Source organism: Terribacillus sp. JSM ZJ617, assembly GCF_044383785.1.
GTDB lineage: Bacteria > Bacillota > Bacilli > Bacillales > Amphibacillaceae > Terribacillus.
This window is the reverse complement of the sequence record NZ_JBISEQ010000009.1, coordinates 1-55,209: the sequence shown is the minus strand read 5'-3', so window position 1 is coordinate 55,209 and position 55,209 is coordinate 1. Positions and strand designations below refer to the sequence as shown.

At 44.6% G+C, this 55,209-nt stretch carries 63 protein-coding genes and 1 tRNA gene; 56 read left to right on the top strand and 8 right to left on the bottom strand.

Translation table 11 applies throughout. The features are described 5' to 3' along the window. Positions 1-112: 112 nt before the first annotated feature. Genes ACH6C1_RS19090 through ACH6C1_RS19080 form a run of 3 tightly spaced genes read right to left on the bottom strand, consistent with a single transcriptional unit; the run spans position 113 to position 1,067 of the window. Complete coding sequence (locus tag ACH6C1_RS19090; protein WP_374079909.1) at positions 113-352, bottom strand: helix-turn-helix domain-containing protein; 240 nt, start codon at positions 350-352, stop codon at positions 113-115. Positions 353-354: 2 nt separating this feature from the next. Then, on the bottom strand, positions 355-507 hold the full coding sequence (locus ACH6C1_RS19085) for a YvrJ family protein (RefSeq protein ID WP_095224678.1): 153 nt from the start codon (positions 505-507) through the stop codon (positions 355-357). Next, positions 504-1,067, bottom strand: a complete 564-nt coding sequence (locus ACH6C1_RS19080) for a sigma-70 family RNA polymerase sigma factor (protein ID WP_374079905.1) — start codon at positions 1,065-1,067, stop codon at positions 504-506. Before ACH6C1_RS19080 ends, ACH6C1_RS19085 begins: the two co-directional genes overlap by 4 nt. 310 nt (positions 1,068-1,377) lie before the next feature. Here ACH6C1_RS19080 and ACH6C1_RS19075 point away from each other — a divergent pair, with 310 nt between their 5' ends. The 11 genes from ACH6C1_RS19075 to rsmI all read left to right on the top strand — a co-directional run bounded on the left by ACH6C1_RS19075 (position 1,378) and on the right by rsmI (position 8,657). Further along, the gene (locus tag ACH6C1_RS19075; RefSeq protein WP_374079903.1) at positions 1,378-1,560 is read left to right on the top strand and encodes a sigma factor G inhibitor Gin; all 183 of its coding nucleotides are present in this window, start codon (positions 1,378-1,380) and stop codon (positions 1,558-1,560) included. A gap of 71 nt (positions 1,561-1,631) precedes the next feature. After that, positions 1,632-3,059 (top strand): aminotransferase class I/II-fold pyridoxal phosphate-dependent enzyme, encoded by a 1,428-nt coding sequence (locus ACH6C1_RS19070; RefSeq protein WP_374079900.1) that lies wholly within the window; start codon positions 1,632-1,634, stop codon positions 3,057-3,059. Further along, complete coding sequence (tmk, locus tag ACH6C1_RS19065; protein WP_374079898.1) at positions 3,056-3,694, top strand: dTMP kinase; 639 nt, start codon at positions 3,056-3,058, stop codon at positions 3,692-3,694. Before ACH6C1_RS19070 ends, tmk begins: the two co-directional genes overlap by 4 nt. Before the next feature lie 26 nt (positions 3,695-3,720). Continuing rightward, positions 3,721-4,050, top strand: a complete 330-nt coding sequence (locus ACH6C1_RS19060; protein WP_095224682.1) for a cyclic-di-AMP receptor — start codon at positions 3,721-3,723, stop codon at positions 4,048-4,050. 18 nt (positions 4,051-4,068) lie between these two features. Next, complete coding sequence (locus tag ACH6C1_RS19055; RefSeq protein ID WP_095224683.1) at positions 4,069-4,506, top strand: YaaR family protein; 438 nt, start codon at positions 4,069-4,071, stop codon at positions 4,504-4,506. 24 nt (positions 4,507-4,530) lie between these two features. Further along, positions 4,531-5,517 carry a DNA polymerase III subunit delta' gene (gene holB, locus ACH6C1_RS19050; protein ID WP_095224684.1) on the top strand — a complete coding sequence of 329 codons (987 nt, stop codon included), beginning with the start codon at positions 4,531-4,533 and terminating at the stop codon, positions 5,515-5,517. Between the two features lie 8 nt (positions 5,518-5,525). Further along, positions 5,526-6,350: a PSP1 domain-containing protein gene (locus ACH6C1_RS19045; protein WP_095224685.1), complete on the top strand. Its 825-nt coding sequence runs from the start codon at positions 5,526-5,528 to the stop codon at positions 6,348-6,350. A 15-nt stretch (positions 6,351-6,365) separates the two neighbouring features. Beyond that, on the top strand, positions 6,366-6,716 hold the full coding sequence (gene yabA / locus ACH6C1_RS19040; protein WP_095224686.1) for a DNA replication initiation control protein YabA: 351 nt from the start codon (positions 6,366-6,368) through the stop codon (positions 6,714-6,716). A 73-nt stretch (positions 6,717-6,789) separates the two neighbouring features. Further along, positions 6,790-7,533, top strand: a complete 744-nt coding sequence (locus ACH6C1_RS19035; RefSeq protein ID WP_374079915.1) for a tRNA1(Val) (adenine(37)-N6)-methyltransferase — start codon at positions 6,790-6,792, stop codon at positions 7,531-7,533. Further along, a complete protein-coding gene (locus tag ACH6C1_RS19030; protein ID WP_095224688.1) occupies positions 7,520-7,804 on the top strand; it encodes a GIY-YIG nuclease family protein in 285 nt (94 codons plus the stop codon). Before ACH6C1_RS19035 ends, ACH6C1_RS19030 begins: the two co-directional genes overlap by 14 nt. Next, positions 7,782-8,657: a 16S rRNA (cytidine(1402)-2'-O)-methyltransferase gene (rsmI, locus tag ACH6C1_RS19025; RefSeq protein WP_374079893.1), complete on the top strand. Its 876-nt coding sequence runs from the start codon at positions 7,782-7,784 to the stop codon at positions 8,655-8,657. Before ACH6C1_RS19030 ends, rsmI begins: the two co-directional genes overlap by 23 nt. A gap of 35 nt (positions 8,658-8,692) precedes the next feature. Here rsmI and ACH6C1_RS19020 read toward each other — a convergent pair whose 3' ends face one another. Further along, positions 8,693-8,971 carry a transition state genes transcriptional regulator AbrB gene (locus ACH6C1_RS19020; RefSeq protein ID WP_038562480.1) on the bottom strand — a complete coding sequence of 93 codons (279 nt, stop codon included), beginning with the start codon at positions 8,969-8,971 and terminating at the stop codon, positions 8,693-8,695. A gap of 461 nt (positions 8,972-9,432) precedes the next feature. Between ACH6C1_RS19020 and metG the strand changes: the two genes are divergently transcribed. The 24 genes from metG (at position 9,433) to ACH6C1_RS18900 (ending at position 30,468) form a co-directional block, all read left to right on the top strand. After that, a complete protein-coding gene (metG, locus tag ACH6C1_RS19015) occupies positions 9,433-11,391 on the top strand; it encodes a methionine--tRNA ligase (RefSeq protein WP_374079890.1) in 1,959 nt (652 codons plus the stop codon). Between the two features lie 68 nt (positions 11,392-11,459). Next, entirely contained in the window at positions 11,460-12,230 is a 771-nt protein-coding gene (locus ACH6C1_RS19010) for a TatD family hydrolase (RefSeq protein ID WP_374079887.1), read from the top strand. A 10-nt stretch (positions 12,231-12,240) separates the two neighbouring features. Continuing rightward, positions 12,241-12,804, top strand: coding sequence for a ribonuclease M5 (rnmV, locus tag ACH6C1_RS19005; RefSeq protein ID WP_374079884.1), 564 nt, complete (start codon positions 12,241-12,243; stop codon positions 12,802-12,804). Next, a complete protein-coding gene (gene rsmA, locus ACH6C1_RS19000) occupies positions 12,794-13,669 on the top strand; it encodes a 16S rRNA (adenine(1518)-N(6)/adenine(1519)-N(6))-dimethyltransferase RsmA (protein ID WP_374079882.1) in 876 nt (291 codons plus the stop codon). Before rnmV ends, rsmA begins: the two co-directional genes overlap by 11 nt. A 60-nt stretch (positions 13,670-13,729) precedes the next feature. Then, positions 13,730-14,611: a sporulation peptidase YabG gene (gene yabG, locus ACH6C1_RS18995; RefSeq protein WP_374079913.1), complete on the top strand. Its 882-nt coding sequence runs from the start codon at positions 13,730-13,732 to the stop codon at positions 14,609-14,611. 183 nt (positions 14,612-14,794) lie between these two features. Then, a complete protein-coding gene (gene veg, locus ACH6C1_RS18990; protein ID WP_038562465.1) occupies positions 14,795-15,055 on the top strand; it encodes a biofilm formation stimulator Veg in 261 nt (86 codons plus the stop codon). A gap of 134 nt (positions 15,056-15,189) precedes the next feature. Continuing rightward, complete coding sequence (locus tag ACH6C1_RS18985) at positions 15,190-15,366, top strand: small, acid-soluble spore protein, alpha/beta type (RefSeq protein WP_038562461.1); 177 nt, start codon at positions 15,190-15,192, stop codon at positions 15,364-15,366. A gap of 117 nt (positions 15,367-15,483) precedes the next feature. Then, positions 15,484-16,353, top strand: a complete 870-nt coding sequence (ispE, locus tag ACH6C1_RS18980) for a 4-(cytidine 5'-diphospho)-2-C-methyl-D-erythritol kinase (protein ID WP_374079878.1) — start codon at positions 15,484-15,486, stop codon at positions 16,351-16,353. 54 nt (positions 16,354-16,407) lie between these two features. Continuing rightward, positions 16,408-17,220: a pur operon repressor gene (gene purR / locus ACH6C1_RS18975; RefSeq protein WP_095231273.1), complete on the top strand. Its 813-nt coding sequence runs from the start codon at positions 16,408-16,410 to the stop codon at positions 17,218-17,220. A gap of 120 nt (positions 17,221-17,340) precedes the next feature. Beyond that, positions 17,341-17,637 carry a septation regulator SpoVG gene (gene spoVG / locus ACH6C1_RS18970; RefSeq protein WP_038562451.1) on the top strand — a complete coding sequence of 99 codons (297 nt, stop codon included), beginning with the start codon at positions 17,341-17,343 and terminating at the stop codon, positions 17,635-17,637. A gap of 213 nt (positions 17,638-17,850) precedes the next feature. Beyond that, complete coding sequence (gene glmU / locus ACH6C1_RS18965; protein WP_374079874.1) at positions 17,851-19,212, top strand: bifunctional UDP-N-acetylglucosamine diphosphorylase/glucosamine-1-phosphate N-acetyltransferase GlmU; 1,362 nt, start codon at positions 17,851-17,853, stop codon at positions 19,210-19,212. Between the two features lie 19 nt (positions 19,213-19,231). Then, positions 19,232-20,179 carry a ribose-phosphate diphosphokinase gene (locus ACH6C1_RS18960; RefSeq protein ID WP_095224698.1) on the top strand — a complete coding sequence of 316 codons (948 nt, stop codon included), beginning with the start codon at positions 19,232-19,234 and terminating at the stop codon, positions 20,177-20,179. Between the two features lie 73 nt (positions 20,180-20,252). Beyond that, a complete protein-coding gene (locus tag ACH6C1_RS18955; protein WP_374079872.1) occupies positions 20,253-20,888 on the top strand; it encodes a 50S ribosomal protein L25/general stress protein Ctc in 636 nt (211 codons plus the stop codon). Between the two features lie 110 nt (positions 20,889-20,998). Next, a complete protein-coding gene (sigY, locus tag ACH6C1_RS18950; RefSeq protein ID WP_374079869.1) occupies positions 20,999-21,538 on the top strand; it encodes an RNA polymerase sigma factor SigY in 540 nt (179 codons plus the stop codon). Beyond that, positions 21,525-21,827 (top strand): YxlC family protein, encoded by a 303-nt coding sequence (locus ACH6C1_RS18945; RefSeq protein ID WP_374079866.1) that lies wholly within the window; start codon positions 21,525-21,527, stop codon positions 21,825-21,827. Before sigY ends, ACH6C1_RS18945 begins: the two co-directional genes overlap by 14 nt. Continuing rightward, entirely contained in the window at positions 21,824-22,024 is a 201-nt protein-coding gene (locus tag ACH6C1_RS18940) for a transcriptional regulator (RefSeq protein ID WP_374079863.1), read from the top strand. Before ACH6C1_RS18945 ends, ACH6C1_RS18940 begins: the two co-directional genes overlap by 4 nt. Positions 22,025-22,027: 3 nt before the next feature. Next, positions 22,028-22,225, top strand: a complete 198-nt coding sequence (locus ACH6C1_RS18935) for a PLDc N-terminal domain-containing protein (protein ID WP_374079860.1) — start codon at positions 22,028-22,030, stop codon at positions 22,223-22,225. Further along, a complete protein-coding gene (locus ACH6C1_RS18930) occupies positions 22,222-23,109 on the top strand; it encodes an ABC transporter ATP-binding protein (protein ID WP_374079857.1) in 888 nt (295 codons plus the stop codon). Before ACH6C1_RS18935 ends, ACH6C1_RS18930 begins: the two co-directional genes overlap by 4 nt. Further along, complete coding sequence (locus tag ACH6C1_RS18925) at positions 23,106-23,882, top strand: ABC transporter permease (protein WP_374079855.1); 777 nt, start codon at positions 23,106-23,108, stop codon at positions 23,880-23,882. The genes ACH6C1_RS18930 and ACH6C1_RS18925 overlap by 4 nt, the downstream gene beginning before the upstream one ends. Positions 23,883-24,407: 525 nt before the next feature. Then, complete coding sequence (pth, locus tag ACH6C1_RS18920; protein WP_374079853.1) at positions 24,408-24,968, top strand: aminoacyl-tRNA hydrolase; 561 nt, start codon at positions 24,408-24,410, stop codon at positions 24,966-24,968. Between the two features lie 87 nt (positions 24,969-25,055). Next, the gene (locus tag ACH6C1_RS18915; protein ID WP_374079850.1) at positions 25,056-25,283 is read left to right on the top strand and encodes an anti-sigma-F factor Fin; all 228 of its coding nucleotides are present in this window, start codon (positions 25,056-25,058) and stop codon (positions 25,281-25,283) included. A 90-nt stretch (positions 25,284-25,373) separates the two neighbouring features. Beyond that, positions 25,374-28,904, top strand: a complete 3,531-nt coding sequence (gene mfd / locus ACH6C1_RS18910; RefSeq protein WP_374079847.1) for a transcription-repair coupling factor — start codon at positions 25,374-25,376, stop codon at positions 28,902-28,904. A 147-nt stretch (positions 28,905-29,051) separates the two neighbouring features. Next, entirely contained in the window at positions 29,052-29,588 is a 537-nt protein-coding gene (gene spoVT / locus ACH6C1_RS18905) for a stage V sporulation protein T (RefSeq protein WP_095224703.1), read from the top strand. Between the two features lie 76 nt (positions 29,589-29,664). Beyond that, a complete protein-coding gene (locus ACH6C1_RS18900) occupies positions 29,665-30,468 on the top strand; it encodes a helix-turn-helix transcriptional regulator (RefSeq protein WP_374079843.1) in 804 nt (267 codons plus the stop codon). On the opposite strand, the gene ACH6C1_RS18895 is transcribed toward ACH6C1_RS18900, so the two are convergent. Next, entirely contained in the window at positions 30,426-31,640 is a 1,215-nt protein-coding gene (locus ACH6C1_RS18895; protein ID WP_374079841.1) for an MFS transporter, read from the bottom strand. The two genes, ACH6C1_RS18900 and ACH6C1_RS18895, sit on opposite strands and share 43 nt — an antisense overlap. Positions 31,641-31,765: 125 nt before the next feature. Here ACH6C1_RS18895 and ACH6C1_RS18890 point away from each other — a divergent pair, with 125 nt between their 5' ends. The 7 genes from ACH6C1_RS18890 to ACH6C1_RS18860 all read left to right on the top strand — a co-directional run bounded on the left by ACH6C1_RS18890 (position 31,766) and on the right by ACH6C1_RS18860 (position 36,739). Next, a complete protein-coding gene (locus ACH6C1_RS18890) occupies positions 31,766-33,346 on the top strand; it encodes a putative polysaccharide biosynthesis protein (RefSeq protein WP_374079838.1) in 1,581 nt (526 codons plus the stop codon). Further along, a complete protein-coding gene (gene yabN, locus ACH6C1_RS18885; protein WP_374079835.1) occupies positions 33,343-34,659 on the top strand; it encodes a bifunctional methyltransferase/pyrophosphohydrolase YabN in 1,317 nt (438 codons plus the stop codon). The genes ACH6C1_RS18890 and yabN overlap by 4 nt, the downstream gene beginning before the upstream one ends. A 1-nt stretch (position 34,660) precedes the next feature. Beyond that, positions 34,661-34,918, top strand: coding sequence for an RNA-binding S4 domain-containing protein (locus ACH6C1_RS18880; RefSeq protein WP_038562415.1), 258 nt, complete (start codon positions 34,661-34,663; stop codon positions 34,916-34,918). 61 nt (positions 34,919-34,979) lie between these two features. Further along, a complete protein-coding gene (gene yabP, locus ACH6C1_RS18875; protein WP_095224708.1) occupies positions 34,980-35,264 on the top strand; it encodes a sporulation protein YabP in 285 nt (94 codons plus the stop codon). Continuing rightward, positions 35,261-35,860 carry a spore cortex biosynthesis protein YabQ gene (yabQ, locus tag ACH6C1_RS18870; protein WP_374079831.1) on the top strand — a complete coding sequence of 200 codons (600 nt, stop codon included), beginning with the start codon at positions 35,261-35,263 and terminating at the stop codon, positions 35,858-35,860. The genes yabP and yabQ overlap by 4 nt, the downstream gene beginning before the upstream one ends. 7 nt (positions 35,861-35,867) lie before the next feature. Further along, complete coding sequence (locus tag ACH6C1_RS18865) at positions 35,868-36,248, top strand: FtsB family cell division protein (protein WP_095224710.1); 381 nt, start codon at positions 35,868-35,870, stop codon at positions 36,246-36,248. Positions 36,249-36,322: 74 nt separating this feature from the next. Next, positions 36,323-36,739, top strand: a complete 417-nt coding sequence (locus ACH6C1_RS18860) for a S1 domain-containing RNA-binding protein (RefSeq protein WP_095224711.1) — start codon at positions 36,323-36,325, stop codon at positions 36,737-36,739. Between the two features lie 145 nt (positions 36,740-36,884). Here the strand turns inward: ACH6C1_RS18860 and ACH6C1_RS18855 are convergent. Then, positions 36,885-36,958: transfer RNA gene (locus ACH6C1_RS18855), tRNA-Met, on the bottom strand. 129 nt (positions 36,959-37,087) lie between these two features. On the opposite strand from ACH6C1_RS18855, the gene ACH6C1_RS18850 reads away from it, so the two are divergent. Continuing rightward, positions 37,088-37,663 carry a histidine phosphatase family protein gene (locus ACH6C1_RS18850; RefSeq protein WP_374079911.1) on the top strand — a complete coding sequence of 192 codons (576 nt, stop codon included), beginning with the start codon at positions 37,088-37,090 and terminating at the stop codon, positions 37,661-37,663. Positions 37,664-37,700: 37 nt separating this feature from the next. On the opposite strand, the gene ACH6C1_RS18845 is transcribed toward ACH6C1_RS18850, so the two are convergent. Continuing rightward, entirely contained in the window at positions 37,701-39,203 is a 1,503-nt protein-coding gene (locus ACH6C1_RS18845; RefSeq protein WP_374079827.1) for a DHA2 family efflux MFS transporter permease subunit, read from the bottom strand. Further along, complete coding sequence (locus ACH6C1_RS18840; RefSeq protein ID WP_374079825.1) at positions 39,200-39,646, bottom strand: MarR family winged helix-turn-helix transcriptional regulator; 447 nt, start codon at positions 39,644-39,646, stop codon at positions 39,200-39,202. Before ACH6C1_RS18840 ends, ACH6C1_RS18845 begins: the two co-directional genes overlap by 4 nt. A gap of 395 nt (positions 39,647-40,041) precedes the next feature. On the opposite strand from ACH6C1_RS18840, the gene spoIIE reads away from it, so the two are divergent. The 13 genes from spoIIE to lysS all read left to right on the top strand — a co-directional run bounded on the left by spoIIE (position 40,042) and on the right by lysS (position 54,856). Next, positions 40,042-42,501: a stage II sporulation protein E gene (gene spoIIE, locus ACH6C1_RS18835; protein WP_374079823.1), complete on the top strand. Its 2,460-nt coding sequence runs from the start codon at positions 40,042-40,044 to the stop codon at positions 42,499-42,501. A 64-nt stretch (positions 42,502-42,565) separates the two neighbouring features. Further along, positions 42,566-43,300 (top strand): vWA domain-containing protein, encoded by a 735-nt coding sequence (locus ACH6C1_RS18830; protein WP_095224718.1) that lies wholly within the window; start codon positions 42,566-42,568, stop codon positions 43,298-43,300. Beyond that, on the top strand, positions 43,281-44,195 hold the full coding sequence (locus tag ACH6C1_RS18825) for a protein kinase domain-containing protein (protein ID WP_374079820.1): 915 nt from the start codon (positions 43,281-43,283) through the stop codon (positions 44,193-44,195). The genes ACH6C1_RS18830 and ACH6C1_RS18825 overlap by 20 nt, the downstream gene beginning before the upstream one ends. Before the next feature lie 62 nt (positions 44,196-44,257). After that, entirely contained in the window at positions 44,258-45,676 is a 1,419-nt protein-coding gene (gene tilS, locus ACH6C1_RS18820) for a tRNA lysidine(34) synthetase TilS (RefSeq protein WP_374079818.1), read from the top strand. Then, positions 45,669-46,220 carry a hypoxanthine phosphoribosyltransferase gene (gene hpt / locus ACH6C1_RS18815; protein WP_095224721.1) on the top strand — a complete coding sequence of 184 codons (552 nt, stop codon included), beginning with the start codon at positions 45,669-45,671 and terminating at the stop codon, positions 46,218-46,220. The genes tilS and hpt overlap by 8 nt, the downstream gene beginning before the upstream one ends. A 116-nt stretch (positions 46,221-46,336) precedes the next feature. Further along, positions 46,337-48,385 carry an ATP-dependent zinc metalloprotease FtsH gene (gene ftsH, locus ACH6C1_RS18810; RefSeq protein WP_374079815.1) on the top strand — a complete coding sequence of 683 codons (2,049 nt, stop codon included), beginning with the start codon at positions 46,337-46,339 and terminating at the stop codon, positions 48,383-48,385. A 155-nt stretch (positions 48,386-48,540) separates the two neighbouring features. Beyond that, on the top strand, positions 48,541-49,410 hold the full coding sequence (hslO, locus tag ACH6C1_RS18805; RefSeq protein ID WP_366248426.1) for an Hsp33 family molecular chaperone HslO: 870 nt from the start codon (positions 48,541-48,543) through the stop codon (positions 49,408-49,410). A gap of 88 nt (positions 49,411-49,498) precedes the next feature. Next, positions 49,499-50,422: a cysteine synthase A gene (gene cysK, locus ACH6C1_RS18800; protein ID WP_095224724.1), complete on the top strand. Its 924-nt coding sequence runs from the start codon at positions 49,499-49,501 to the stop codon at positions 50,420-50,422. Positions 50,423-50,517: 95 nt separating this feature from the next. Further along, positions 50,518-51,333, top strand: coding sequence for a dihydropteroate synthase (gene folP / locus ACH6C1_RS18795; RefSeq protein ID WP_374079811.1), 816 nt, complete (start codon positions 50,518-50,520; stop codon positions 51,331-51,333). Positions 51,334-51,336: 3 nt separating this feature from the next. Then, positions 51,337-51,699: a dihydroneopterin aldolase gene (gene folB, locus ACH6C1_RS18790; protein ID WP_095224726.1), complete on the top strand. Its 363-nt coding sequence runs from the start codon at positions 51,337-51,339 to the stop codon at positions 51,697-51,699. After that, the gene (gene folK, locus ACH6C1_RS18785) at positions 51,696-52,193 is read left to right on the top strand and encodes a 2-amino-4-hydroxy-6-hydroxymethyldihydropteridine diphosphokinase (protein WP_374079806.1); all 498 of its coding nucleotides are present in this window, start codon (positions 51,696-51,698) and stop codon (positions 52,191-52,193) included. Before folB ends, folK begins: the two co-directional genes overlap by 4 nt. 25 nt (positions 52,194-52,218) lie before the next feature. Continuing rightward, positions 52,219-53,208, top strand: a complete 990-nt coding sequence (gene dusB / locus ACH6C1_RS18780; protein ID WP_095224728.1) for a tRNA dihydrouridine synthase DusB — start codon at positions 52,219-52,221, stop codon at positions 53,206-53,208. A 163-nt stretch (positions 53,209-53,371) separates the two neighbouring features. Continuing rightward, positions 53,372-54,856, top strand: a complete 1,485-nt coding sequence (gene lysS / locus ACH6C1_RS18775) for a lysine--tRNA ligase (protein ID WP_095224729.1) — start codon at positions 53,372-53,374, stop codon at positions 54,854-54,856. Positions 54,857-55,209 lie beyond the last annotated feature (353 nt).

Here is a 55,209-nt window from a genome sequence, read left to right as displayed (position 1 = left end):
GAACACAGCAGTTAAGCTCTTCAGCGCCGATGGTAGTTGGGTTCGCCCTGCGAGAGTAGGACGCTGCCAGGCAAGATGAAATCCCTGATCCTTATTGGATCAGGGATTTTTTTTATATGGCGGAATGAAGTTGATGAGAGAATTTCCATTGAGGCTCCACCTCTTGAATTTCAAATCGTTGAATTGCTTTAATTAGCTGGATATGCAGCTCCTGTTCCAGGTCTTCTTTCCATGCATATGATGCGGAGCTGCTCAATTTTCTGATCTTTGGCTGAAATCGAATTAGTATAGCTTCCAGTGCGGCTGTATCTTCTGCCTTTGCTCTAATTGTAAGTTCAAGCAATGTGGTCAACTTTAGCTACCTCCTTTTTGAATCTGTTCTATCAGAACTTGCAGTGTTTGTTCCAGGCGCTTAATGTTCTGCTCGAGTCGAATGAGCAAGTAAAATGAGACTACTATAGGAAAGCCAAGGTTACCAATCATGGAAATAATCGTTTCTGTTGTCATGGCGCGTCTCCTTCCTGTAAGACTGAACGGAGTTTCCTAAGTGCTGATTGAACTGACTTTGAAACAGCTTGTTGGGAAATGTCCAGCTTCTCAGCAATTTCAGTATGGGTCAGCTGATGGATAAAATGGAGCTCTAGATTTTGTTTCTGTTTAGAAGGCAAATCCTGAATAGCAGTTAAAAGAGCAGGATCATGGATGGCCTGTTCCCAGCTGTACACAGTCTGGTCTTCCTTGGCTACGAGCATCTCCTTCTTACTGGTTTCTTGGTCTTCGCCAGCAGGCTGGTCAAGCACAGCTAATTCCCTTCCTTGTAGTACGGTTGTTTGTTTGCTGTAATTCCTCGCATAGTAACTAAGAGTCATCGTTAGGTAGTTCGTTAATTGTATTTCTGTATAAAATTGCTGAAAAGCAGAATTAAGCTTTCGCAGGTTTGCCTCGGAAGGATAACGTTCTGCTTGTTCGTAAACAATGCGGTGCTGTTCCTCTTTCAGGAATCCTTGTATCAAGGCTGGATTTGGATGAAATTTTCCTTTTTCGGGTTTTTCCTTGCTGCACATCATTATGTTCCCCCTTTCAACCAAAAACGAACATATGTTCTATTTTAGTGTAAAAAAAATCAGCCTTTTTGAAAAGACTTTTTCGGATAGTCCCAACCTGCTTGTCCAATTGCGTTTCCTGTTGCAGTTTTCAGAAGCAAGTTTCCTCTTTCTCCTATAGTTTATAAAAGGCCATCGGCACCTCATATGACAACGTCAATACGTACAAACCGTACAAACAACATCTGTCTCAGTTGAACATAAACTTAGAATACAAGATTAGCAGGTATGAAGTTCGTTAGTTTAGGAGAAACTAACCTAACGGAGGTGGAGAATGATGAGCAAAAGCTGTTTATGCGGTATTTGTGACCAAGAGAAACAAGAAGGTATACATCTTTATCGCTTATTTATCTGCAGGGAATGTGAGCAGAAAATCATCGAGACGGAACCGAAGGAAGTACAATACCATTACTTTGTGAAGAAACTTCGGAACTTAAATCAAATGACATTTCATTAAAGCCTAAGCCAGGCTTTTTTCTTTTTGTATGTGTGCGTATAATAAATGAAAAAGCTCAAAGGAAGAATGAAATGAATCAGTTAGATACGCCGCTATACGATAGGTTAGTACAGTTTGCTAGGCAGGATCCAATTTCGTTCCATGTGCCAGGACATAAGCATGGAATGCTCTTTGAAGAGGGATCATTCTTTCAAACTGCTGCATTGCTCGATCAGACGGAGCTGACAGGGTTGGATGATCTGCATGCTCCTGAAGGGGTTATAGCAGAGGCACAGGAATTGGCTGCGTCTTTTTTTGGGGCACAGCATACACGATTTTTAGTGGCTGGAAGTACGGTAGGAAATATTGCGATGATACTCGGGAGCATCAATAGAAATCAAATCGTTCTCGTGCAGCGCAACTGTCATAAATCAATACTGAATGGACTGGAGCTCGCTGGCGCAAAGCCAGTCTTTTTGGCACCTGCGTATAATGAGGAGAAAGGGAGATATACCCATCCCACGCCGAAAACGATACAGAAAGCGATCCAAAGGTATCCAGAGGCAAAAGCACTCATATTGACGTATCCGGATTATTTCGGCACGGTATTTGATTTAAAAGATACCGTAGAGATGGCACATGCAAGCAGGATACCAGTTTTAGTCGATGAGGCGCATGGAGTTCATTTAAAGACCGCCAAGACACTTCCTTTAAGCGCATTAGAAGCAGGAGCGGATGTTGTCGTCCAGTCCGCTCATAAGATGGCACCTGCACTTACGATGAGTTCCTATCTTCATCTGAATAGCGAGTATATCTCCATTTCTTCTATTGATCGTTATTTGAGGATGCTGCAGTCCAGCAGTCCGTCTTATTTGCTGCTGGCTTCACTTGATACAGCCAGGAAGTACTTGGCTACGCGTACAGAAAGAGATATGGAAAAACTCCGCACTGCTGTCGACGCTTTTCGAAAACTACTGTCTGCGTCGGATTTATGGGAAGTGGAAAAGCAGGATGGCGATTGGCTGAAAATAGTTTTACGTGTACATGCGGGTTATCAGCCAAGGCAGCTTGCCAATATGCTGGAGTCATCCGGTATTTATCCGGAATTGGTCACAGATCGGCATATTTTGCTTGTCCATGGATTAGAAGCACTATCAGATGACGATTTGAATTTTGTCAGAACAGCTATTAGTGATATGGAAGCACCAGCATTCATCCCGCCTGTCCAAGCAGCTCACCTTTTCTCTGAGCCGGTACAGGAGCTTGCTGTAAGCTATGCTGAGATGGAAGAGCAGCAGCCAGTCCTTGCAAAATGGGATGAGGCTATCGGCTGTATTGCAGCAGAATCGATTATTCCTTATCCTCCAGGTATACCGGTACTTGCAAAAGGAGAAATCGTTACAAAACAGCATGTGGAAATGATACAATTATGGAAGAATAGCAGCATCTCTTTTCAAAATGAACATATTGAACAAGGGATGCTTACGTATAGAGGCACAAACGAAGGAGAATTATTTTGACAGGATTGTTTATCACGCTGGAGGGCGGCGAAGGAGCAGGAAAGACTTCTGCAGTACCGTTTTTGACAGCTCGTTTAGAAGAACAAGGCTATCAGGTGCTTGCTACACGGGAACCAGGCGGTATCGAGATAGCGGAGGCGATACGGGCAGTGATTCTGGATCCGGCCAATACGAGCATGGATGGCCGTACAGAGGCACTGCTTTATGCAGCTGCCAGAAGACAGCATCTGGTGGAAAAGGTGTGGCCGGCGCTGAAAAAGGGAATGATTGTACTATGCGATCGTTTTGTGGACAGCAGTTTGGCTTACCAGGGCTATACACGCGGTCTTGGGATGGAAGAAGTGATGGAAATCAATCGATTTGCTGTTGAAACTACCATGCCGGATTTGACATTATTCTTTGATATTTCCCCAGAAGCAGGATTAGCACGAATTTCGGAGAATAAAGGTAGAGAACAGAATCGGTTGGACTTGGAAGCACTATCCTTCCATGAAAGTGTCTATGAAGGATATCGGATTCTTCGGGAACAATACAAGGACCGTTATGTGACACTTGATGCTTCCAAACCGCTTGCTGACGTAGCTGAAAATGCTGTGCAAGCGATCATGGCTTTTTTGCAAGATAAAGAAAAGTGATGGAAAAGACATGAGGAGGAAATAAGATGAAACTAGTATTAGCAATTATTCAGGATAAAGACAGCAACAGGCTGACAGATGCACTCGGAGATAAGAATTTCAAAACAACTAAACTATCCACTACAGGCGGTTTCCTGAAAGCAGGGAATACGACGCTGATGGTTGGTTGTGAGGATGATCAAGTCGATGATGTGCTTGATATTATCAAGGACAATTGCAGTCAGCGTAATCAGATGGTAGCACCAATATCTCCAATGGGGGGCAACGCGGATTCTTATATTCCGAACCCTGTCAAAGTAGAGGTTGGCGGAGCTACTGTTTTCGTACTTCCTGTCGATTCCTTTATAAAGTTCTAAAAAAAGGAGACAATACCGTTGAAAATCGGTCCGGAGTTACGCGCGCAGCTGGATGCTGCACGTAAGAATACAACACAGGCACCAGCTGAGCCGAAGAGGTTTCAGGATTTGGTGCAGTCCCAGAGCAGGAAACTGCAGGGACAGGAACTGCAGCAGCTGATCACGGACATCACCAAGCAAGGGGAACGGCTTGCGCGTACGCGCTCGTTCCGTGAGCTTGCTTTGTATAAACGTAAGATTAAGAAGTTCATGGAAGATGTAAAGGACAACGGGATGGAGCTGCATCATGAGCATTCCTGGAACCAGCATGGGTCCCGGAAGCTTACGACTGTGCGGCTGATCGATGAGAAGCTGATGGAGCTGACGGAAATCCTGATGGATCAGGAGAAACAGCAAATCGGTGTACTCGGTTTGATCGGAGAGATCAAAGGGCTCCTTTTCAATCTTTACACGTGAAGTAACTGATAAAGGAAGAACGTTATGTTAAATTGGGCTGACATGTCTACTAAACAGCCTGTTGTCAGTAAGATGCTCGTCAACAGCCTGAAACGCGACCGTATTTCTCATGCCTACATATTCCAAGGATCGCGTGGAACTGGGAAATCAGCATTAAGCCGCTTGTTTGCCAAGAGTATCTTTTGTAAAAACCGCAAGGACGCAGAGCCTTGCAATGCATGTAAGGATTGCCGCCGCATCGATTCTGGCAACCATCCGGATCTCCATTGGATCGTTCCGGATGGTGCCTCCATAAAAAACGATCAGATACTGCAGCTGCAAAAGGAATTTTCTTATACAGGTATGGAATCCGATCGTAAGGTATATGTAATGGAAGACGCAGATAAAATGACAGCCAATGCATCCAATCGACTGCTCAAGTTTCTTGAGGAACCAGGTGCCCATACAACAGCGATCCTATTGACGGAAAATAGTCAGGCATTGCTTCAGACAATTCAATCCAGATGTCAGATACTCGCACTGCAGCCTTTACATGAAGGACAGTTCGAGGAATTGCTGGTTTCGGAAGGTCTGCCGCAGTCAACAGCCCGACTTTTGTCACAGCTAACGCAGAATTATGAGGAAGCAATGGAGATTTCCGGTCAAGAGTGGTTTGCTAAAGCGCGAAAACTAGTGGTACAATTAGTAGAAGTGCTGGAAACCAGGCCTAACGAAGCGCTTTTGTTTATCCATAGTCAATGGATGCCTGTGATGAAGGATCGCGAGCTGCAGCAGCTGGCGTTACATCTGCTATTATTGTGGTTTAAAGACATAATCTATCTTTATGCTGACAGGCCGGATTCCATTATCTATATACAGGAGAAAGACAGGCTTGAGAACAGCCTTCGCCATTGGACAAGGCAGCGAGCTACTGATAGCTTGCAGTCCGTTATGGAAGCGAAACGCCAATTAGACCAGAATGTCCATCCTGCACTTGTTATGGAAAAATTGACACTTCAGATGCAGAGGTGAATGGGTAGATGCAAGTCATTGGTGTCCGTTTTAAAAAGGCGGGTAAAATCTATTACTTCGATCCGGGCAAACTTTCGGTTGCTTTGGACGATTATGTTATTGTAGAGACTGTTCGCGGCGTAGAATTTGGACGAGTTGTGCTTGCAGATAAGCAAGTGGATGAAGAGGATGTCGTCCTTCCTCTGAAAAAAGTCATTCGTATCGCAACAGACAAAGATAAATTTACCGTAGCGGAAAATACAGAGAACGCTGCGCAGGCACATAAGGTTTGTGAGAAGAAGATTCGAGAGCACAAGCTCGACATGAATCTGGTCGAAGTCGAATATACCTTCGACCGAAATAAAGTCATCTTTTACTTCACAGCAGACGGCCGGGTTGATTTCCGGAACCTGGTGAAGGATCTGGCTGCAGTCTTCAAGACTAGAATCGAACTCAGACAGATTGGGGTGCGGGATGAAGCGAAGCTGCTGGGCGGTATTGGTCCTTGCGGCAGAATGCTTTGCTGCTCCACTTTCCTGGGGGATTTCGAGCCGGTATCAATCAAGATGGCAAAGGATCAGAATCTATCGTTGAATCCAGCGAAGATTTCTGGTCTATGCGGACGGCTGATGTGCTGTCTGAAGTATGAAAATGATGAGTATGAAGAGGCGAAACGTGAGCTTCCGGATTTGGGTGAAGCGATTCGGACTTCTTACGGATCGGGTAAGGTAGTCGGCTTGAACATTTTGGAACGGTTGATTCAGATTGAAGTGCCGGAGAAGGAACGGGTTATTGAGTATACCTTAGATGAACTGATCGAAGAAGGAGTTATCTCAACGCAAGCCATGGAATAATGGGGTGGAGAGACGGTGAATAAGAAGGAAATACTGGAGCATGTCACACAGATGGAAGAGCAAATCGGACAGCTGTACAAGCAGTTGGGTGATGTAAAGGGTCATGTAGCGGAGCTATTGGAAGAGAATAACCGTCTGACGGTCGAAAACCATCACCTGCGCAATCGTCTTGATGGTCAAGCTGAACAGGAACAGAAAGCCGGAAGCATTGCCACACCGTCCAAGGATGCACAGATTGGTGAAGGATATGATAACCTGGCGCGTTTATATGAAGAAGGTTTCCATATCTGTAATGTGCATTTCGGCAGTCCGAGACGTAATGAAGATTGCTTGTTCTGTTTGACATTCTTGAATAAGAATAAATGATGTGGCGGCCTTTCTTACAAATTAGTAGGGAAGGCCCTTTTTTGTAAAAAAACAGAAGGGAATTAATTGTATGGTGGAACTAAAAGGGGATGAGCGGCTGGATTACTTGCTTGCTGATGAAAATATGCGCATCATCCAGAGCCCGACTGTATTTGCCTTTTCATTGGATGCAGTGCTCCTGGCTGACTTTGCATCGATTCCAATTTCGAAAGGGAGAATATTGGACTTATGCTCCGGTAATGCCGTAATCCCATTATTGCTCAGCAAAAGGACAAGAGCACGAATAACAGGTGTCGAGATTCAGGAGCGACTATATGATATGGCAGTGCGGAATGTTGTACTGAATGGGCTGGAGGATCAAGTGGAGATGATACATGGTGATCTGAAAGAGATGCCAGCTGTATTAGGGAACGGTCCTTTTGATGCGATTACGTGTAATCCTCCTTATTTCAAAACACCAAGCAAAAACGAGCAAAACCTGAATGAGCATTTAACCATTGCCCGGCATGAAATCATGTGCACGTTGGACGATGTTATCCTAGCTTGCAGGAAACTGGTGAAACCAGGCGGCAAGGTCACCCTGGTTCATCGTCCGGATCGGCTGCTGGATATTGTCACCAGTATGCGTGAGCAGAAAATCGAACCAAAACGGATGAGACTTGTCTATCCGAAGCCCGGGAAAGAAGCAAATATCCTCCTGATTGAAGGCGTCCGTAATGGCAATCCTGGGTTGAAGATTTTGCCGCCGCTGTATTCTCATAAGCAAGGCGGAGGATATACTGAAGAATTAGAGGAAATCCTGTATGGCAGCAAATGAGCATATGGTCTATATGCTGAAATGCAAGGATGGAAGTCTGTATACTGGATATACAAACGCGCTCGCCAAACGCTTAAAGCAGCATGCTTCCGGCAAAGGTGCAAAATATACAAAGGGCAGGGGTCCATTCATCCTTGTTTATATCCGAGGTTTCGATTCCAGGCAAGCTGCTCTCAAAGAGGAATACAGGATCAAGCAGCTCCCGAAAAATCGAAAATGGGCGCTTATCCAGGAAGGAGGAAAACCATATGCAATCACAGAAAAGCTTTGAAGAACGCCAGGCAGGTACCCTGTTCATCATTCCTACGCCGATAGGAAACCTGCAGGATATTACGTTAAGAGCACTAGAGACGTTAAAACAAGTACATACTGTCGCTGCAGAGGATACACGGAATACGAAGAAACTGTTCAATCATTTTGAAATTCCAACACCGCTTATAAGCTACCACGAGCATAACCGGAAAGCGCGCGAGCAGATGCTTCTCGATTTGCTGGAAGAGGGAAAAGATGTTGGTCTGGTTAGCGATGCCGGTATGCCGGCTATTAGCGATCCGGGCCAGGAGTTGGTTCAAGCAGCTGCTGCAGCTGATTATCCAGTTGTCGTACTGCCAGGAGCTAATGCGGCGCTCGTTGCATTGGTCGGATCAGGCCTTTCCACAGATGCTTATCAATTTTACGGTTTCCTGCCGCGGAAAAAGAAGGAATTGACAGGAGAGTTAGAGAAACTGCGGAAAGTCGCGGCAACTCTGCTTTTCTATGAAAGTCCGCATCGATTAAAGGAAACACTCGCTGCCTTGCAGGAGGTTTTTGGGAACCGAAGGATAGCGCTTGGCCGAGAGCTGACAAAGCGTTATGAAGAATTTCTGAGAGGAACCATACAAGAAGCACTGGATTGGGCTTCCTCTGAAACAGTGAGAGGCGAGTTCTGCCTTGTTGTAGAAGGAGCTTCAGAAGCAGAGCAGCTGGAAGAAGTCGAAGCTTTTTGGCAGAGTATGAGTGTGCAGGAGCATGTCGACTGGTATATAGAGAATGAGGGATTACCCTCAAAACAAGCAATCAAGCAAGTGGCTGTAGATCGTCAGCTTCCTAAACGAGACGTGTACCAGGCTTATCATGTCGAATAAATAGAAAAACCGCTCCAGAACGGAGCGGTTTTTTATTATTTGTTCAGGCGTGTTTGGATTTCGTTGATTAGCTCTTCTGCACCTTCGCGGCTAAGAACCAGTTTACCGTTAGCCAAAGACAAGTTGTCATCGGAGATCTCACCAGTAATATGGCAAGTCATGTTCGGTTTGTATTTTTTAAGGATGATGCGGTCATCATCTACGTAGATTTCCAAAGCATCTTTCTCGTTGATTCCTAGTGTGCGGCGCAATTCGATTGGAATAACAACTCTTCCCAATTCGTCTACTTTACGTACAATACCTGTTGATTTCATATAATGTTTCTCCTCTCGGGTGTTTATATATGTTTATTCGTCATTATTCGACAATTTAACTATTGAATATCGTACCAGTGATTGACATAAGTGTCAATTCAAAAATCTTGCAGTTAAGCATGTTGCTGACAGTAAAAACATAAGAAAGGGAATATGGTGGGTATATGATACTATTATAATGGTTGTATATGTAAAAAGAGTAAATTAAATAGGGATATATAAATAGAAAGATGATAGGAGAGTTATGTCGAATGCTCGACATAATTCGACACATTTGCTTTATGTGTCGGATTATTACCATAGAAATACGTATATGTGCTTATTTTTATGTCGCATCCGTCAAGAAAAAAATTTCTGCTGGATTGGAATTTATGGAGGAAAGTCGCTACAATAGAGATAAGTGTAATAGCGATACGAGTAGCTCACGCTGGTGGGCTTTTTTCTTAATGGAGGGTAAGCACATGCAGAAAGAGAATAAAACGTTTTATATTACTACGCCAATCTACTATCCGAGTGGCAAGCTGCACATCGGACATGCCTATACGACAGTAGCTGGAGATGCGATGGCTCGCTATAAGCGTCTGCGCGGATATGATGTCGCGTATTTGACGGGTACGGATGAGCATGGTCAGAAAATCCAGCGCAAAGCAGAAGAACAAGGTATAACTCCGCAGCAATATGTGGACAACATCGTAAAAGATATCAAAGCTTTATGGAAGACACTTGAGATCACCAATACAGATTTCATCCGCACTACTGAACCGCGTCATAAGGAAACCGTGCAGAAAATCTTCTCCAGACTATTGGAACAGGATGATATTTACCTGGACCAATATGAAGGCTGGTATTGTACTTCCTGTGAATCCTTCTTCACGGAAACACAGCTGGACGATGGCAGATGTCCGGACTGCGGCGGTCCGGTCGATCGGGTAAAAGAGGAGTCTTATTTCTTGCGGACTAGCAAATATGCAGACCGCCTGCTGAAGTATTATGAAGAAAATCCTGAATTCATCCAGCCAGTGAGCCGGAAGAATGAAATGATCAATAACTTCATCAAGCCTGGTCTGGAAGACTTGGCAGTTTCCCGTACATCATTTGAATGGGGACCGAAAGTGCTTGAGAATCCGAAGCATGTTATTTATGTATGGATAGATGCGCTATCCAACTATATAACGGCACTCGGATATGGCTCCGATGATGACAGTCTTTATCAGAAATACTGGCCAGCGGATGTTCATTTGATGAGTAAAGAGATTGTCCGTTTTCATACCATTTACTGGCCGATCATGCTGATGGCATTGGATCTTCCGCTGCCGAAGAAAGTATTCGCACACGGCTGGATTTTGATGAAAGACGGCAAGATGAGTAAATCAAAAGGGAATGTCGTGAGTCCGGTTGATTTGAAGGAGCGCTATGGTCTTGATCCGCTGCGCTACTATTTGCTTCGTGAAGTACCATTCGGCGCAGACGGTGTGTTCACGCCGGAAGGCTTCGTCGATCGTACGAACTTTGATTTGGCAAATGACCTTGGTAACTTGCTGAACCGTACAGTAGCCATGATCAGTCAATACAAAGAAGGAATTGTGCCGGCTTATGTTGCTGGAGAGACGGAATTTGAGCAGGCATTGGAAGAAATGGCGAAACAAACTGTCAAGGAAGTAGAAGACGGAATGGAGAACATGGAGTTCTCTGTCGTTCTTGCGAAAATCTGGCAGCTAGTCAGCCGAGCAAATAAATACATCGATGAAACGAAGCCTTGGGTGCTGGCAAAAGACGAAGCCCAAGCGGACCGTCTTGGAAACGTTCTTGCTCACCTTGCAGAAGTGCTGCGCCAAGTAGCTATTTTGCTTCGTCCATTCCTTGTCGAAACACCTGCTAAGATCTTTGCGCAGCTTGGTGTAGAGGAAGCAAGCCAAGACTGGGATACGCTTCTGGCAACAGAAGTGAAAGCAGGCCGTCAAGTGAAGAAAGAAGGCCCGATCTTCCCTCGTCTGGATGCAAAGGTAGAAGTGGAAGCGATCAAGAACATGATGAAAGTTCCTGAACCAGAGAAAAAAGAACAGCCGAAAAAAGAGCAGGAAACTGCCAAACTTCCGGAAGTGCAGTATGAGGACTTTGCGAAGCTTGAATTCCGCGTGGCTGAAGTTATTGCTGCTGATAAAGTGAAGAAAGCAGATAAGCTATTGAAAATTCAGCTTGATTTGGGAACAGAGAAGCGTCAGGTTATTTCTGGTATAGCAGAGCATTATACTCCAGAAGAGCTTGTCGGCAAAAAAGTGATTTGTGTGGTGAATCTGAAGCCGGTTAAACTTCGCGGGGAGATGTCCGAAGGGATGATCCTGTCCGGTGAAAGTGCAGACGGCAAGCTTGCGCTGGCAACAGTGGAGTCGGATTTGCCGAATGGATCGGTCGTAAAATAATAAATGAGGGGGAGACGCTTGCACGCAAGCGTTTTTCCTTTTTTAACAGATAGAAAGGACATCATGCTATGTTATTTGATACACATGCTCATATTAATGATAAGCAGTTTGCGGAAGACCGCGAAGAAATGCTGCAGCGGGCAAAGGATGCGGGCGTCTCCCGTCTTGTAGTTATTGGCTGTGATGCGGATGGTATCACCTCTGCAATCGAGCTTGCGGAGAAATACGAATTCGTTTACGCAGCAATCGGCTGGCATCCTGTCGATGCAATTGATATGACAGACGCCGACCTGAATAGAATCGAGGAGCTTTCGGCACATCCAAAGGTTGTGGCGATCGGTGAAATGGGTCTGGATTACCACTGGGACAAGTCACCGAAGGATATTCAAAAGGACGTGCTGAGAAAGCAGATTCAGCTGGCTAAACGCGTCAAGCTGCCGATCATCATTCATAATCGGGAAGCGACGCAGGATATCATTCCTATCTTAAAAGAAGAAAATGCAGCAGAAGTCGGAGGCATCATGCATTGCTATAGTGATGAAGCGGATCTTGTACAAGAGTTTTTGGACATGAATTTCTATATTTCCCTTGGCGGACCTGTCACTTTTAAAAATGCTAAGGCGCCGAAGGAAGTAGCGAAAATCGTGCCAGCTGATCGGCTGCTTATTGAAACAGATTGTCCGTATCTGGCACCTCACCCTAACCGCGGCAAACGCAATGAACCAGCTTACGTGAAGTTAGTAGCTGAACAAATCGCTGAGCTGCGCGGCATCGGCTACGAGGAATTGGCAGAGCTGACAATGCGGAATGCAGAAAGACTATATCAAATTAAATCATAGAGGGTATAACGTGCAAATTAAAGAAGTGATTGTCGTAGAAGGTAAAGACGATACTGCGAAGATAAACCAGGCCATCCAGGCAGATACGATTGAGACGAACGGATCTGCCATACATGCAGGTATCATTGAACAAATTAGACATGCGCAAGCGAAGCGCGGTGTAATCATTTTTACTGATCCCGATTATCCCGGTGAGCGTATTCGTCATATTGTCTCTCAGGCGGTGCCTGGTTGTAAGCATGCGTTCCTGTCAAAGGACAAAGCGCGTGCGCGTAATAACAAAGGAATAGGGATTGAGCATGCTTCAGCTGAATCGATTCGGACAGCCCTGGAGCAAGTGTATGAGATGAGCGAGCAGTATGAACCGGAGATCTCCAGGGAAGCTGTCATAGCATACGGTCTCCTTGGCGGGCCAAAGGCAAAGCAGCGGCGGGAAAAGCTAGGGGAAAGACTGGCAATCGGCCATACAAATGGCAAGCAGCTTATCAAACGACTGGCTATGTTCCGGATACCGGAGCAGTTGTTTGTCGAAACGATGCAGCAAATTATACAGGAGGAAGACAATGACGAATGAACGGCATATTGCCACACCGACAAGGACGAAGGAACTGCTTAAGAAATATAACTTTTCCTTCAAGAAAAGCCTCGGGCAAAATTTCCTGATTGATACAAATATCCTGCGCAATATCATCCATCACGCAGGGGTGACAGAAGACATAGGTGCGATTGAAATCGGACCGGGAATGGGTGCATTGACGGAGCAGCTGGCTATCGCAGCAAATAAAGTATTGGCTTTTGAAATAGATCAGCGTCTATTGCCTATCCTGGAGGATACATTGTCTCCATATGATAATGTGAAGGTCGTGAATGAGGATATCCTGAAAGCAGACGTGCAGCAGGAGCTGCAGGGCTATTTCGGAGATCAGGAAGTGAAGATTGTCGCAAACCTGCCTTATTATATTACAACGCCGATACTGATGAATCTGCTTACGCGGGATCTTCCTATCTCAAGCATTACAGTCATGATTCAAAAAGAAGTAGCAGACCGTATGGCTGCTTCTCCGAACACGAAAAGCTACGGTTCCCTATCACTGGCAGTCCAGTATTATACACAGGCAGCAGTCGTAATGACTGTACCAAAAACGGCATTTATGCCGCAGCCGAATGTGGATTCTGCTGTTCTTCATCTTGAGCTGCGCAAGGAACCGCCAGTCCGTGTAGATGATGAAAAATTCTTCTTCGACTTGATTCAAGCTTCCTTTGGTCAACGCAGGAAGACGCTTCGCAACAACTTAAATAGACATTTTGCGTCGCGTTTCTCGAAGGAGGAGCTGGAGGATATCATGATCGAAGCTGGAATCGATGGCACAAGAAGAGGAGAGTCGCTGTCAATGGAGGAATTTGCTGCTCTGGCGAATACCTTTACAGCTAAAGGCTGAACATTTTTGCCCATCCATCATACGCTGTAGGAGAAAGCTTTGGTGGGTGAGGTGAACGGAATGGATTTGGCGATTGGTGATATCGTCACTAGAATATCATATAAACACGATTTATTGTTCCGTGTATCCAGCTTTACAGCCAATAAGGTCATTCTGCATGGAGAAGACATGCGTCTCATTGCAGATGCTCCCCGGGATGATCTTGTAAAGACTGGAACACGTGAAATAACGAAACGCAAGAAAACGTGGCAGGATAAAGAAGATTACTCCTACCGCCTCTTTCGCCAGGATTACCTGCTTATGAAGGATAAGCGGGATTATGAATCAACCTCAGGTTATAATCATAGCCCAAATTACTTCCAAATTCCTGCGAAGGTACTCCACATAGATGGAGATAAGACATATTTGAAAAAATGCATCGATTTTTATCAGCGTTTCGGTATCCAAGTACATGGTGTCCATCTGCATGAAAAAGAAATGCCTCTTCAAATTGCTTCCCTACTGGAAAAGATCCAGCCAGATATTATTGTCATTACAGGACATGATGCTTTTCAGAAGAACAAAGGAGATAAGCAGGATATCCGAGCTTACCGGAACTCCCAGTATTTTGTCGAAACAGTGCGGGAGGCACGCAGGCTATATCCGCATTTGGATCAATTAATCATCTTTGCTGGCGCATGCCAATCCCATTTTGAATCCCTGATACGAGCAGGAGCGAATTTTGCAAGCTCACCAAGCAGGATTAACATACATGCCTTGGATCCGGTTTATATTGTCGCCAAGGTCGCATTCACGCCGTTTATGGAAAAAGTGGGGGTATGGGATGCTCTCCGGAATACATTGACAGGAGAACGCGGTCTTGGCGGTATCGAAACGCGCGGCTTGCTGCGGACAGGATTGCCTTTTGTGGATCCAGATGAGGAGAAGGAAGAGGACTCCTAGACGCCTGCGAAATCGTAAATTTACCACTGATGCATAATTTTGTATGGATTTGAAAGAATAAAGTGAAATAAGAAACATTTAATCTTTTCATTGACATCAAAATTGGTATGCTGTTATAATAAAAAGTTTTATTTGACTCTATACCTAAAATATGCTATGATTAGATCAGTGAGGTGGAGTGCAGTGGCTAAAACATTAGTGGAAATTAAGCAGGGTCTGGAAGGACAAATTGGTAAACGTTTAAAATTGAAAGCTAATGGTGGGAGAAAGAAAACCATCGAACGTTGCGGAGTACTTGCAGAAACGTATCCAGCTGTATTCATTGTAGAACTTGATCAAGATGAAAATGCGTTTGAGCGTGTCTCCTATAGCTATGCAGATGTCTTAACCGAAACAGTCGAACTAGATTTTGATACGGATGATTTGAACGAAATTGCGAAATAACGCATGAACGAAAGCAGGGGACTTGGTCCCCTGCTTTTTATTTTGTCTTATTTGCAAACATCTGACAGGCATAGTGTACGGTCAAGGACAGAAAATAAGGTTGTCGTGATAATCTCTGAAGGGAGCTGTTTTCTTTGGGCAGAAGAAGAGGAATCATGTCTGATGCACTAAAAGAGGAAATTGCAAAGGAGCTTGGATTTTACGACACTGTACAAAAGGAAGGCTGGGGCGGCATACGTTCCCGCGACGCCGGGAATATGGTCAAGTATGCCATTGCCATGGCCGAACAGTCGATGCGCGATAAGCAATAAAGAGAAGCCTTCCTCCTTTTTATGAAGAGGAAGGCTTCTTCTTTTTAGGCAGAATAGCCTGTCCTTCCTTTTTATGATACAATTTTGGAGAAATTCAACTAAAGTAGGTGACATGACATGTATTTGCTCGAAAAGGCGCCAGCTAAGATCAATCTTTCGTTGGACGTACTGTATAAACGCCCGGATGGCTATCATGAGGTAGAGATGGTTATGACAACGATCGACCTGGCAGACCGGATAGAGTTAATCGTGTTACAGGAGAACAAGATCGAAATCGAATCGGACAATCGCTTTGTACCGAACGATGAGCGTAATCTTGCCTACCGTGCGGCGCAATTGATCAAAGATACATATAATATCAATAAAGGTGTCAAGATATACATAGACAAGCAGATACCGGTAGCAGCTGGCCTTGCTGGAGGAAGCAGTGATGCAGCGGCAGTATTGCGCGGTCTGAATACACTATGGAATCTGCAGCTATCGTTGGATACGCTGGCTGAGCTCGGTGCGAAAATTGGTTCGGATGTATCCTTCTGTGTATACGGTTCAACAGCATTATCAACTGGACGTGGAGAAAAGATCAAGGAACTTCCCGCTCCTCCAGCATGCTGGGTTGTACTTGCCAACCCTGGAATCGGTGTATCCACCCAAACGATTTATCAGCAGTTAAAAATCGATGATATTCAGCATCCTGATACGGCTGGAATGGTCGAAGCTATTGAGCAAGGCGATTTTCAATCCATCTGTGACAAGGTTGGTAATGTACTTGAACCTGTTACGCTTAAGCTTTGCCCGGAAGTGAAACAAATCAAGCAGCAAATGATTGAAGCAGGTGCTGATGCAGTACTCATGAGCGGAAGCGGACCGACTGTCTTCTCACTCGTTTCCCAGGAGAGCCGTGCTTATCGGATCTACAACAGTTTAAGGGGATTCTGTGAACAAGTGTATGTGGTACGGATGCTCGGAGGGCGAACGGAGCTTGATTAAATCCGTACGAGAATGTTATTATCTAACAATAACATTCGGTTTTGAGGTGTAGTGATGAAAAGAAGTGAACGTTTGGTTGCGATGACCAATTATTTAATGGATCATCCGCAGCAATTGGTGTCCTTGCCATATTTCTCGACGACGTACGCTGCTGCCAAATCCTCCGTCAGTGAGGATTTGTCGATTATAAATGATATGTTCCAGCATGAAGGAATTGGGTACTTACAATCCGTATCCGGTGCTGCTGGCGGTGTTCGCTATATCCCGGTATACTCCAAGGAGAACAGTGCTGCTTTCATTGATGAGCTATGCAGTAAGCTTGCAGATTCAGACAGGCTTCTTCCTGGGGGATATCTATTCATGAGCGATATACTCGGGGAACCAGCAACAGTGAATAAGATCGGTCGTCTTTTTGCAACAGCATTCCATGATCGTGAAATCGATGTGGTGGTTACGGTCGCTACAAAAGGAATTCCGATTGCTTATGCAACTGCTGCTTATCTGAATGTCCCGGTTGTCATTGTAAGACGGGATCCGAAGGTGACAGAGGGTTCGACGGTCAGCGTGAATTATGTTTCCGGTTCATCCAGAAAGATACAGACGATGGTATTGTCCAAACGCAGTATACCCGATCAAGCCAATGTCTGTATTGTGGATGATTTCATGAAAGCAGGCGGAACCATTAATGGAATGAAGAGTCTTTTGCAGGAATTCAATGCAAATGTGACTGCTATAGGCGTATTGGCTGAAGCAGAGGACGAAGAAGAAGAACGTGTAGTGGAAGATTACACGTCATTGATCAAGATTCAGAACGTTGATGTACGCAATCAGCGAGTCGAAGTACAAAAAGGTAATTACTTTAACTGATCCAGCTTTGCCCCCTGCCGATATAATTTTTAAAAAAAGTTTTAATTAGAGCAGGAGTTCCCAGCTTTATGTAGAATTACTGGTAATAAGTTCTAAATAAGGTAAGGGTGGTGAAGCATAATGGAAGTAACTGACGTAAGATTACGCCGCGTTAATACCGAGGGAAGAATGCGTGCTATCGCTTCTATTACAATGGATCAGGAGTTTGTTGTACACGATATTCGTGTCATCGAAGGAAATAACGGCTTGTTTGTCGCTATGCCTTCCAAACGCACACCAGACGGTGAATTCCGCGATGTAGCACATCCAATCAACTCTGGTACACGGAGCAAGATTCAGGATGCTGTACTGCAGGAATATCATCGTGCAGGAGAAGAAATAGAAGTGGAGTATGAGGAAGCCGCTGGCGCTTCTTGATATGAGCTCAGATAGATGGCGAATGCGTCATCTTTTATAAAGGTGAAATTAACAGCTGTTCTAACATATGGGATAGCTGTTATTTTTATGCTTATAATCCAGTTGATTGGTGAAAAAATTGTCTCGAATTACGTGAATTCAAGCGCTGCTCCTGTTGAAATGACAATTATTTTAAGATATATTTACAGAGGATAAAAAGAATGGAGGGTTCGCATGTCAAACCGATATGCAGTCATCCTTGCTGCTGGCAAAGGCACCAGGATGAAATCGAAGCTGTACAAAGTGCTGCATCCTGTCATGGGAAAACCAATGGTACAGCATGTTACTGACCAGTTAAATTCTTTACAATTAGATAAATTGATCACCATTGTAGGGCATGGAGCAGAAGACGTGAAAGCCCAGCTTGGAGATGTAAGTGAATATGCCTTGCAGGAGGAACAGCTTGGTACAGGACACGCGGTACTGCAGGCGGAAGAGTTCCTGAATGATAAAGAGGGTGTTACGGTCGTTTTAAGCGGGGATACGCCCCTGATTACAGGTCAAACGATTCAAGCATTACTAGATCATCATGAACAGCAAGGGGCAAGCGCAACGGTATTGACTGCAAAAGCACCGGACCCAGCAGGATATGGGCGTGTCATCCGCAGTGACGCTGGAGAGGTACTGCGTATTGTAGAGCATAAAGATGCAAATGCGGAAGAGCTTCTCGTAGATGAAATCAATACAGGTACATACTGCTTTGATAACAAGCTATTGTTCCAGGCATTGCATAATGTATCGAATGATAATGCCCAAGGTGAGTATTATCTTCCGGATGTACTTGAGTTGTTGAAAAAAGATAACAAGCTGGTGACCGCTTATCAGACAACTGATTTCGATGAAACGATGGGCGTAAACGATCGTGTAGCTCTTTCCCAAGCAGAACGGATTATGAAACGTCGTGTCAATGAACAGCATATGCGCAATGGCGTAACAATCATTGATCCGGACTCGACATATATCAGTACCGACGCGGTCATTGAACAGGATGTTACGATCTTGCCAAACACGATGATTCTTGGAAAGACAGTTATCAAAGAAGATGCTGTCATTGGTCCGAATTCAGAAGTGAAGGATGTCACAATCGGCAGCCGCACAGTCGTGAAGCAAAGCGTAGCACATGACAGTGAAATCGGAAATGACGTCAATATCGGGCCTTTCGCCCATATTCGTCCACAAGCACAGCTTGGAGATAATGTGAAAATCGGAAACTTCGTCGAAGTGAAGAAAGCATCTATCGGTGAGGGGAGCAAAGTTTCCCATCTCAGCTATATCGGAGATGCTGAAGTTGGTAAAGATGTAAATGTCGGTTGTGGTACAATAACAGTGAACTATGACGGAAAGAATAAACATCTGACGAAGATTGAAGATAATGCCTTTATAGGTTGTAATGCGAACTTGATTGCGCCAGTGACGGTCGGCAAAGGTGCCCTGGTGGCAGCAGGCTCGACCATAACAAAAGATGTACCAGCAGATGCTTTATCAATTGCCAGAGCAAGACAAGAAAACAAAAATTCTTATCTAAAGAATAAATAATTTTGGAGGGTTACTCGACATGCCTTATAATGATCCATCGTTAAAAGTTTTTTCTTTGAATTCTAATCCGGAGTTAGCTAAGTCAATTGCAGACCACATTGGCGTAGAACTGGGTAAAATCACTGTTTCCCACTTTAGCGATGGCGAAATCCAGATCAATATCGAAGAAAGTATCCGCGGCTGTGACGTCTACGTTGTCCAGTCCACTAGTGCGCCTGTCAACCAGCATATGATGGAACTTCTCATCATGATTGATGCACTGAAACGCGCTTCAGCTAAAACAATCAACATCATCATGCCTTATTACGGTTATGCTCGTCAGGACCGCAAAGCCCGTGCCCGTGAACCAATTACAAGCAAACTGATCGCTGATATTTTGCAAACTGCCGGAGCTACACGCGTCTTGGCATTGGACTTGCATGCACCGCAGATCCAAGGTTTCTTCGATATTCCGATCGACCACTTAGTAGGTGTTCCAATTCTATCCGACTATTTCGAGAAAAAGAATTTGGAAGATATCGTCGTTGTATCTCCTGACCACGGCGGCGTAGTCCGTGCACGCCGTATGGCTGATCGTTTGAAAGCACCGATTGCAATCATCGATAAACGCCGCCCGCGTCCAAACGTGGCAGAAGTGATGAACATCATCGGAGAAATCAAAGGCAAAACTGCAATCATCATCGATGATATCATTGATACGGCTGGAACTTTGACGCTAGCTGCTAATGCGTTGAGAGAAAAAGGCGCGACAGCAGTATATGCAGCATGTTCTCACCCAGTTCTATCCGGACCGGCAATCGAGCGAATCCAAAATTCACAAATTAAAGAGCTTGTTGTGACAAACTCAATCCCTCTTCCAAAAGAGAAGCAAATCGAAAATATCACGCAGCTTTCTGTTGCACCATTGTTCGGTGAAGCGATTATCCGCATCCACGAACAGCAATCTGTTAGTATCCTGTTTGATTGATTTTATGTTTATTACTGGAATTGTAAGGGAAACCTTATCTGTAGACACGTAAAAACTATGGAGGGTGATTACGATGGCAGTAAAGCTTAAAGCAGACAAACGAGATAACAATACAAAATCTTATATCAGAGGACTTCGCGAAGAAGGAGTCGTCCCTGCAGTCGTATATGGCAAAGGCAAAGAGCCTGTCAGTGTTGCAGTTGATAGTGTGGATCTACTGAAAACTGTACGAGATGAAGGTAAGAACGCCATTATTTCTTTGGATATCAAAGGCGAATCGGTAGATGTAATGCTACATGATTACCAAACTGATCCTTTGAAAGCAAGTCTTGTACATGCGGATTTCTATGTGGTGAACATGTCGGAAGCACGTAATGTAGAAGTGCCGATCCAGCTCGAAGGTGAAGCGCCAGGATCTAATGAAGGCGGCGTTCTTCAACAGCCTTTGTTTGATCTGGAAATCAGTGCAAAACCGAATGACATCCCAGATCAAATCACAGTCGATGTCTCCAAACTTGAAGTCGGTGACAGCATCAGCGTTGGTGACCTGCCAACAGACGGTGCTTATGAAATCCTAACCGATGCTGATACAACAATCGCTACAGTCACTGCACCTACTGCAGAGATTGAAACAGATGATACAACTACTGGTGATGCGGGCGATGTAGAAGCAATCGAAGAAGGATCTAAGGACGATCAAAAAGATTAAGTGATAAAAAAAAGCTGTGCCTGAAAAGGCACAGCTTTTTTTATTTCGTTTCGTTTGAACTATTCATATTCCTCGAACGTCTTATAGATAGAGAAGAAAGGGGGAGTGAGATGGAGGACTCAGCGGAATCCATATCGATTGAAGATGCAAAACAAGATAAATCAGCATTCGGTCAGCTTTTCCATCAATACTATACGTTTTTATATCGTTATCTTTTTAAACTCACGATGGATAAAGAAATGACAGAAGACTTGCTGCAGGAAACGATGATTCGGGCTTATATAAATCTTCAAAAATTTAATCATCAGTCTAAGTTTTCTACATGGCTCATATCCATCGCGACACGCTTATATCTGGATGAGCAACGGAAAAGGAAGCGAGATAGGAAAAGGCAACAGCAGCTGACAGAGAATGAGAAACGAAAAATGAAATGGGAACTAGAACAAGGCAATATGGATTGGTCATTACATCTGAACCAGTTTGCATCGCTACCTATAGAAACTAGAACATTAATATTACTTCGTCATTATTATGGTTATTCATTTGAGGAAATTAGTTCCATGACAAAATTAAGAAAAGGGACAGTGAAGTCTCGTATCCATTATGCGTTAAAGAAATTAAGAGAGGAGTGGTCAGATGAAACAAGATGAATGGGTAAAAAAGATGGACGAAACGTGGAATGAAATGGATGCAAAATTACATATTGACGTTCCTGAAACTAATGAGATGCTGCAGCAGATTAGCTCTGGTGAGAAACGATATCGAGAAAGGATGCGCAGGGAACTATGCAGGTTCATCTTTCTGGCTTGCGTGTTGCTTTCCTTCTACATTCTAATGGCCATACATATCAATTGGGTGTTCTACGTTGTGCAGGTCATATCCATTATTGTTGTTGTCGTCCTATTACTAGTTGAAAGAAGCAAAGGAAGGGTCACATGATATCAACGAATGAACTGATAAGTATAATCTTGGCAATTCCTATATTGCTGGCACAAGGAATTTGGTTGTACATAGATGCAAAAAGAAGAGGTACTTATGCATGGGCGTGGGGGATTGTTGGGCTGATTCAGTTCCCCACACCGCTTCTTTTATATTATGTATTTATCATTCGCAAAGATAAAAAAAGGAGGCACTGATAAATGGAGAACACTGTGACATTGCTGCTGCCTGTTATATTGATCCAGTTTCTTTTGCTCGTTATTGCGTTGATCAGTTGTATTCGAGCTGAGGAAACCCTTGGGCCCAAATGGGCTTGGATATTAATCATTTTCTGTATCAGTATCATCGGACCTATCCTTTATTTCGTGATCGGGCAAAGAAAGGATGCATATAAATGACTATTTTAGAAGCACAAGGATTGACGAAACGATACGGGAAACATGTCGCAGTAAAAAACTTAAATCTTAAGCTGAAGGAAAATGAGTGTATTGCGCTTTTGGGACCAAACGGAGCTGGTAAGACAACAACTTTGCATATGCTGGCTGGATTGATTACACCTACTGATGGAGTGATATTGAGTGACAATAAGGTACTTAACAAAGATAAAATTGGATTTCTGCCTCAATATCCTACTTTCTTCGACTGGATGTACCCTATAGAATATCTTATGTTAGCAGGAACATTATCTGGACTTACGAAGCAAACCATAAAAAAACGAAGCTTGCATGTATTGGAAATGACAGGCTTGTTAGAGGCACAGAAACAAAAGATAGGGGCTTTCTCTGGAGGAATGAAACAGCGACTTGGGTTAGCGCAAGCAATCATGCATGAACCGAAAATTCTTTTGCTAGATGAACCTGTATCCGCTCTTGATCCGACTGGAAGAATTGATGTCATGAATATATTGGAGGATTTGAAAAAGGGTATGGCTATCCTATTTTCTACACATGTACTGCATGATGCTGAACAGATATGTGATAGGGCGTTAATTATGAACTCGAGTCAAAGCATTTCCTATAAAGACATGAAGGAATGGAAAGGAAACCGGCTAAGAGAACGGTATCGTTTAGAAACATCAGATCCTTTACAGATTGAAGAACTACAGGAGCTGTATGAAGAGATTGATATAAAGGAACCAAGGAAGATCATTGGTACGCTGCGTCATAATGTAACGCCCAATATCTTGCTGCAAAATTGCATCCAGAAAAATATAGGAGTTCGGTACTTCGGAGCAGAAGAAAAAACCTTAGAAGAACATTACATAGAGGTGATAGAAGGTTGAAGAGGTTCAACGCACTATTTCATAAAGAATGGGTAGAAGCTTGGAGAGAGAAGAAGCTCGTCTGGCTTCCTGCTGTCATCCTGCTAGTGACACTTCTACAGCCAATTAGTTTGTATTTTATGCCAACTATTTTAGAGAATTCGAATAGTCTGCCGCCAGGCGCAGTAATTGAACTGCCAATCCCTAGCGGTGCTGAAGTTCTGGCGGGGACTTTGTCTCAACTACATACAATTGGCACAGCAATTATTGTGTTAGCTTGTATGAATGTAATTGTACAGGAGAGAAATAATGGCTCTCTTATGCAGCTATTCTCCAGACCTGTAAATACCGCCACCTACATATTCAGTAAGTGGACGATGCTCGTATTGCTTCATCTCGGTGCCTTTACTATCTCCTATGGAGCCGCATGGTATTATACAAATATCCTATTTTCTGATGTGTCGTTTAGTTCCGTCTGGAAAAGTTTTATAATTTATTGTTTATGGATTGTACTAGTTATAACAGTGACGTTATTTGTTAGTACGTTTCTCCGTCGAAGTGGAGGAGTAGCAGGCATATCTATTCTAATAATGGCGAGTATCGCCATCTTGTCGACTGTTATACCTGATATAGCTATATATTTGCCTTCAAGTCTTCTCAACTTGGCAACGGAGGCACTGGATGCAAATAAGGGAAATATGCACATGGGAGCTATCCTCGCTACAACTATTAGCTTTATTGCTTTACTACTTTTAACCATGATTAAACAATTTGAAAAAAGTGTAAAGTTTTAATGAAGTAGGATTATTCCTTAAGCGCAAAGGATATGATAAAAGTATAGGCAAAGCATGTCAAGGATGGGAAAGAAGCATCCTTGATGTGCTTTTTGTGCAGGAAGGAAGGAATTTTCCTTTCTGTCGGAGAAGGATAAGAGCTGGAGTGTTAAACGCTGCTAACCGTACTTCTCCGTTTCTGAACGGCTTTTTCCGCTTTTCGGTTATGTCTAGCTGCGAAAGCCAGAAACTGCGCCGTAAGTGATAAATCCCTGCGTGAGAAAAAGCATCTCACTCCGGGCTTTCTCGCTTACTTCTCCGTTTCTGAACGGCTTTCTCCGCTTTTCGGTTTTTGTCTAGCTCCAAAGACCAGAAACTGCGCTGTAAGCAATGGATCCCTGCATGGAAAGGTCATCCACTCCGGGCTCCCTTGCTTACCGCTTCGTTTCTAAACGGTCTTTTCCGCTTTTCGGTTTTCTTGTATTTTATTTTCTGTTAAGGTATAGTTTTTTGGGAATGGACTATGAGTAAAGGGCGTTTATAAATATGAAAATGATTGTTGGACTTGGGAATCCGGGTCAGAAATATGATCAGACACGGCATAATATTGGGTTCATCGCGATTGATGAATTAGTGCACCGGCACGATTTGCCGTTAACAAATAAAAAGTTCAATAGTGTATATGCGACAGGCATGATAAATGGGGAAAAGGTAATCTTGGTGAAGCCTATTACTTTTATGAACCTTTCAGGTGAAGCAGTACGACCGCTGATGGATTACTATAATGTCGAGCTTGAGGATTTGGTTGTCATTTATGATGATTTGGATCTACCGGCAGGAAAGGTAAGACTGCGGGAAAAAGGCGGTCATGGGGGCCATAATGGAATCCGTTCTTTGATTTCGCATTTAGGCACGAAGGAATTCAAACGCATTCGTCTGGGAATCGGCCGCCCGGTCGGTCAGCAGCCAGTTGTAGATTATGTTCTCCAGCGTTTCCATAAGGAAGAATTGCCGGACATCGTCGATAGTGTGAAGAAGGCTGCCGATGCAACAGAAACATGGCTTAAGGAGCCTTTCCTGAACGTGATGAATGATTTTAATCGCTAATTCATACACTGCAAGGTGATAAGTATGAATCCAGATGCTTTCGGGCAGACTTTGACAGAGTCAAATCTAAGTCCCGGAGGCATAACTATGGCTATCGTTTACCGTTGTCGACATTGCAAAACGCAGCTAGCAGAGCTAGATGAATATAAGGTGGATATCAAAGCGCTCGGATGGGATCGATTATCCGCGGCGGACTATCAGGAAATGGTGCAGATCGATTCGGGTCATATCGTCTGTCAGGTCGCATGTGAGGATTGTGAAAATGCGCTGCAGCAAAACCCGCATTATCATGAACTGGATCATTTCATGCAATAACGTAAAGCTAAATAATGCTGTCATACAAAGCTTTGGTGCCTGAACCAAGGCATTTTTTGCTTATGACATGTACTAGCAGAAGGAGGCATTATGCAAGAGATCAAGCAATTTATCTCAACTCAGGATGACATACAATCAGTCATCAATGGGATAAAGTCTGGGATGCACGAACAGCTTTTGACAGGATTGTCTGGTTCGGCAAGGGGGGTCCTGGCAACTGTGCTGCAGGACTCCATACGGCGGAAAGTAATCCTGGTCACGCATCAGCTGACCCAGGCGCAGACACTTTATGAGGACTTATTGGAGCTGAGTACGCATTCCAATGTGTACCTGTATCCTGTGAATGAATTATTAGCATCGGAAATTGCCATCTCCAGTCCGGAGCTTCGCTCACAGCGTTTAGATGCATTGCGGAATTGGATGCATAGTGAGAATGGCGTCCTAGTAGCTCCGGCTGCAGCGCTAAAAAGAATACTGCCACAACCAGCTAAATGGGAAAGCTATCAGCTGGCTTTTCGTGTTGGGGAAGAAATCGATTTAGAGCACTACTTACGTGCGTTGGTCGATATGGGATACGAACGTACGGATATGGTTGCGTCTCCAGGAGAGTACAGCCTGCGCGGAGGTATATTGGATATTTATCCATTAACGGAAAACAACCCGATCAGAATCGAATTGTTCGATACAGAAGTCGATTCCATTCGTTATTTTGATTCGGACACACAGCGCTCTCTGGAGAAGAAAGACGCGGTTGAAGTAGGCCCTGCAACGGAATTGCTCATCGATAACGAGGATATCGCCCGAGCAGCGGACCGGTTGGAGAAAGCATTAGGGGAAACAATAGCTAAACTGCAGGCCGATGAGCATAAGCAGCAAGTTCTAGAGTCTGTCAGTCAGGATCTTGAAAGGTTACGGCAGCAAGAGCGATTTCAGGGCATGGCCAAGTATGCAGGCTATTTTTACGAGGAACCAGCTAGTCTGTTAGATTATCTTGGTGAAGGCGGCTATATCATCCTGGATGAAATGAGCCGAATCCAAGAAACAGCTAACCGGCTCGATGAAGAGGAAGCAGAATGGCATCAGAGTCTGCTGGAAGCACATCAAACAGTAAGAAAGCTGAAACTGTCGTTTGACTGGCATGAAGTACTACAGCAGATGAAGCAGTCACGTTTGTATTTGAGCGTGTTCTTGCGTCATATACCGAATACACAGCCCCAAAATATTGTGAACGTGACATGCAGGGCTATGCAGCAATTCCATGGACAGATGCATTTGCTGAAAAATGAGCTGGAACGGTGGGAAAAGAGCAATTATTCTACTATCTTAATGGCACCTACCCAGCAGCGTGCAGAGAAGATCCAAGCTGTTCTGGCTGATTATGATATGGAAGCAGTCATCGCAGAGCGTGTTTCCTTGCCGGTGAGCACACCGACTATCTTGATAGGTAATATCAGCAGCGGTTTTGAGCTGCCATTTCATAAGCTGGCAGTGCTGACAGAGAACGAACTGTTTAAAAAGCGTTCAGCAAGACCGAAGCGCAAGCAAAAAATATCCAACGCGGAGCGGATTAAAAGCTACCAGGAGCTTGCTGTAGGCGACTACGTTGTTCATGCAAACCATGGTATCGGCCGCTATGTTGGTATAGAAACGCTGCAGGTGCAGGATCTGCATAAAGATTTCATGCTCATCCGCTATTCCGGAGACGACAAGTTATTTGTGCCAATTGATCAGATTGACCTTGTTCAAAAGTACGTTGGATCAGAAGGAAAAGAACCGAAGCTTTACAAGCTTGGCGGAACAGAGTGGAAAAAGGTTAAAAGCCGTGTCCAATCGTCAGTGGAGGATATTGCTGATGAGCTGATCAAGCTTTATGCCGAGAGGGAAGCCTCCAAAGGATATGCGTTTTCAGAAGACACCGAGATGCAGCGGGAGTTCGAAGCTGCGTTTCCTTATCAGGAAACCGAAGATCAGCTTCGTACCATTGATGAAATCAAAAAGGATATGGAACGGGAACGTCCTATGGACAGGCTGCTTTGCGGGGATGTCGGATACGGGAAAACAGAAGTGGCTATCCGTGCAGCTTTCAAAGCAATTGCGGATGGCAAGCAGGTAGCGATTTTAGTACCGACAACCATTTTGGCGCAGCAGCATTATGAGACGATTCTGGAACGATTCCAGGATCATGCGATCAATGTAGGCCTGATGAGCCGATTCCGTACGCGTAAGCAGCAAAATGAAGTCATGACCGGGTTGAAGAGTGGGGTTATCGATATTGTTGTAGGCACACACCGCCTATTATCCAAGGATATCGTATACAAAGATCTTGGCTTATTAGTGGTGGACGAAGAGCAGCGCTTTGGCGTTAAACACAAAGAAAAGCTGAAACAGCTTAAGACGAATGTTGATGTTCTGACATTGACTGCCACACCAATCCCTCGTACATTGCATATGTCCATGCTTGGTGTGCGTGACCTTTCCGTTATTGAGACACCACCTGAAAATAGATTCCCGATTCAAACGTATGTGATGGAGTACAATCCAGTCTTTATCCGCGAGGCAATCGAACGGGAAATGGCTCGGGATGGACAGGTATTCTTCCTTTATAACAAGGTAGAGAATATTGAGCGTAAAGCACAGGAAATCGCAGCTTTGGTTGATGATGCCAGAGTCGCCTTTGCGCATGGTCAAATGAACGAATCTGAGCTGGAAAGTGTTATGCTCGCCTTCCTTGAAGGGGAATATGATGTACTTGTCAGCACGACTATCATTGAGACAGGGGTGGATATCCCGAATGTGAACACATTGATCGTTGACAATGCAGACAGAATGGGACTTAGTCAGCTATACCAATTACGCGGTCGAGTAGGACGTTCCAATCGGGTAGCATATGCTTATTTCACTTATCAGCAGGATAAAGTGTTAACAGAGGTGGCCGAAAAGCGTCTGCAGGCAATCAAGGAATTCACTGAACTTGGATCAGGATTCAAAATTGCGATGCGGGACTTGTCTATCCGTGGAGCAGGTAACTTGCTCGGTTCTCAGCAGCATGGATTTATTGATTCTGTCGGTTTCGATATGTATTCCCAGATGCTTACGGAAGCAGTGGAAGCACGGAAGGCAGGTAAGCCAGCAGAAGAGATCAAACCATTCGAAGTTGAGCTTGACCTGGATATCAATGCGTATATCCCGGAGTCTTATATCAGTGACGAGAAACAGAAAATCGATATGTATAAACGTTTCCAGAGCTGTTCATCCCAAGAGGAAATCCATGACTTGCGGGAAGAACTGATTGATCGATTCGGTGACTACCCTGAAGAAGTGGCCAACCTCTTCCATGTAACTACATTGAAAATGTATGCTAAACGGGAAAAAATCGAATCCATCAGTGAGAAGAAGAAAAAACAGCGCATGGAGATCTTAGTCGATTCTGATATGAGCCAGCACGTTGACGGCAGCAAGCTGTTCGAATTCGCTAATCAATATGGCCGGATGGTACAGCTAGGTACAGAGGACAAGAAATTGAAGATCGTCTTCAATTGGGATCGGAACTCTTATGAACGCCGATATGAGATAGCTGAAGAATTCATACAAGCTATGCGCGAGCTAAAACGAGCTAGTTAAACTTCCACTACAAAAAATCTACAGGAAATGTATAGTAATGCCGATGTGTATCATACTAACAGCACAACTGGTGAATTCTTCTTTTCTTCATAATAAGTAGAAAATACCCCAGAGCAGCTTATGATACAGAAAGAGAGGCAATGGAAGATGAAGGCTACAGGAATCGTACGTAGGATCGATGACTTGGGACGTGTTGTTATCCCGAAGGAAATACGCCGGACACTGCGCATTCGAGAGGGGGATCCGCTGGAGATCTTTGTTGACCGTGATGGTGAAGTTATCTTAAAGAAATACTCTCCGATCAGCGAGTTGGGCGATTTTGCAAAAGAATACGCAGAGGCATTATTTACTTCGATTGACCACGGAGTACTTATATGTGACCGTGATGAATACATTGCAGTTGCAGGAGAATCGAAGAAAGAATACATGAATAAAGGCATCGGGGCTGTAATTGAAAAGGCGATGCAGGAAAGATCGACTGCCACGAATAATCAAGCAGGCAGTATCGAGCTTGTAGAGGATAAGGAAGAAGACATCCAAGCATATGTGGTAAGTCCGATCATTGCAAGCGGTGACCCAATTGGGTGCGTTATTATTGTCAGCCGCAATGATGGTGAATTAAGCAAGGTAGAAGAAAAAGCAGCAGAAACAGCTGCTAATTTCCTCGCAAGACAGATGGAATAGTAAGAAGGAATCCCGCAGCTTATTATGTTGCGGGATTCTTTTTATGCTAAGCTAATCCCAAAGAGGAGGAGAGGTTATGATAGAGGAGCATGCGAATGGTCTCTTATTAAACCGGACAACAATGCTTGGTGAAAGAAACTGGCGGGATGATGATACATATAAATTGATTTTCAGCCCTAACGGTCATGCTGTCTACCAATTTCAGGGACATAATATGGAATTGTCTGATGGTGAGGCTATGCTTCTTAATCCGCATGAGATACATAAACAGCTCCGCCATACGTCGGAGAAGTGGATTGTTGAATTGCAGCCAGCTTTTATAGCAGAAGTAGCACAGGAACTGAGCGGTAGCAGGGTAGATCCGATGTTCGCACTAGTAGCATGTAAACACCCACTTCTTCACCAATGGTTTTCTACGACTCGTCTCTACTTGGGAATGGCTGCTACAGAAAAGGAAAGTGCTCTATGGCTGGAGAATAGCTGGATTCAGCTTGCGATGGTTCTGCTCCGCCTTGTACCAGGCACCCATAGCGATAAGTGGGACATGAAAGGATATGAGCCAACTGTGCACATCGTTTTGGATGCTTTGAAACAAAGTTATCAGCAAGACTGGACACTGGATAAGATGGTACAGCTGACCCAACTAGGGAAATATCAATTCAGTCACCTTTTTAAAAAGGAAACGGGTCTGTCACCGTATAGCTGGCTCCAAATATATCGTGTCATCCAAAGTCAGAAGCTGCTCCGTCATACCGATGCTTCCATTCTTTCCGTCGCCTTGGAAGTAGGCTTTAAGAATGTGTCTTCTTACCATGCTGTATTTCGGCGAATTTACGGTCAGACTCCTGGTTTATTTCGGAAAAGCATATGTAATGTATAGAAAAAAACAATTACTAAAATACTCGCTCCGCTTATCAGGATGAGACTTCGAATAGATAGGAAGGATAATAAGCTGGCATACAGTGCTAGTGACAAGGTATTTGAAGCGTATAGCAGTACAGCATTAGAGCTGAATGCCCTTCCAAGCATCAATTTTGGTACATGAGTCTGTATGAGATACACCCTGGTTAGGCTGCTCACAGGAAGACCTATACCGATAAGGATAGCGCCGGCAAAGAAGAATGGTTCCTTGTAAGCTAAACCGATTATACTGATTCCTGCACCCCATATAACGCATCCTAGTATATATTTTTTCATGTCCAATCGTTTTATCAGTATCGGAATTAGAATGCTGATAATTGTCGCTCCGATGCCAAATACAATCTGAAGTGCGTTATACCACGGCTCGCCATTTTCCGTAATTTCCTCGAATGCGAGCAAAATTCCAACCTGCCATACCCAAGTGTTGAAAAAGACTACGAAAAAGGTAGTAATGAATAGATGCACTAGGGTAGGCTTTTTTCTTACCCATTTAAAGAAATCAAATAGTGACCTATAAAGCGATGCGATAGACAGTCTGACTTCCTTATCAGTCGGAGCCATAGCCGGCAAACGAGAAAGGCAAAGAGCACTAATAGCATAGGAAGCTGCATCTATAACAAAGAAATAGATAATATCAGCACTTGCAATCAGCCAAGCAGCGAGAACCGGACCCATTAAGGAAGCGGAACGTTGGATTGTATCCCAGGTACTATTGGCGTTAGGTAGTTCTTCTTCCGGTATTATCTCAGGGAGTACAGCTCGGTGAGCCGGATTGAAAAAACATCCACAGCATTGAAGCAAGAAACTTCCTGCAAGAAGATAAGGGTAGGTCAGACCATCCTGTAGATAGAGAGAGATGATTAATGTAAGGATGATCAATCTTATTAAGTCTATGATTACCATTATATTTCTTCTGTTTATATGGTCTGCTAAAGCTCCGCCGAATAATCCGAAGAGAAGGTATGGCATAGTTTCTGCAATGGCTACAATTGTTGTATGTATGCTAGAGTCAGTCATACGAAAAGCAAGAAACAGGAATGCCAACCCGGATAGGATATCACCGATGTGGGAGACTGCTCCACCTAGAAAGTAATAGACTGCATTTTTATTTTTGATAACTGCCATATACATGCTGTTCACCTCTTATCCAGCATATATCCTTAATGGATGAAGGTCGTATGGGATCTTGCTCAAAGTTAAAGCAGGATATGGCATATGGTATAATCCCAATAGGAAAAGTTTGGAGGAATCATTGAATGGGGTTAGGGATGAAGCGGCTGTTTCATGGTGCTTTTGTGCTGGCGGTCGCTGGTTTGATCAGTAAGATTTTAAGTGCGGGCTATCGGGTCCCGTTTCAAAATATAGTAGGCGATAAGGGCTTTTATATTTATCAGCAGGTATATCCATTCCTTGGGATAGCAGCAAGCCTTGCTCTATACGGTATTCCGGCAGCTGTGTCCAGATTAGTTGCTGATCGTTATCGCAGCACATCGCCGTCTCTTCGTTCGTTCTATTTACCGGTAGGGACTTTCTTGCTCGGTCTGGCTGTGATTACCTTTGTTTTGCTGTATATGCTAGCACCGCAAATAGCCGAATCGATGGGCGATACAGCTTTGGTAAAACCACTCCAAGCTGCGGCTTTTATTTTCTTGGCAGTTCCGTTCACTTCGATTCTGCGAGGTGTTTATCAAGGAAAGCAGAATATGACGCCGACAGCTGTTTCACAAGTAGTGGAGCAGCTAGTCCGCGTAAGTTTGATTCTTGCTGTCACTTTCCTGCTTGTCCGTTCAGGGAGTGATTTGTATGACATAGGAGCTAAAGCTGCAATGGCATCTTTAGCAGGGGCGTGCTTTGGTATTGTAGTACTTAGCTTTTATATGAGAAGAGAACCGATTATTTCCTCTGTGGAGCAGCGGCTTCCGTGGGGATATATCATAAAGACGATCCTCGTATATGGCTTTTTTATTTGTCTAAACTATATGCTATTGCTGTTATTGCAGTTTGCCGATGCTTTTACGCTCGTTTCCGGATTGCTGTCACATGGTTTGAGTTTGGATGAAGCACGTGAATGGAAAGGGATATATGATCGCGGACAGCCGCTAGTACAATTAGGTATCGTCGTCGGCTCCTCCCTGGCATTAGCATTCGTACCGTCTATAACAAAGGATCAGCTGATCAGTGAGAAGAAAGCGGTCCTACATTTGCTGCATAGCGGGTGGAAACTAAGCTTCCTGTTATCAATTGCAGCTACAGCTGGATTAGTCGCTCTGCTCCCGCTAGTCAATGAATTGCTGTTTAAGGACGATGTTGGTACATATTCTTTGCAAGTATTCACGCTGACGATTTTTGTTTGTTCCCTCACATTGACTACTGCTTCCATGTTAGAGACTTTAGGGAAATGGAAGCAGACAGCTGCTATAATCGCGGCCGGTTTTCTTCTCAAGTGGTTTATGAATGTATGGCTCGTTCCGATTTATGGCATCTTGGGTGCTTCATTGGCGACTGTCATTACTGTAACATGCATATTAGCTTGCAATATGTATTTGCTTAAACGGCATCTGCCGGAGATTAAATTATTCCAGCTTCCATGGAAAAGTTTATTTGTCGGATTGCTGTTCATGCTTGTCGCAGTAGGACTTTTAAATGTAGCTGCCGTCGAATTGTTTCACGTGAAAACACGAATTTTGTTATTAGGGTATGTATTGTTTGCGGTTATGGCTGGTGCTTTATTGTATGGAATAACCTTAATTAGGACTGGGGCATTCAATCGGGCAGAGTTAGAATCATTGCCGTTCAGCAAACATTTACTGCGCTTAGAAGGGAGAAAAGAAAAATGAAACATACCATTGAAGTTGTCGGTCTTGGTGGTGGTGATATAAATCAGTTGTCACTAGGAATCTACAAGAAGTTAAAAGAGCATGGACAACCAATCTTTGTAAGAACCAAGGACCATCCTGTCGTCAGAACACTGGAGGAAGAAGGGGTGGAGTTCCATTCCTATGACGAAATCTACGAAAATTATCCTGATTTTCAATCGGTTTATGAAGAGATAGCTAACAGCTTGTTTCGGCAAGCAGAAGAAGGGTCATTGATTTATGCAGTTCCCGGTCATCCGATGTTAGCTGAAATGACTGTTCAGCTGCTGCTTGCTCAGCAAGAAGTGGACGTAAAGATTATTGGGGGGCAGAGCTTTTTGGATGATTTGTTCTCTGCTCTGCGAATTGATCCGATTGATGGTTTTCAATTCGTCGATGCGACATCATTCAAGCGTGATGAGCTGGAATATAGACAACACCTCATTTTCTGCCAAGTATATGATCAAATGGTGGCTTCGGAAGTAAAACTGGAGTTATTGGAAGATTTACCGCCGGAATATCCAATTACGATTGTGGATGCAGTAGGCAGCTCGGATGAGAGTATCAAGACTGTAATGCTGGAGGATCTGGACAGGAGCGTAGAATTCAGTAACTTGATGAGTGTGTATGTACCGCCAGCAGTATCTTTGGAGATGAACCACAAATTCTATCGATTGCGTGAGGTAATTCAGACGCTGAGGGGTCCGGGCGGCTGTCCATGGGATCAAAAGCAAACACATGAATCCTTGCGGAAGTACTTGATCGAAGAAGCTTACGAGCTTATTGATGCCATCAATAAGGAAGATGATGAGAATCTTATCGAGGAATTAGGGGATGTACTGCTCCAGGTTATGCTGCACAGTCAGATTGGAGAAGATGATGGTTATTTCTCTATTGAGGATGTCATTCGAAGTGTGACCGAAAAAATGATCCGCCGTCATCCACATGTTTTCGGAGAGGCAGTTCTGGAGACTGAAGAAGAGCTGAGCAAGAGCTGGGAAGCTATCAAGCAGGAAGAAAAGGCAGAATATAACCCTGATCAGAGTGAAGAATCCATGCAGCCGGAGCTGATGAAAGCAGCAGAGATTGGCAAGCAGAAACCTTCTCCATCTAATTTGGCGCAGCAGCTGGCGGAATTCAGCAGAAGAGCATCAGTGGCAGAGGTGGATGAAAATGTCATTGGAGAGCTTCTGTTTGCTATTGCTTCTTATGCGGGCTATTATAAAATAAATCCAGAAATTGCGTTACATCAAGCAATAGAGGGAAAGAAAAGTACGGATAAGGGAAGTGAATGATATGCGTTTGGATAAATTTCTAAAAGTCTCACGACTGATCAAACGCCGGACATTGGCAAAAGAAGTGGCCGATCAAGGCCGTATCACTATTAATGGCGTTCAGGCAAAGGCTTCAACGAATGTAGCTGTTGGTGATGAGATGGCGATCCGTTTTGGTCAGAAGCTGTTAACGATCGAGGTACAGCAGCTGAAGGAAGCAGTTAAGAAGGAAGATGCTGCGACACTGTACACAGTGAAAAAGGAAGAGCCTGTACAATAAAAACCGTTCTAACCTTGTCCCTGCCCTCATAGATTGTTAGGGATAAAGGGAGGCGGTAACGATGGATCAAACCCGGAAAACCCAAGCGGATCATGATATAAAGATGTTCAATCGGAAATCGCTCGAGATCAGCGGTGTGAAGGAAGTGGACAGCTTCGACAGTGAAGAATTCCTGCTCCAGACTGAGATGGGCTATATGATCATTCGCGGGAGCAACCTGCATATGAAGAACCTTGATCTGCAGGAGGGGAAGGTATCAATCAAAGGCAAAATCCAAGAGCTATCCTACTTGGATGAGCATCATGGGGAGAAGGCTAAAGGAATCTTTAGCAAGCTCTTCAAATGACGCTCACTGTCCAATTCCTCACCATCGTGTCGATGATTGCCGGCGGGGTTTATCTTGGCGCAGCCATGGATACATTCCGCCGCTTCGAACGACACTGGAAAAAGCAGGTCTTCATGCGTTACATCATGGAATGCGGGTTCTGGCTGCTGCAGACGTTGCTATTGTTTTCCTTGCTGTTTCAAGTGAATCAGGGGGAAATGCGCTTTTATATACTTTTAGCATTGTTATGTGGCTTTGCAGGATATAGAGCTTTATTCCAGACAAGTTATCGACGAGTGCTTGAATGGCTGATCCGTGTCATCCGGCGGACTATCCTGATTGTCAGAAGGATCTTACAGGTACTTATCCTGACACCAATACGTTTACTGCTGCAAGGGCTCCTGCTGCTGGCAGGAGGAGTAGTGACGCTGATATGGAGATTGATACGTTTGGTTTTGGTTATACTCTTCTATCCAATCCGTCTGATCGGGCGGCTGGTATGGAGAATGACGCCAAGTAAGCATAGAAAAATTTACTCCAAATTAGCAGGTATATATAGTAAAATGAAGAATATAGCAAGGAAAGCACTAGATACACTGCGCAGAGCAAGGAGGTAAAAATGGCGTGGCAAGAAAGAAACGTAATGTAACGAAGATGGAGTCCAACTACACGAGACAATACGATGCATATACGGAACGGCAGCGAAAAAAACAGAAAAGACTCTTTCGGCGTTTGATCTTGTTCGCCGCTTTTGCAGTTGTTCTGCTTGGATTAATGACAGGTTATCATATTCATCAGCGAGGTGTTTATGCTTCTAAGCAAGCAGAATATAAAGAGAAGCAGGAAGAGTTGGCCAGCTTGCAGAAGAAGGAAGAGGATCTCAAGGAGGAAATCGAACTTTTGAACGATAAGAGTTATGTACTGGAAATCGCCAGAACGAACTACTTCTACTCAAAAGACGGTGAAACCATCTTTAAAATCACCGAAGAGGAACCCTCTTATTGACACCCTTTTCCAAGCTTTTATATAATATATAAGAAGTATATTTCTTTCAAACTTTAAGGAGGAGCATTTTTTTTATGTCAATTGAAGTAGGCAGCAAGTATCAGGGTAAGGTAACGGGAATTACTAATTTTGGCGCATTCGTAGAACTGCCGGGAGGTTCTACCGGTCTAGTCCATATTAGTGAAGTTGCCGATAATTACGTGAAAGACATTAATGAACATTTGTCTGTTGGTGATATGATCACAGTCAAAGTCATTAATGAAAAGGACGGAAAGATTGGACTTTCTATCAAGAAAGCGAAAGATAATCCGCCACCAGCACGTCGTAATAACAACAACAGAGGTTCCGGACATGGCGGCGGTCATCGTGAGCGCACCGAAACTTTTGAAGCAAAAATGAATCGCTTCTTGAAGGATTCAGAGGACCGTCTGGCGTCCCTTAAGAAACACACAGAATCAAAACGTGGTGGCAGAGGCGCTAAAAAAGGTTAAACTTGCTGTCTATATATTGGGATTTGATAAAATGCAAATCTTGAGATATAAAATAATGAATCGGATGCAAAAAAGCATCCGATTTTTTTATGTAAATATTTATACAAAAAAACAAGGAATGCGATTTGCATTCCTTGTTTAGGGATAGCGGCGGAGGGGATCGAACCCCCGACCTCACGGGTATGAACCGTACGCTCTAGCCAGCTGAGCTACACCGCCATATAAATGAATTGTTTAGAAGCACAAGGAATATAATACAATAGCCTGGACTATATGTCAACAATAATTTTATCGATAACGATTAACAGGAAAAATACGGTATAGTAAGACTATAGATTAGGGGAGGGGATCAGGATGATTTGTCTTGTCAGGCATGGAGAAACAGATTGGAATAAACTAGGTAAAGTACAGGGAAGTACAGATATACCACTGAATGAAAGAGGAATCAGACAGGCGCAAGCTACTCGTGATTATCTGGCAGGAAGTGATTTTGATCTGATCATAGCAAGTCCGATGAAGCGGGCCAGAAAGACAGCTGATATTCTTAATGAAGCATTACAGCTGCCGCTAGTGGAGATGAAAGGTTTCGTTGAAAGAGGTTTTGGCGAGGCAGAGGGACTGACTCGGGCAGAGCGGGAGGCAAAGTATCCTAGCTGGGACTTCCCTGGTATGGAATCATGGGAGGACTTAGTAGAACGTGTCATGCTGGCTTTGCAGGAAGTGAATGCGAAGTACGGTGATAAGAAGGTACTGCTCGTTTGTCATGGCGCCGTCATCTCAGCCATCCTATCTACCATCTCAAATGGAGAAATTGATAGTGAAAATACACATCTAGTCAACGCTTGCTTGAGCAATATCCAGTTTATAGAAGAAAAGTGGAAGGTACATGATTATAACCTTTCCGAACATCTGGCCAATATATAAAAAAAAACTGCATCCATAACGGATGCAGGTTTTTCTATTAATGCGTTTCGGAAGGTTTTCCGACAGGTGTTGTAGTAGCTGTTGATTGTTCCTGTTCAATCTCATCTGCAGGGCGAACCTTTTTCAGGAAGAAGGAAAGGATGAAACCGACAGCTGCGATAAGTGTAGCAATCCAGAAGGCATCATTGATACCTTCGATGGAACCTAGCAATGTAGCTTGCTGCTGCGGTGTGCCAGACATCATCATGTCTGTAACGTGTTCCTTTGTTTGAGTAGAGAACACAGTAACCAGCAATGCAGTACCGATCGCACCGGCCATCTGACGAAGTGTGTTCGCCATCGCCGTACCGTGAGCGTAATACCGTTTAGGAAGCTGATTCAAACCAGCTGTCATAATTGGCATCATAACCATGGATACACCGATCATACGGAAGGTATAGACAGTCATCATATACGTGTAAGTTGTATCGATAGACAACGTACTTAGGAAGTAAGTTGTGATTGTTGTGATCAATAGTCCGATCAACGCAAGCGGACGAGCACCGATCTTATCAAACAATTTACCAGTAATCGGCGACATGATCGCAGAAACCAGTGCACCAGGCAGTAGCAATAGACCTGATTTAAGCGGTGAATAACCTAGCATATTCTGTGTGAAAATCGGGATCAATAGCATCGCTGCAAACATAGCCATTGTAATAACGACGTTGATTGTAGTCGATAGAGAGAACATCCAGTATTTGAATACACGGAACTCGAGCATTGGTTTTTTGATTGTCAATTGTCGGATGATGAAGATGAGTAAGGATATACCACCCACTACAAGTGTAGTGATAACCGGTGTGGAATCCCAGCCTTTATCTCCGGCAACACTAAAGCCGTATAGCAAGCCGCCGAATCCGATAGTGGACAGGATGACGGATAACACATCAACTGAAGATTTCTGTGTTTTCGTTACATTTCGCAGGATGAATACTGCAAGGATGATATCGATGATAGCGATAGGAAGAATGATGAAGAATAACCATCTCCATGATACGTGCTCGACTACAAAACCAGAAAGTGTAGGTCCGATTGCAGGTGCGAACATCATCGCTAGACCGATGACACCCATGGCGCTGCCGCGTTTTTCAATTGGGTAAAGGCTCAATACAGTATTGAATAACAATGGCATCATGATACCAGCGCCGGCTGCTTGTACGATACGACCGATTAAGATGGTTGTAAAATCAGGGCCGACTCCACAAATAAGTGTTCCGATTGCGAACAAGCTCATTGCAGTGATAAATAGTTTACGAGTTGTGAATCTTTCCATAAAGAAGGCAGTAATCGGAATTAAAATACCATTTACCAGCATAAATGCTGTTGTCAGCCATTGTGCTGAGTTTTCTTCTATATCCAAATCCACCATCATGACAGGCAACGCGATGTTCATCAGTGTCTGGTTCAGGATAGCTACGAAAGCACCCAAAACCAAGATAGCGACGATCGGGCCTCTGGTTAATGATTCTGGATTAACATAGGCTGAACGATCTTTCATGTTGTTTCATCTCCTTGAGTTGTTATCTTTTTTAGCAAACGGCTGTGAAGAGACAATAAAGTCTCCACTTCCTCCGTGCTGAAGTCTGAAATGTTCCCCAGTCTTTGCAAATAGGTTCGGTAGGCTGTCTTTTTCTGCTCCAGTCCCTTTGGAGTCAGTGACAGAACGATTGCGCGGCGGTCATGGGTAGAGCGCTCCCGTTTCACCAATTCAGCTTGTACAAGCCTTTCAACCGTTTCGCTTACTGTACTCTTGCTTGCATTCACCTTTTGGGCAAGGTCGTTCAAGCCAGTTCCAGGCTCGTCCGCTAATACTTTCAGGATGTGCAGTTGAACGACAGTCACACCTAATTGATCAGCATTATGCCAAAATTGCTTATGAAAAGCTTGATTCAGACATCGAAACGATTGGATCACTTGGCTGATTTTTTCCTCATCAGTCAAAGTTGTCATCCCCTCAACAAAAAAATAGTTCGCATGCGAACTGTTTCAGTAGGAACTATTCTACTCCTCTTTCACAAAAATGCAATATAGAAGTTTTATGGAAAACGCTTCCTATAAAAAATAAAAGTTTTCTGACAAGACTTACGAAACCAGAGCTAAATACGACAGGGAAAAATGCCGCAAAAAAGCTTAAGCTGTCCAAGTCGTGTTGAAGCCGGTGAGAAGGTATGGGATTAAGTCGAAATGTTTTTAAGTCACGCTCGGTTCTTTTGACAAATTATGAATATGGGATGTGGTTAAATGACTATATTCAAATAAGAGTTTGTCCCGGGGATTACCATAGTATGTACACAGAGCCTCGGTAAATATGAGGATAGGATAGGAGTGTTAATGAAATGGAGACAGTATCAAGAAAGAAATGGGGCATTTACGGAGTGGAGCAGAAGCGGTTGGAAAATTGGAAGAAGAAGGGGTTCGATCTGGCGAAACTTCTATTGATAGAGAAGGCATGGCTTTTGGCTTTAGTAGGCTTCTTGCTTGGACGGGCTGTCGTACTGACCACTGTCTCCCCATTTGCGGCAGCATTCCTGGCATCTATCTGGCTGACAAGAAGAAAGAGAATGGTGCCAATCACATTGGCAACAATCGCTGGTGCGGGAACCTATCATTGGACACATGGGCTATATATAGCAGGAACAGCATTCGTACTTTATTTCCTTGCCATGATTAGTAAGAAGATACCGCATCAAATTCGGGTCATGGCTGTACTCGTCTTTCTGGCAAGTTCCCTCCCGAGGATGCTGGCACTCTCCTATGAAAACACCTTGTCCAGCTTTGACTGGATGATGATCGGCGTCGAAGGAATTCTTGGTTCTGTACTCTTTATCATCTTTATGCAAAGCATTCCGTTATTATCCATTAAAAGATATTATCCGGCATTAAAAAATGAAGAGATAGTCTGCTTGATCATTTTGCTAGCCTCAGTACTCACCGGCACGATCGGCTGGCAGATCCAAGGGGCTGGAGTGGAGCAGATATTCTCCCGCTACTTCGTATTGCTGCTGGCGTTGATCGGCGGGGCGGCAATGGGCTCGACTGTTGGGGTAGTTGCTGGCTTGATACTCAGTCTCGCCAATGTTGCAAGTCTATATGAGATGAGCCTCTTAGCCTTTGCTGGTCTGCTTGGCGGCTTATTAAAGGACGGAAAAAAATTCGGGGTGAGCATCGGTCTTATTATAGGAACATTACTTATCGGTGTGTATGGGCAGGAGCAGGGCATGCAGGAGGTATATCCATCCTTGCTTGCATCAGCTATTAGTATACTGCTGCTCGTTTTGACGCCGGACAGCTGGATCCGGCGTATGTCCCGTTTTGTTCCTGGCACTGCTGAGCACAGCCAGGAACAGGAGCAGTATCTTCAAAAGGTACGCGATGTTACGGCTAATCGCGTGCAGCAGTTCTCCAATGTGTTTGATGCATTGGCGAAGAGCTTCGCTACGCCTGATCGGGAGGCAGAGGATGTGCGGAATCGGGAGACTGATTTTCTGCTTGGCAATGTGACCGAGCAGACATGCCAGCTGTGCTTCAAAAAGGATCGCTGCTGGGGCGCACAGCAGTTTGATCGAACCTATCAATTAATGGAGAGTCTGAAAGAGGATATGGAGGACGGAGGGCCTCCGAATAAACTGCTGGAGCGGAACTTGGAGTCCCACTGTGTCAAATCGAAGAAAGTGATCGAAACGATGAAGCATGAGCTGAGTTTCCATCAAGCTAATCAGATGCTGCGGCGGCAGGTACAGGAAAGCCGTCGCTTTGTTGCCGATCAGCTTAACGGTGTATCCGAGGTTATGGGCGACTTTGCAAAGGAAATCGTCAAGGAAAAGGAGAACCATGAGCATCAAGAGGTGGAGATGATGGCTGCTTTGCGGGCGGCTGGCTTAGTCGTGGACAAGCTGGATGTATTCTCCCTGACGAAAGGGAGCATCGATATTGAGATGCATGTATCTATACAAGGATACCATGGCGAGGGGCAAAAGCTGATCGGCCCTATTTTATCCGACATTCTGGGGGAGACTGTCGTCGTAACGAAGGAAGAAATAGCGCCGTTTCCGGATAAGTCCTGTTTCCTGGCGTTCTCTTCCATTAAGAAATTCGTCGTGGATACAGGTGTTGCACATGCGGCAAAAGGTGGGGGGTTCGTATCGGGAGACAGTTTTTCCACGATCGAACTAGGGGCGGGCAAGTACGCGATTGCAATCAGTGATGGTATGGGCAATGGAGACAGAGCACATGAGGAAAGCACCGAGACATTACGGCTGCTTCAGCAGATTCTGCAATCAGGCATCAGAGAAGAAGTGGCAATCAAATCGATCAATTCCATCCTCTCGCTCCGCTCCAACGAAGAGATATTCGCAACATTGGATCTGGCAGTCATCGATTTGCATGACGCAGCAGTCCAATTCCTTAAAATCGGATCGACACCAAGCTTCATTAAGCGCGGTGATCAGGTCCTTAAAATAGAGTCTGGCAACTTACCGATCGGCATCGTACAGGATCTGGAGGTGGACGTCGTACAGGAGCAGCTGCAGCCGGGTGACTTGCTCGTCATGATGAGTGACGGAATCTTTGAGGCTCCGCGGCATGTGGAGAACACGGATATCTGGCTGAAGCGGAAGATCAAGGAGATGAATACAACTGTGCCGCAGGAGATGGCAGATTTGCTCCTGGAAGAGGTTGTTCGCCACCGTGCTGGAGAAATAGAGGATGACATGACTGTCATGGTGGCAGCAATTGATCGCAATATGCCGCAATGGGCTTCCATCCCTACTTATAAAAACAAAGTGAAGGAGGCATAGCGAACGTATATTATCTCTCTTTCCCGTCGATGATGGAGATAACGAATGGAGAAGAGGGATAACGATGAAACCGAGTACGCTGAAACAGATCCTGCTGATCACAGATGGATGCTCCAACCGCGGCGAAGATCCAGCAGCGGTCGCTGCCTTGGCTTATGCCCAACACATTACGGTAAATGTAATCGGTATTCTGGAGGAGGGGCATACGGAACATTCACTTAGCCTCGAAGAAGTGGAGAACATTGCTAAAGCAGGAGGCGGTGTCAGTCAGTTGATTTATAAGCAGGCTTTGACAGAGACTGTCCAAATGGTGACAAAACAGGCAATGACACAGACGATCGAGGGGGTCGTTAATCGGGAATTAAAGCAAATCTTAGGGCCGGGTAATTCATTGGACGATTTGCCGCCGGAAAAAAGGGGCGATGTACTGGAAGTCGTTGAGGAAATAAGTGAAACGGCTAATCTGGAAGTGCTTATACTTGTAGATACGAGTGCCAGCATGCACCATAAGCTTCCTGTCGTAAAGGAGGCGCTGATCGATCTTTCCATTAGTATGAATGCACGCCTTGGCAATAATAAGTTTGCCATACTTGGTTTCCCTGGAAAAAGGGATCCTGCAGTCAAAGTGATGGAGTGGACGGAGCGACTGGAAAACGTGTCTTCTGTTTTTCCGAAGCTTGCTACAGGCGGAGTCACACCGACAGGGCCTGCGCTGCGGGAAGCAATTCACGAATTCAGCCGCAAATCTCTGCCAAAGCGTACAGACGGGATAGCTGAATATGAAGAATTCGGCAGCTGATTTACAACCCGGTATCCGTTTGACGGGCAAATGGCATAAAGGAAACTATCCGCTGATACGAAAACTTGGCAGCGGAGCAATCGGCACTGTTTATCTGACAAAAAGAAACGGCGTCGATGCCGCCTTGAAAATCAGTGATAAACGTACCTCAATGACGATGGAAATGAATGTACTGCAATCGCTGAAAAAGGTCCAGGGACATTTCCTAGGACCTTGTTTGTTTGATAGCGATGATTATGTCAGTCCAAGCGGCAAACTGTATACCTTTTATGTGATGGAATATATTCAGGGAAGCAGACTTGATACATACATAAAAGCAAAAGGTTCGGAGTGGCTGCCGGTATTGCTGCTGGGATTGCTGGAGGATCTGGATCACCTCCATCAAGCAGGTTGGGTTTTCGGTGATTTGAAGCTTGATAATTTGGTTGTTTGTGAAAACCCTGTTCGGCTTCGGTGGGTAGATGTAGGAGGGACAACACAGAAAGGCAGGGCAATCAAGGAATATACCGAGTTTTATGACCGAGGACACTGGGGTATGGGAAGCAGGAAAGCAGAACCCTCATACGATCTATTTGCACTTGCTATGACAGCCCTGGAAATTGTGAATGGCGGAAGATTTCTGAAAGGAGATACACCGAAAGCAGCCATAAGGGCGGCGCTATCCCGTGCTGAAAAACTGCGGCCAATCCTGGATAAGGCTTTGACAGGCAAATATTCAGACAGCGCTGCAATGAAGCAGGATCTGGTAAAGCATCTTATGAGGAGGAAGGCTCCTGCCCCGGCAGCAACTCCTTCTCGAGTAGCGAAGAGCAATAGACGCAAAACCGGTTTGGGAGAGTGTGTCGTATTAAGTGTCTATGGTATTGCTTGCTATGTTCTTTATCTGCTGCAATAAACTTTTTGTCCCGCAGCATAAGTGGTACGATAAAAGCAGCAACTACATAAGGATGACGGAAAATGGAACATACTGTGACAGCATTTATGGACAGACATGGTTTATGGAAGGAAGGTTCGACTATCCTGGCTGGTGTATCTGGCGGACCCGATTCAATGGCACTGCTTCATTTCCTGAAGGAACAGAAGCAGCGGCGAAATTGGCACATCATTGCCTTAAGTGTCGACCATGGTTTACGGGGCGAAGAATCCAGGTTAGACACGGTATTTGTAAAAGAAATATGCGAAAAATGGGGGATTGTATCGGAAGCTGTAACTTTAGACGTTCCGGGATGGAAGGAGGCACATCAGCAAAGCACCCAGGTTGCAGCCAGGGAAATGCGCTACAGCTATTTCGAGGAGTGCATGTCGCGTTTTGATGCAGACGCTTTGTTTCTTGCCCATCATGGGGACGACCAGGCAGAAACCATCCTGATGCGGCTGGCGCGGGGATCTAATCCTGCTGCAGTCAGCGGCATGGATATCAAGCGGCCATTCGCTGGCGGAGAACTCATCCGCCCGATGCTGTCGTGCAGCAAAGCCCAAATTCAACAATATTGTGAACAGCATGACATACCATATCGTATCGATCCGTCAAATGCATCAGAGGATTATACGCGTAATTTCTTCCGTCACCGTGTACTGGATCCGATAAAGAAGGAATTCCCGACCTTCCATCAGCATGCGCAGCGCTTTAGCGAAGCGCTTAAAGCAGATGAAGCTTATCTGGAGGGACAGGCAGCGGAGATGTTTGCAGAAGTGGTGGAATATGATGTCGGGAAACAGGCGGCAGCCTTTGAAATAGACCGATTTCTTACATACCCGATTGCTTTACAAAGAAGAGTGTATCATCTAATATTGATGTATCTGTATCAAGCGCTTCCGGTGGACTTGCACCATCGGCACGAAGCGCAGTTCTTTGAACTGATAGCTAGCTCTAAAGCAAACAGCTCTTTAGATTTTCCGGCAGGATTACAACTGACAAAGTCCTATAGCCGAATGACGGTATCTTTTCGTAATGAGGCAAAGGACTTATTCCATTATACATTTCACGCTCCCGGATGCGTCACGTTACCTGATGGATCTCTATTAACGGCTTCTTTTACCCCACACTCAACCGAAAACGGTTCCCACGACTTCGTACTGCCCCTTGCGGATGTTACCTTGCCTTTGCAGATCCGTACAAGGAAAAATGGCGACAAAATGAAGCTGCGCGGAATGAGAGGGACCAAAAAAGTAAAAGATATTTTCATTGATGAAAAAATTCCTGCTGTTAAAAGGCGGGACTGGCCGATTGTGGAGGATGCGACTGGCACTATTTTATGGCTTATCGGTTTAAGAAAAGGGGAAACAGGCAGAACAACAGGAGAATCAGGCAGCTATTTGCGTCTGTGCTACCAAGCGAAAAAAGGGGAACAAACAGGAGGACCGAGCAATGCATGATGAGATTGAGAAAGTACTGATTACAAAGGAAGAGATCGAAGCAAAATGCGCTGAGATCGGGAAGCAGCTTACAGAGGAATACAAGGATTCCTTCCCGCTTGCTATTGGCGTATTGAAAGGCGCCCTTCCGTTCATGTCCGATGTACTCCGTCATATGGATACACATCTGGAGATGGATTTCATGGATGTGTCCAGCTACGGCGGCGGCATGACATCTTCTGGTGAAGTGAAAATCGTCAAGGATTTGGATACAAAAGTGGAAGGCAGAGATCTTTTGATCATCGAGGATATTATCGACAGCGGTCTCACATTGAGCTATCTGGTTGATTTATTCAAATACCGGAAAGCAAAGTCGATTAAAATCGTCACGCTTCTTGATAAACCTTCAGGACGTACGGCGAAGATCCAGGCGGACTTGGTCGGTTTCCGTGTGCCAAATGAATTCGTTGTCGGATATGGTTTGGATTATCAGGAGAAATATCGTAATTTGCCGTATATCGGTGTCTTGAAACCGGAAGTGTATGGCGGCGCCCGTACCGAATAATCGGTACCGGTATGGATCATCTTCCTTTTACATAAGGTAAAGGGTATTTAGTTGTATAGCAGGTTTTGCATATGGTAGTATTTACTATAGTTTTCTCGTTTGGGAGGAGGTAGGCAATGAGCAAAGTGTTCCGTAATACCTTAATGGTTATAATTATTTTTGTAGTCATTATAGGTGTGATCAACTTATTCAAGAATCAGACGAACGAAATCGAACAGTATGACATTAACAAGTTTAGAACCACGCTTGAGAGTGGTGATATACAAAGCATGACCGTCCAGCCTACTAACAATATCTATACGGTAAGAGGTGAGACGGAAGATAACAAGCAGTTCCAGACTGAGATACCTCAGAATGAACAGCTGATGAATGAAATCATCAATACGGCAAATGAACAAGGCGTTAAGATGAATGCAGATGAAGAGCCGCAGCCAAGTTTCTGGCAGACTCTACTGACAACCCTCTTCCCTATCTTGCTGCTTGTATTAATCTTCTTGTTCTTCATGAGTCAGGCACAAGGCGGAGGCAGCCGAGTGATGAACTTTGGTAAGAGCAAAGCGAAGATGTACAATGAAGAGAAGAAGAAAGTTAAATTCCGTGATGTAGCTGGAGCCGACGAAGAGAAGCAAGAGCTTGTCGAAGTTGTCGACTTCCTTAAAGATCCGCGTAAATTCTCTGCAGTAGGAGCACGTATCCCGAAAGGTGTCCTCCTTGTAGGACCTCCGGGTACAGGTAAAACATTGCTTGCCCGTGCGGTAGCAGGAGAAGCAGGCGTGCCGTTCTTCTCTATAAGTGGTTCGGACTTTGTAGAGATGTTTGTAGGGGTCGGTGCATCCCGTGTACGTGATTTGTTTGAAAACGCGAAGAAAAACGCACCATGTATCATCTTTATCGATGAGATTGATGCTGTGGGACGTCAGCGTGGAGCCGGTTTAGGCGGCGGTCACGATGAGCGTGAGCAGACATTGAACCAATTGCTTGTTGAAATGGATGGTTTCGGTGCAAATGAAGGAATCATCATCATTGCTGCAACAAACCGTGCAGACATTCTTGACCCAGCCCTTCTTCGCCCTGGCCGTTTCGACCGTCAAATTACAGTTGACCGTCCTGACCTAGGCGGACGTGAGGCAGTCCTGAAAGTACATGCTCGCAACAAACCGCTTGATGAGTCCGTTAATCTGCGTACAATCGCGATGCGTACTCCAGGATTCTCCGGAGCGGATTTGGAGAACCTCTTGAACGAAGCTGCACTAGTAGCCGCACGAAGTGACCGTAAGCAAATTATCATGGACGACGTTGATGAAGCGATCGACCGTGTCATTGCAGGTCCTGCGAAGAAGAGCCGAGTCATCTCCAAGAAGGAACGTAATATCGTTGCTTACCATGAGAGCGGTCATACCGTGATCGGTATGGTGCTTGATGATGCTGATATGGTGCATAAAGTAACAATCGTTCCTCGTGGCCAAGCTGGCGGTTATGCTGTCATGCTTCCAAGAGAAGATCGCTATTTCATGACCAAGCCCGAATTGCTTGATAAAATCACCGGATTGCTCGGCGGACGTGTTGCAGAAGAAGTCATCTTCGGTGAAGTAAGTACCGGAGCACATAATGACTTCCAGCGTGCAACAGGTATTGCCCGTAAGATGGTTACAGAATACGGTATGAGTGATAAGATTGGACCGTTGCAGTTCACAAGCAGCGGCGGAAATGTATTCCTCGGCCGTGATATTCAGAATGAACAGACGTACAGTGAAGCAATTGCTTATGAGATCGATCAGGAAGTACAGAACTTCATCAATCAGTGTTATGCACGTGCGAAGCAGATTCTTACTGAAAATAAAGAGAAGCTTGAGCTGATTGCCCAAACACTCCTTGAGATCGAAACATTGGATGCTTTCCAAATTCAAACATTGTTTGATAAAGGACGCCTTCCTACGGAGGATGAGGTTGCCGCTGAACGCACAAAATCAGAGAAGAAAACAAGCCTGCTGAAGGATAGTGACGACGATGTAACTGTCACAATTCAGCCGCAGGAAGAAAATGGAGCGGCTCCGTCTGGTGACACAGCTATCGACGAAGATGTTTCCAAATCGCCGGATCAGTCAGGTATACCTGAGGAAAATCCGCGAACAAATGATGATTCAGATAATCGTCCAAAAGCATAAAAGAAAAGGTCTCCTTTTGGGAGGCCTTTTTCTTTGTTTGGGTATAGTAAACATATAAAAGGATTTACCTGCGGGATTATGATAAGATAAGCAATACCTTGTGGAAAAAATAGGCCGATATGGTCGATATATATAGAAGGAGTGACATTGCTCTTATGGGTGATTATTTAATTAAAGCGACAGGATTTAACGGTAATATCCGTGCTTATGCAATACAATCGACAGAATTAGTGGAAGAAGCACGCCGCCGTCACGATACGTGGGCAACCGCATCGGCAGCACTTGGACGTACTCTGACAATAAGTACGATGATGGGTGTAATGCTTAAGGGAGAAGACAAGCTGACAGTAAAGGTCGAAGGCGACGGACCAGTCGGACCTATCATTGTAGACAGCAATGCAAAAGGTGAAGTGAGAGGATATATCACGAATCCGCATGTCGACTTTGAACTGAACTCCATCGGTAAACTGGATGTCTCTCGTGCTGTAGGTACTGTCGGAACATTGAGTGTAGCGAAAGATCTTGGTCTGAAAGAAATGTTTACGGGTCAAGTACCGATTGTATCTGGAGAGATTGGAGAGGACTTCACCTATTATTTCGCAAACTCCGAGCAGGTACCTTCTGCGGTGGGTGCGGGAGTTTTGGTTAATCCGGATCATACCATCCTTGCTGCCGGCGGCTTTATTTTGCAAGTGCTGCCTGGAGCGGATGATACAATCATTACGCAATTGGAAGAGCGGATCAGCTCTATTGCTCCGATCTCCACACTGATCAGAGAAGGAAATACACCGGAGCAAATCCTTGAGAAGCTGATAGGAGAAGAAAATATCAACTTCCTGGACACTATGCCGGTTAGCTTTACTTGTCAATGCTCAAAAGACCGCATCCAGAATGCAATTAAGAGTCTAGGTAATGAAGAGATCCAAGCGATGATTGATGAAGATCATGGTGCGGAGGCTAACTGCCACTTCTGTAATGAAACGTATACGTTTACGGAAGATGAATTGAAAGCACTGCTTCGATAAACCCTTCTCATTTGGTTTGACTTTTAGCAATATTTTGCTTACAGTTAAATAAATCCAATTAAAATAGTGGGAATTAGGGGGAATAATCATGGCAATTGCATCATCCATTTCTGAATTGATCGGAAATACACCAATCGTTAAGCTTAATCGTACAGCGGAAAGTGATAGTGCCGAGATTTATGTAAAGCTGGAATTCCAAAATCCAGGCGGATCTGTTAAGGATCGGATTGCACTTGCAATGATTGAAGATGCGGAAGAAAACGGCAGATTGAAGCTGGGTGACACAATCATTGAACCGACAAGTGGTAATACCGGAATCGGTCTTGCCTTAGTAGCAGCTATTAAAGGCTATAAGGCAATTCTTGTAATGCCGGATACGATGAGTATGGAACGCCGTAACCTTCTTCGTGCTTATGGAGCGCAGCTCGTATTGACTCCAGGAGCGGAAGGAATGAAAGGTGCTATTCAGAAAGCGGAGGAATTGCAAAAGGAACATGGCTATTTCATGCCGCAGCAGTTCAAGAACGAAGCGAACCCTGCTATCCATGCCCGTACGACAGGTAAGGAGATAGCAGCTGAATTCGGAGGCGACCTTGATGCGTTTGTAGCTGGAATCGGGACAGGCGGTACGATTACAGGAGTAGGTCAAGTCCTGAAAGAATTGAATAAAGATATCCGTATCATCGCGGTAGAACCGGCAAGTTCTCCTGTTCTCTCAGGCGGAAAGCCAGGACCGCATAAAATCCAAGGTATTGGTGCAGGTTTTGTTCCATCCATCCTGGATACGGATATTTACTCTGAAATCATTCAAGTAGAGAATGAAGAAGCATATGCGACTGCCAGAGAAACAGCTGCTAAAGAGGGCTTGCTGGGCGGTGTTTCTACAGGAGCTGCCATCTTTGCTGCCAAGAAGGTTGCAAAAGAGCTTGGACCTGGTAAGAAAGTATTGGCTGTGGTTCCGAGTAACGGCGAGCGCTACCTTTCTACACCGCTATACCAATTCGAAGACTAATGAACGGAAAGCCCCTGCCCATCATAGGCAGGGGTGTTTTTTTATGCACGGATTCGTGTACACTAGAAAGATATTGAACGAGAGGTTGACGGTATATGAAACGTATAATAGGTAATAAAGAATATGATCTTTCTAAGCAAACACTTGTAATGGGAATCATTAATGTGACACCGGATTCCTTTTCGGACGGAGGCAGTTATACGAATGTAGAGGCTGCTGTTAAGCAAGCGCAAAAGCTTGCTGCTGAGGGAGCGGATATTTTAGATATTGGTGGGGAGTCGACCCGGCCGGGGTATGACCCAGTATCAGCAGGTGAAGAAATCGCACGTGTCGTACCAGCCATACAGGCCATCAGTGAAGCGGTGGATTTGCCGATTTCAATTGATACATATAAAGCGAAGACAGCAGAAGCTGCTATAAAAGCGGGTGCATCCATTATAAACGATATATGGGGAGCGAAGTTCGACCCCGATATGGCCAATGTGGCGGCGCGTTTGGGTGTTCCAATCATCTTGATGCACAATCGTGAGGAAGCGAATTATACCGATTTACTTCCAGATATGATTGCGGATTTGGAGGAAAGTATCCAGATTGCTCTTGATGCTGGTGTTAAGCCAGAGGATATATGGCTTGATCCGGGTATTGGATTTGTTAAGTCCTTTGATGAAAATATGTCTGCTATGCGTGAGTTAGATAAAATCACGGCAATGGGTTACCCAGTCCTTCTCGGTGCATCGCGAAAAAGATTCATCGGTACCGTACTTGATCTGCCTGCAGATCAACGGGATGAAGGAACTGCAGCTACGACAGCGTTTGGTATTACCAAGGGCATACATATGGTCCGGGTACATGAAGTGAAACAGACAGCACGTATCGTAAAGATGATGGATGCGTTAGTTGGGAAGGAGTAAAAGATGGATAAGATATATATGAACAACTTACAATTTTACGGTTATCATGGTTTATTTCCGGAAGAAAATAAGCTTGGTCAGCGTTTCACCGTAGATGCTGTATTGGAACTTGACCTGCGTAAAGCTGGTGAATCGGATGACATGACACAGTCGATTCATTATGGTCAAGCGTTTGAGGTTATCAAAGATGTTGTGGAAGGACGAGCAAAGAACTTAATAGAGGCAGTTGCAGAAGAGATTGCCAAGCAATTGTTTGCTTCATTCTCTCTGTTGGAAGCGTGCACAGTGAAGGTTATCAAGCCAAACCCTCCAATCGCAGGGCATTATGAATCAGTGGCGGTGGAAATTCGGCGGGAGCGTCTATGAAACAGGCGTGGATTGCACTGGGATCTAATATAGCCCCAAGAGAGGCTTACTTACAGCAGGCTATCCAAATGCTTAAGGAGCACTCGGAAATAGAATTGAAACAGATATCAACGGTATATGAAACAGATCCAGTAGGCTATGAGGACCAAGATCAGTTCCTGAACTTGGTTGCGGGGGTTGGAACAAGCTTGGAGCCACTAGAGCTGCTGCATATCTGTCAGAGTATCGAAAAGGAGTTAGGTCGAAAGCGGATCATTCACTGGGGGCCGCGGACGGTAGACCTTGACATTTTGCTTTATAGTACTGAAAATATGAATGTTGAGGAACTTATCCTTCCCCATCCACGCATGCATGAGCGAGCTTTTGTATTAGTGCCTTTAGCTGAAATAGCTCCTGAACTGCTCCTTGGGGGCAAAAGAGTGCAGGAATGGCTGGATGCATTGCCGGCTCAAGATGTGCAAGGCGTTAGGAGCTGGGGTTCTTTAAATATATAGTAAAACTGAATGGGAGGTAGAAACGTTGTTCAAAATCGGTGATATCACCATTAAGAACCGAGTAGTATTGGCGCCGATGGCTGGTATCAGTAACTCAGCTTTCCGATTGACTGTAAAGGAATTCGGAGCGGGTATCGTATGTGCAGAAATGATCAGTGACAACGGCATCGTGACTCGTAACGCCAAAACGATGAACATGCTTTATATAGATGAACAGGAAAAGCCGATGAGCTTGCAAATCTTCGGAGCTAACCCGGATACACTGGTGGAAGCTGCTAAATTCGTCGATCAGAATACGACAGCTGACATAATTGATATTAATATGGGTTGTCCAGCACCGAAGATCACTAAGAACATGGCGGGTTCGCGCTGGCTGCTTCAGCCGGAGAAGATTCATGAAATGGTATCTGCGGTTGTAAAAGAAGTAGGTAAGCCGGTAACTGTTAAGATGCGGACAGGCTGGGACGACAGTACGATCTATGCAGTAGAGAATGCACAAGCACTGCAAGAAGCAGGAGCAGCAGCAGTCGCATTGCATGGCCGTACACGCGAGCAGCACTATGAAGGACTTGCTAACTGGGATATCATTCGCCAAGTGAAGGAATCCGTTTCTATTCCTGTTATCGGTAATGGCGATATTACAACTCCGCAAATCGCAAAGCAGCGATTGGAGGAAACGGGTGTTGACGCAGTTATGATCGGGCGAGCTGCTCTTGGGGATCCGTGGATGATATATAGAACCGTTCATTACTTGGAAACAGGCGAGATGCTGGAGGAACCAAGGCCTCGTGAGAAGATCGATGTATGTGTGCTGCACATGGAACGTTTGATTCGTTTGAAGGGTGAGAGAGTAGCGGTCATGGAAATGCGTAAGCATGCTGCCTGGTACTTAAAAGGGTTGGATGGTACTGGGAAAGTACGCAAATTGATAAATGAAGCAACCACAAAAGAAGACATGGCTGAGCTGCTTTATGATTTTGCAGACCAAGCAGAAGCTTCTATGGCGACGTTTTAATCGGACGTGCTTTATTGACACAGCATGGCTGCTTTTCTATACTTATACGAGGTAGCAATGCGATAAGCCTCGCATTATACGAGGACGAACAATACTGCCAGTCATGCTGGCAGTTTTTTTAGCATGTTAGATAATGAATATAGAAGAAATGGGAGTGAACAGGATGAGTGAAGAATTAAACGATCAGATGCAGGTGCGTCGCGATAAGATGGAACAGCTCATGAACCAAGGTTATAATCCGTTCGGTGCCAGATTCGAACGCACACATCAATCAGAAGAGCTGGTAGCAGCATTTGATGCTTTCAGTAAGGAAGAATTAGAAGAGAAGAAAGCGGAAGTGACTATTGCTGGCCGTCTAATGACGAAACGCGGTAAAGGTAAAGCAGGTTTTGCTCACTTGCAGGACTTGAGCGGTCAGATCCAACTTTATGTTCGTAAAGATCAAGTTGGTGACGAAGCGTATGAGCTATTCAGCAGTGCGGATCTAGGTGACATCGTTGGTGTTACTGGTGTAATGTTCAAAACGAATGTAGGAGAGCTTTCTGTTAAGGCTACTTCATTTGATATCCTATCCAAAGCACTTCGTCCGCTTCCTGATAAATTCCATGGTTTGACTGACATCGAGCAGCGCTATCGTCAACGCTACCTTGATTTGATCGTAAATCCGGAATCGAAGCAGACATTCATCACTCGCAGTAAGATCATCCAAAGTATCCGCCGTTACTTGGACGATATCGGATACTTGGAAGTAGAAACACCACTGATGCACAGCATTCCGGGTGGAGCGGCAGCTCGTCCATTCATTACCCATCATAATGCATTGGATATACCGCTTTATATGCGTATAGCGATTGAACTGCATCTGAAACGTCTTATCGTTGGCGGATTGGAGAAAGTGTACGAAATCGGACGTGTATTCCGTAACGAGGGTGTATCTACACGCCATAACCCTGAGTTCACAATGCTTGAACTATACGAAGCGTATGGTGATATGGATACAATCATGGAATTGACAGAGAACCTGATTGCCCATGTAGCAAAAGACGTGCTTGGTAAAACTGTGATTCCTTATGGTGAGTATGAAATCAACCTTGAACCGAAGTGGAAACGTCTGCACATGGTAGATGCAGTCAAAGAATACACAGGCGTTGATTTCTGGAAGCAAATGAGCGACGAAGAGGCGAAAGCTCTAGCGAAGGAAAATGGTATTGATATTAAAGATACAATGACGTTCGGCCATATTGTAAATGAATTCTTTGAACAGCGCGTAGAGGACAAGCTTATTCAGCCGACCTTCATTTTCGGTCATCCAGTTGAGATTTCTCCGCTTGCGAAGAAGAATCCAGAAGATGAGCGCTTCACGGATCGCTTTGAAGTATTTATTGTAGGGAGAGAACATGGAAATGCATTCTCCGAGCTGAACGACCCAATCGATCAGCGTGAGCGTTTCGAAGCACAAATGAAAGAAAAAGAACAAGGCAATGATGAAGCACATGAAATGGATGAGGATTTCTTGGAGTCCCTTGAGTATGGTATGCCGCCTACAGGAGGATTGGGTATCGGTATTGACCGCCTGATCATGCTGTTAACAAATGCTCCGTCCATCCGGGACGTATTGCTGTTCCCGCAGATGCGCAATCGTTCCTAATAGAAAGAAGAAGGGCTATATTGCCCTTCTTCTTTTCACCATTATATAGGCATTTGCATAGAATGCTAACGAATGCGGGATAATGCTTTATAACAGTTTGTAAGATTGTTTTACATTTATTTAAAAAAACTATTGCAATGCCTTTACATCCGTGGTAAATTATTAGAGTTGCTTCAAACGAAGCGACAAACACGAAAAACAAGAACAAAAAAACATGTTGACAACGCAAGTTAAAACATGATACAATGTTCTAGTCGCCAAACGATCGGCAGAACGAAATTGATCTTTGAAAACTGAACAAAACAACCAATTACGAACTAAACGACATGATCGCAAGATCAACGTCAGCTCTA

Coding starts and splice junctions, on each gene's coding strand:
- ftsH (WP_374079815.1), top strand. CDS start 46,337: ATGAGCAAAGTGTTCCGTAATACCTTAATGGTTATAATTATTTTTGTA.
- ACH6C1_RS19030 (WP_095224688.1), top strand. CDS start 7,520: ATGGCAGCAAATGAGCATATGGTCTATATGCTGAAATGCAAGGATGGA.
- rsmA (WP_374079882.1), top strand. CDS start 12,794: ATGACGAATGAACGGCATATTGCCACACCGACAAGGACGAAGGAACTG.
- ACH6C1_RS18830 (WP_095224718.1), top strand. CDS start 42,566: ATGAAACCGAGTACGCTGAAACAGATCCTGCTGATCACAGATGGATGC.
- yabG (WP_374079913.1), top strand. CDS start 13,730: ATGGATTTGGCGATTGGTGATATCGTCACTAGAATATCATATAAACAC.
- spoVT (WP_095224703.1), top strand. CDS start 29,052: ATGAAGGCTACAGGAATCGTACGTAGGATCGATGACTTGGGACGTGTT.
- holB (WP_095224684.1), top strand. CDS start 4,531: ATGTTAAATTGGGCTGACATGTCTACTAAACAGCCTGTTGTCAGTAAG.
- ACH6C1_RS19080 (WP_374079905.1), bottom strand. CDS start 1,067: ATGATGTGCAGCAAGGAAAAACCCGAAAAAGGAAAATTTCATCCAAAT.
- ACH6C1_RS18895 (WP_374079841.1), bottom strand. CDS start 31,640: ATGTATATGGCAGTTATCAAAAATAAAAATGCAGTCTATTACTTTCTA.
- ACH6C1_RS18860 (WP_095224711.1), top strand. CDS start 36,323: ATGTCAATTGAAGTAGGCAGCAAGTATCAGGGTAAGGTAACGGGAATT.
- rsmI (WP_374079893.1), top strand. CDS start 7,782: ATGCAATCACAGAAAAGCTTTGAAGAACGCCAGGCAGGTACCCTGTTC.
- ispE (WP_374079878.1), top strand. CDS start 15,484: ATGTATTTGCTCGAAAAGGCGCCAGCTAAGATCAATCTTTCGTTGGAC.
- ACH6C1_RS18825 (WP_374079820.1), top strand. CDS start 43,281: ATGAAGAATTCGGCAGCTGATTTACAACCCGGTATCCGTTTGACGGGC.
- ACH6C1_RS18955 (WP_374079872.1), top strand. CDS start 20,253: ATGGCAGTAAAGCTTAAAGCAGACAAACGAGATAACAATACAAAATCT.
- ACH6C1_RS19010 (WP_374079887.1), top strand. CDS start 11,460: ATGTTATTTGATACACATGCTCATATTAATGATAAGCAGTTTGCGGAA.
- ACH6C1_RS18930 (WP_374079857.1), top strand. CDS start 22,222: ATGACTATTTTAGAAGCACAAGGATTGACGAAACGATACGGGAAACAT.
- ACH6C1_RS19060 (WP_095224682.1), top strand. CDS start 3,721: ATGAAACTAGTATTAGCAATTATTCAGGATAAAGACAGCAACAGGCTG.
- ACH6C1_RS18880 (WP_038562415.1), top strand. CDS start 34,661: ATGCGTTTGGATAAATTTCTAAAAGTCTCACGACTGATCAAACGCCGG.
- ACH6C1_RS18940 (WP_374079863.1), top strand. CDS start 21,824: ATGATATCAACGAATGAACTGATAAGTATAATCTTGGCAATTCCTATA.
- ACH6C1_RS19085 (WP_095224678.1), bottom strand. CDS start 507: ATGACAACAGAAACGATTATTTCCATGATTGGTAACCTTGGCTTTCCT.
- ACH6C1_RS19075 (WP_374079903.1), top strand. CDS start 1,378: ATGATGAGCAAAAGCTGTTTATGCGGTATTTGTGACCAAGAGAAACAA.
- ACH6C1_RS18845 (WP_374079827.1), bottom strand. CDS start 39,203: ATGAAAGATCGTTCAGCCTATGTTAATCCAGAATCATTAACCAGAGGC.
- yabP (WP_095224708.1), top strand. CDS start 34,980: ATGGATCAAACCCGGAAAACCCAAGCGGATCATGATATAAAGATGTTC.
- lysS (WP_095224729.1), top strand. CDS start 53,372: ATGAGTGAAGAATTAAACGATCAGATGCAGGTGCGTCGCGATAAGATG.
- folB (WP_095224726.1), top strand. CDS start 51,337: ATGGATAAGATATATATGAACAACTTACAATTTTACGGTTATCATGGT.
- pth (WP_374079853.1), top strand. CDS start 24,408: ATGAAAATGATTGTTGGACTTGGGAATCCGGGTCAGAAATATGATCAG.
- purR (WP_095231273.1), top strand. CDS start 16,408: ATGAAAAGAAGTGAACGTTTGGTTGCGATGACCAATTATTTAATGGAT.
- ACH6C1_RS18900 (WP_374079843.1), top strand. CDS start 29,665: ATGATAGAGGAGCATGCGAATGGTCTCTTATTAAACCGGACAACAATG.
- ACH6C1_RS19070 (WP_374079900.1), top strand. CDS start 1,632: ATGAATCAGTTAGATACGCCGCTATACGATAGGTTAGTACAGTTTGCT.
- metG (WP_374079890.1), top strand. CDS start 9,433: ATGCAGAAAGAGAATAAAACGTTTTATATTACTACGCCAATCTACTAT.
- spoVG (WP_038562451.1), top strand. CDS start 17,341: ATGGAAGTAACTGACGTAAGATTACGCCGCGTTAATACCGAGGGAAGA.
- cysK (WP_095224724.1), top strand. CDS start 49,499: ATGGCAATTGCATCATCCATTTCTGAATTGATCGGAAATACACCAATC.
- glmU (WP_374079874.1), top strand. CDS start 17,851: ATGTCAAACCGATATGCAGTCATCCTTGCTGCTGGCAAAGGCACCAGG.
- ACH6C1_RS19045 (WP_095224685.1), top strand. CDS start 5,526: ATGCAAGTCATTGGTGTCCGTTTTAAAAAGGCGGGTAAAATCTATTAC.
- yabN (WP_374079835.1), top strand. CDS start 33,343: ATGAAACATACCATTGAAGTTGTCGGTCTTGGTGGTGGTGATATAAAT.
- tilS (WP_374079818.1), top strand. CDS start 44,258: ATGGAACATACTGTGACAGCATTTATGGACAGACATGGTTTATGGAAG.
- ACH6C1_RS18915 (WP_374079850.1), top strand. CDS start 25,056: ATGGCTATCGTTTACCGTTGTCGACATTGCAAAACGCAGCTAGCAGAG.
- folP (WP_374079811.1), top strand. CDS start 50,518: ATGAAACGTATAATAGGTAATAAAGAATATGATCTTTCTAAGCAAACA.
- ACH6C1_RS19020 (WP_038562480.1), bottom strand. CDS start 8,971: ATGAAATCAACAGGTATTGTACGTAAAGTAGACGAATTGGGAAGAGTT.
- hpt (WP_095224721.1), top strand. CDS start 45,669: ATGCATGATGAGATTGAGAAAGTACTGATTACAAAGGAAGAGATCGAA.
- yabQ (WP_374079831.1), top strand. CDS start 35,261: ATGACGCTCACTGTCCAATTCCTCACCATCGTGTCGATGATTGCCGGC.
- ACH6C1_RS18890 (WP_374079838.1), top strand. CDS start 31,766: ATGGGGTTAGGGATGAAGCGGCTGTTTCATGGTGCTTTTGTGCTGGCG.
- sigY (WP_374079869.1), top strand. CDS start 20,999: ATGGAGGACTCAGCGGAATCCATATCGATTGAAGATGCAAAACAAGAT.
- mfd (WP_374079847.1), top strand. CDS start 25,374: ATGCAAGAGATCAAGCAATTTATCTCAACTCAGGATGACATACAATCA.
- ACH6C1_RS18960 (WP_095224698.1), top strand. CDS start 19,232: ATGCCTTATAATGATCCATCGTTAAAAGTTTTTTCTTTGAATTCTAAT.
- folK (WP_374079806.1), top strand. CDS start 51,696: ATGAAACAGGCGTGGATTGCACTGGGATCTAATATAGCCCCAAGAGAG.
- spoIIE (WP_374079823.1), top strand. CDS start 40,042: ATGGAGACAGTATCAAGAAAGAAATGGGGCATTTACGGAGTGGAGCAG.
- ACH6C1_RS18935 (WP_374079860.1), top strand. CDS start 22,028: ATGGAGAACACTGTGACATTGCTGCTGCCTGTTATATTGATCCAGTTT.
- ACH6C1_RS18945 (WP_374079866.1), top strand. CDS start 21,525: ATGAAACAAGATGAATGGGTAAAAAAGATGGACGAAACGTGGAATGAA.
- hslO (WP_366248426.1), top strand. CDS start 48,541: ATGGGTGATTATTTAATTAAAGCGACAGGATTTAACGGTAATATCCGT.